Below are 55,831 nucleotides of genomic sequence, written 5' to 3' on the forward strand. Positions count from 1 at the left end.
CGTCTGCCGGGGACTTGTCCGGACGCCACCCACGCCACACGGGGTGCCGTAGCCTGCCTGGGCCCGTCCATTCCCCGAAGGTCACTTCTGCTACCAGCTCCGGCTTGACCCACTGGGCACCGGCTGCGTCCTCGCGGGGGATGTCGGCGAAGGGGGAATCTGCTACCAGGCGTGGCTCCAGTTTCTCCATGACATCCCTCAGCTGCCACTCCTTGAACCCGGTGCCCACCCGGCCCACGTAGTGCAACTTCCCGCCCTGGGGAATGCCCAACAGTAACGAGCCGAAGCTCCCACTCCGGGCACCAGCGCCAGGACGCCAGCCGCCCACGACCACTTCCTGACTCTGCTCCAGCTTGAGTTTGATCCACGAGTGGCTCCGCCGGCCGATCACGTAACGGCTATCTGCTTTCTTCGCCATCACTCCTTCCAAGCCGAGCTCACGCGCGCTTGTCATGAGGTCGTCGACGTCGTGGTCCAAGACAGCTGAAAGGTGAAGCGGGCAGCCAGCGCGCAAGCGCCCGGCAAACGCCTCAAGCCTCTCGTGGCGCTCACGGAAAGGCAGCCCGCTCAGGTCCGTGCCGCCGTCGTACAGAAGGTCGAAGAGCATCAGCTGCACCGGGACGGAAGCCCGTGCCCGCTGGATGTCTGCGGACTTCACTAGGTTCATCCGTAGCTGCAGCCGGCCGAAGTCCGGCCGTGAGCCCTTGCCAAGCGCCACGATTTCACCGTCAGCCACGAAATCGCCGTCGGGCCAGCACGAGCGGTCTGTCAGTTCGGGGTAGGTGGCGGTGAGATCGTTGCCGTTGCGGCTCATCAGACGAATTCTGCCATCGGTGGCGGTTCCGGTGCCGGTGATGATGGCCCGGATTCCGTCCCACTTCAGTTCGAACAGCCAGTCGTCGCCATGAAGGTCGGCGACGGTGCCGGACGTGGCAAGCATGGGAGTGTAATTCGGCATTGGCTGGGGAGCAGGGGTTTGAACGGGTGCCGGCTTAGGTGCCCCGGCACTGGCAGGCCGCCTGCCACCTGGCTGCTCCTTCATTAAGTGGATCAGCCACCGGTCACCCGTGTTGATGAGCGCCAAGCGCTTGGTCCCGTGCAGTCCACCTCCGGGCTGGCCCGTTAGCGTTGCGATCACTTCCTTGCCGTCCCGCCATTTCTCGCACGTGTACTCGCCACGGTCCCAAATGGTCATGGTCCCAGCGCCGTACTCACCTTTGGGAATGACGCCGGCGAAGTCCGCGTACTCCATCGGATGGTCTTCCGTGTGTACGGCGAGGTTGTTCCGGTCGGGCGTCTCCGGGACACCACGCGGCAAAGCCCAGGACGCAAGGACGCCGTTGTGCTCCAAACGCAGATCCAGGTGGTAGCGCCGGGCATGGTGCTCCTGGATGACGAAGATGCCGCCGGGCGGCGCGGGGTCGCCCGGTTTGGGCTGGTCGGATGAGGAGCCTCCGGGCGTCGCCGAGGCAAAAGCAGCCGACGACGCCGGGAACGGCTCCGGGGTCTTCTCCGGATCGCGCATCCCCACATATTTGGCGAGACGGTTCTCTACAGTCACCACGCGCTCGCGGGAACCTGAACCGCTGCCGGTTCCGGCGCCGTCGTCGTCATCCGAATACTCTCCATGCGGCGGAAGGTGCCGTGAGGAGATGGGGGCGAAATGGTCCTTGCCGGTTTTGACCCGCTTCATCACCGCTGTGTAATCAAGATGGTCCAGGGTGCTTGAAGAGAGCTCCCGCCACGTGCGCGGCGCTGCGACGGTAGGGTGGGCTTTCCCCCGGAGCGAGTAGGGCACGATCGTGGTCTTGTTGCCGCTGTTCTGGCTCCAGTCCACCAACACTTTGCCGTGGCGGAGGGACTTCTTCATGTCGCTGACCACCAGCTCGGGGTGGTCGGACTCAAGGGCACGCGCCAGCTCATGGGCGAAGGCCGATACCTGCTCGGACTTCAGCGTTCCCTCCAACCCGGTGTAGAGGTGTATGCCTTTGCTGCCGCTGGTCACCGGCACGGGTTCCATGCCCATGTCTTGCAAGATGGAGCGGGCAAGTTTGGCCACCTCAACGCACTCAGGCAGGCCTGCGCCGGGACCAGGGTCGAGGTCCAGGACGAAGCGGTCAGGCCGGAGCGGATTCCCTTCAGCGTCCACCTGCCATTGGGGTACGTGAATCTCAAGAGACGCGATCTGTGCCATCCACGTGAGTGTGGCGAGGTTGTTGACCATGGGGTAGACGTTGGTGTGGTCCGAGTGCTGGATGGCGGTGCGGGGGATCCACTTGGGTGCGGAGTCTTCAAGGTTCTTTTGGAAGAACACCTGTCCCGGGTTCTCGGCGGTGCCCACACCGTTGACCCAGCGCTTGCGGGTGACGGGCCTGTTGGCGGCGGCAGGAATGAGGAAAGGCGCGACGGCGGCGTAGTACTCCAGGACCTCGGCTTTGGTGGTTCCGGTCTCGGGGTAGATGATCTTGCCCAGGTTGGTGAGGGTCAGCTCGTGGCCTTCCACGTTCACCCGCTCCTGTTGCTTGCCTGCCACCTCTTCTCCTCTGCTGTCTTGTGCTGTTGACTGGGTGCATGAGGGCCATATGGAAGGGATCTATCGCGTTCGGTCTGGTCAACGTACCAGTGAAGCTTTACAGCGCCACGGAGGACCACGATATTGGCCTTCACCAAGTCCACAATAAGGACGGCGGACGCATCCGGTACCAGCGGAAATGTGAAATTTGCGGCGAAGTTGTTGCTTACGAAGATATCGACAAGGCCTACGAAGAGGAAGGCCGCACCGTGGTGCTCACAGCGGCCGAATTGAAGTCCCTGCCGGAAGAGAACAGCCGCGAAATTGAGGTGGTGGAATTTATCCCCGCCGAGCAGCTGGACCCGATCATGTACGAGCGCAGCTATTTCCTGGAGCCGGATTCCAAATCCCCCAAAGCCTATATGTTGCTGCGGCAGACACTTGAGGACACAGACCGGATTGCAATTGTCCAGTACGCGCTGCGGCAGAAGACGCGTCTTGGTGCCCTGCGCGTACGCGGGGACGTACTCCTTCTGCAGGCCCTTCTCTGGGGCGACGAAGTCCGCGAGGCCAAGTTCCCCTCGCTTGAGACGGACATCAAGATCTCCGATAAGGAGCTCGAAATGTCCTCCGCGCTGGTGGATTCCATGGCCCACGATTTCGACCCCGACGAATACACCGACGACTATCAGGTGCAGCTTCGTACGTTGATCGAGGCCAAGCTGGAAAAGGGCGAGGCGCTCGATACGGAAGCCACGTTCGGTGTCACGGAAGGCGAAGGGGAGGGCGGCGACGTCATCGATCTCATGGAGGCGCTGAAGCGGAGCCTGGACAAGAAGCGGGGCAAGGAAAAAGCGGCCGACGACGACGCTGCCGCCAGCAAAGCTACCAGCAAGCCAAAGGCGCGGGCCAAGAAAAAGGCCTGACCCGGCGTCGGACGCCCTGATGGGCGCCCGACTGCACTTGCACGAGCTAGCCCTTGACTGACCCGGCCGTTAGTCCTTGGACAATGAACTTGCTTGCAAAGGCAAAGATTGCCAGCGTTGGAACGACCGTCAGGACCGCTGCGGCGGACATCGACCCCCAGTCAATGTTGAAGCTCGAGATAAACCCGGCCAACGCCGTCGGGATGGTCTTGTTGCTGTCGCTGTTCATCAAGGTCACTGACAAGAAGAGTTCATTCCAGCAGTTAACGAAGTTGAAGACGAAGCTTGCCGCGACGCCGGGCAGCATGACAGGAACCAGGACTCTGAACAAGGCTCCCAACCGCGAACAACCGTCGATCATCGCAGCTTCTTCCAAGGCGTCAGGAACATTCTCGAAGAAACCGCGGAGCATGATGGTGCAAAACGGAATGCAGATCGCAATGTAAATGAGGATCAGCCCGGTCTTGGAATCCACAAGCCCCATATTGGTCATCATCAGATACAGCGGCCCCAAGGCAATGAAGCCTGGAATCATCTGCGTGATCAGGAAGGCCCCCAGCACCGCGCCGCGACCTGAGAACTGGAACCGGGCCAGGACATACGCCGAGAGCAAGGAGATCAGCGTTGCCACCGATGAAGCCACCAGTGCCACAACCAAGCTGTTGAGCATGTATTGGCCGAAATCCGACTTGGTGAAAAGTCCCATGTAGTTTTCGAAGGACAGTTGCCGGGGCCAGTAGTCCAACGGCAGCGAGTAAATGGCGCCCGGTTCCTTCAACGACGTCAGGATGATCCAGTACAGCGGGAAAACCGTGGCCACGAGGCATGCTCCGAGGAAAACGAACTTTCCCACGCGCCCTATGAAGCTCTGCTGATTGATCATCGTGCTTCCTTTCGAGGACGGACCGCCATGAGGTAGAAGGCTGCGAAGAGGGCGAGCGTGAGGACGACTATCAGCCCCAGGGCTGACGCCTTGCCGTAGTCACCCTCCTGGGTAATTTTGATCATGTAGGTGGTGATGATGTGCGTCTGGTCAGCCGGGCCGCCGCCTGTCATGGCGAAGATGATGTCCGGGAAATTGAAGATCCAGATCACCCTCAGCAGGATGGTCAAAGCCAACGTGGTGGCGATGCTTGGCAACGTGATGTTGAAGAACGTGCTTACCTTCCCGGCTCCATCCAGTGCTGCAGCCTCGTACATTTCGTCGGAGACGGACTGCAGTGCGGCGAGGATCATGATGGCGAAAAACGTGACGCCGTACCAGATGTTGGCAATGATGATCGCGGTCATCGCGAATCCGGGATCCGAGAGCCACGGGATGGGCGAGCTGATGATCCCGGCTTTCATCAGCAAGTCATTGACGACGCCAAACTCCGCGTTGAACATCCACCGGAAGAGCATGCCGATCAGGAATCCGGACACTGCCCACGGAAAGAAGATCATGGCCTGGTAAGCCCCGCGCATCCTGAACTTTCGTTTCAGGAACAGCGCCACTGCAAAGCCTATGATCACCTGAGGCACCAAGGACCCAACCACCCACACCACCGTGTTCCGGACAATGCCCCAGAATTCCGGCGTTTCGAGCAGGCTTAGGAAGTTGCCGAACCCCACCCACGAGGTGTCGGAGAGATCATTCAGATTCCAGTTGCGGAACGCCATCTGGCTGCCGGCGATCATCGGGTAGTAGATGAAGATTCCGACGAATACCGCCGCCGGGGCCAGGAAGATCAGCAGCGTGAAGGCTGTCCTGGGATTGAAGCGCTTCTTGGACCGATTGCCGGTGCCGGCCACGGACCCGGCGTTGGCCTGCTTCGAGGGGAGCTTGGTGTCGAGGCTCACCGGAACCTAGCCTGCCCACTTTTGAGACCAGTAAGTGTCCCAGCTGGACAACAACTCACTGGTGGACATCTTCCCCGTCAGGACGCGCTGGAGTTCGCCGTCGGACTTCTTGATCCACTCGCTCCACCACGAGACACTGCGCGGCTGGACAGCGGAAACGTAGGTCCCGGGATTTTCCGTCATCTTGACGTAGGCGGCCCAAGGACCGGTGCTGTAGAAACTATCCTTGGCTGCGGACTTCAAGGTTGGCACCAGGCTGTTGTCCTTGCTGAAGGTAGTGGCAGCGTCGCCTTGGGCGAGGTATTTAATGAGTTTCACGGCCTCGGGCTTGGCTGTGGATGCGGCGGCAATTCCCCAGCCGGCAGATGCCACTGGTTGAATCGCTTTCCCGCTTGGTCCTACCAAAAGGGGCGCTACGTTCCACTGGTCCTCCTTGATGGACTTGGACTCCCGCACTGTGGCGATGACCTCCGGGTCCTGGAGCAGGAACGAGGTGGAGCCGTTGCTGAAGCCCTGGACCATTTCCGGGTAACCCCAAGCCACTGAGGACGGGGGTGAACCCTTCTTGAAGAGATCAATGTAGAGATCCATTGCCTCCTGCGCTTTGGGCGAGGAGAAAATTGTCTTGCCGCCGGTCAGCTTGAAGGCGTTTTCCTTGTCGATCTCGTCAGCGACGTAGGCCTCGATGATGGCGACGGCGTTGGAGTTGGCGTTGGTGCCCCCGCGGAACGCGTAGCCGAACTTGTTCTCTGCCGGCTTGTTGATGGCCGACGCCTGCTCCAGCATCTCGGACCAGCTGGCAGGTGGACCGGAGAATCCTGCTTCCTTGACGACGTCGGAGCGGTAGAACAGCGAAAGACCGTAGAAGCCGTATGGAATGTAGTATGTCTTACCGTTCTGCTTCGAGTACGTGACGGCGTTGTCCGTCAGGTTGTCCCAGCCCTCCCATCCTTTGAGGTCGGCCGACATGTCATACAGCCACTCGTTGGCACCGAAAGATCCCACGGTGATGTCACGAGCCTCGACGACGTCGATTCCCTTGCCGGACTGAAGCATCTGCTGGATCTTCTGGTCCGCCTGATCAGTTGGCGGAGAGATGAGGTCAACCTTGATGTTCGGGTTCGCTTGCTCGAAGCCGGATATGAGCTTCTTCAAGGTGTCTGTACGTGTCGGATTGGTGAGGCTCTCCACCATCTTCAGCGTGACTTTTCCGTCTTTGGCGGGCTCGGCGCCGCCACATCCGGCAAGTGCAAGAACGGCCGCGAGACCGGCTGCGGCAGACATGATGAATCTGGATTTCATGTGGATCCTCCAATGACTTGGTGAGCGTGGGTAATCGCCGCCCCGGCGGGGTGGCATTGTCGGTGGTGGCTAAATTGGCGCTAGCGGGAGCCAGCGAGCCGGACGAGCTCCGGAACCGCTCTTTCCGCAAAGGTTTCGTAGTCCTTCGGCGAGTTGTACAGGTGTGCCGAGAGCCGCAGGAAGCCCGCGCCGTTGAAGGTGGTGATGGCCGTTTCGATATCCAGCCGATCCGAGATGTGGGCACGGACGGCGTGCGAATCCTCGTGCGTGGTTGCGAGTCCCTTTGGCAGCCGGACCAGACGCAGTGGGCCCACCGGCATACCGACCTTGATCGCTGGATCCTCGCCTGTGGCGTCGGCGAAGGCGCCAGCGATCAGGGTCTGGCCGTAATCGCACAGCTCAGCGGCGTACCTGCGAAACGTTGCCCAACCGTAGCGTTCCTCGATGGTGTCGAATGCGGTGCGGGCTGCCATCCATGCGGTTACGTCTTGTGTTCCGACGTGGTCGAAATTCTCCGGAAAGCCGTAGGGGAAGCCCCACGAATCGATCAGTGGTTCCAGCGTGGCCGCAGCTGGTCCGCGTGCCACCAGCGCCGCTGTTCCCCGGGGCGCGCAAGCGAACTTGTGGAGATTTCCTACCCAGAACCCCTCGAAGTCCGGCACGGGAAACTCCAGGACACCCGGGGCGTGGGCTGCGTCCACCAGAACCGGCACGCCCAGGCGGGAGGCTCCCAGGGCGATCGCCTCGACGGGGAAAGACCGGGCCGTGGCAGACGTTATCTGGTCCACCACAATGAGTGCTGTCTTGCTGGTGACTTCGCCCATGACAAGGGCGCAGGCGGTCTCGGCATCCGCGTCAAGGGGGATATCGGCGATCCTCACGAGGCCACCGTTCCTGCGGGCAACGCGCTCTGCGCCCTGCAACACCGCCCCATATGCATGGTTGGTCGTCACGATTTCGGCGCCGGGCTCGAAGCTCAGCGAGTTGTATACGGTGCTGATGCCCGCGCTGGCGTTATGCACAAGTGCCACGTCTCGGGAGCTGACGCGGAGGAAGTCCGCGATCTCGGACCTCGCTGTGGCCACCAGTTGGAACTGACCCATGAACCACGGGCAGGGATTCTGGTCCATGGCCGCTTTGAGACTGAGCTGCTTGGCCTGGGCTATCCGTGGTACGGAGCCGTATGAGCCGTGGTTCAGGTGGACTTTGGATGGTGTGAGGCTCCAGTCGACCATTGAGGGTTCGCCCTCGGGGGTCAATATGGGATGCGGGGCCGTGAGCGCTGCTGGGAACACGGTGTCCTTCGTGGTCGGGGAAGAGTGAACGCTCTGTAAGTTACATCACAGATCCGACCAAGGCAACGGACAATCGCAAATAGTCATAAGATGACTTTGGGAACACCCCTGCAAATGACCCTGTTTGGGCGCCATTCTCCGCAGATAGGTATGATGTCTTGTCGTTTGAGGTATGACAATGGGATCTATCGACTCCGGCGACACGAGCGTGCGGTAGCGTGTTACGAGTATCTGAAGGAGGCACGTATTGGGTGCTGTCGAAACGGCCATGCAGGGCCTAAGAAACAAGATTGCCTCTGGCGAACTCGCGGCTGGGCAGAAATGCCCGCCAGAAGCTGAGTTGGCCGCCCAGCTCGGTGTTTCGCGGAGCTCCCTTCGGGAGGCTGTGCGGGCGATGTCTGCCCTGGGGGTGATGGAGTCCCGGCATGGCTCGGGAACTTATGTTTCTTCCTTGGAACCGACGGTTATCCTCCAGAATTTTGCCCTTCTGGTGGATCTGCTTCCGCTGGACGGCCTGCTCGAACTCTTCGAGATCCGCAGGTTGATGGAGTCACACGCTGCAGCTGCCGCCGCCGCGAATGCCACTCCGGAGGTCCTGGCCAAGCTGACGGCGCTCGTGGAAACCATGGAGGCTACGGACAGCCCTACCGAGTATTCCGAACTCGATTCACGCTTTCATGAAGAAATCTGCCGCGCGAGCGGCAATTCGACTCTCGCGGCACTCGTCAGCCTGTTCCGTTCCCGCGGTGGACACTTCCATATCTTCGACGGCAAAGAGGGGGCCCAAGTCCGGGAAGGCAGCACGGCGGGGCACAGCGCAATCGTGGACGCGATAGCCCGTAGGGATCCTACGTTGGCCGCCACCGCGACCGCTGCGCATATTGCACAGACTGAGTCCTGGCTGAAGAAGTTGCGGCCTGCCCCGAGGCTGGAGGATTAGGCTCGCGTGCCTTAGTGGTTCCGCAGCATTGATATGATCTCGGACTTCTTCTTGCCGGAGTAGCCCTTGATTCCGAGTTCCTTGGCGCGGGACTTCAGTTTGTCCACAGTCCAATCGTCGTAGTCGCCGGACTTGCCTCCCTTGCGGCCTACTTCCTTGCGTCCCTGTTTGGCAGCGGCATTCGAAACACGGGCCGCTTTTTCCTTGGAGGCGCCTTCGTCGCGGAGTTCTTCATATAGCTTCGGGTCCTTCAGACTCGAATTCTTCTTTCCAGGCATGATTCGTTTTCCTTTCGGCTATTGATTCGGCGGCTGTCTCATAATGTGGCTCACGGTGCATTTCCGCTCTTGCCGTTCCCGTTTTGCAGGGCCCTTCGGTGCAGCCAGATAGGCATGCCCACAACGAGTAGCAGCAGGACCAGGATGATGAAGCTACCGGCAATCAGAGCTGCTGTTCGCCCGGCCGTGACATCGAAGACCAGGGTGGCCGAACCTACAATCAGGATGGCCACGCCCGCCAATGCCCATTTGGTGATCGCGTCGGCGCTGGAGACGAGAGTGGCTTTGAGTCCCCGGCGGAAAAGGCGGCGATGCACGCTGACCGGAAGCAGGATCAAGGCAGTTGTCAGGGCGGCTGCCATGACATTGAAGAGGTAGAGACCGCGTTGCCAGTCGTCCAGGTGCTCAAAACGCGCCTGGAAAGGCAGGGTCAGCAGGAAGCCGCCCAGGATCTGGACTCCGGTCTGGAGCACCCGCAATTCCTGGATCAGCTCCATCCAGTTGCGGTCCATCCGTTCTTCAACGGTTTCGTTCCTGCCGGTCCTGGGAACCTGCTCCGGCTCTACCATTCGTACACCTCCACATAGCTATTGGTGGACGCTGACACTACACCGGACTACGGTCGAACTGTCAGCATTCCTCGAACAATTTTCGAAGGCCTCAAAGGATTTCCAAGGAGGAAGAAATGAGTCAGGACGAACACCGCGTTGACCCGGAGGACGCTGCCGGCGGCTATGGCACGCCAACGCCTGAGCAGGAATTGCCAGGACAGGGATCGGAGCGTGAAACACCGGAAAGGCCATCGCCCGGAACTCCTCCCGGGCCGGGGGAGCCACCTGAGGGCAGCCCCACTCCGGAAGACCCGGATACTTCACCCGTTCCGGAATCACCGGACGAATTCCCCACTCCGCGGGATCCCGACGCGGCGCCCCCTCCCAGTGCGGGCGACTAAGTACGGACGACTAAAGCTCCTGTTCCCGAGCACCTGTCCGGGTGCCGGATGCGCGGGAGGACTGCCCCTGCCTGCGGTTCCACTGCAGTGGGACAGTCCTCACGTTCCGCGGTATTCATCGGCGGTCCGACCATCGTGCTCGGCCGGTTCGGGTCATTGTCGCGGTGCGCGCTCTATACCGTGTGTCCCCTGCGGCCCGACATGAAGCTGAGCAGCCAGCCGATAGCTGCGATGACGAGGAGGACGACGCCTACCCACAGCAGCCAGTTCAGGGCCGACGAGAAGCCGCCCACCAGGAGAAGGACAATTGCAACTACACCAGCAATGATCAGAAGCGTGTTCATGGTCAGCACATTCCTTTCTGGGGGAATCCGCAAAGAATCTATTGGATTCCTGACTATGCATTCCTATTTACTTCTACGGGTACTTGGGAGCGTTCCACCGCCTCCGAGTGCCCTTTATCGCTACCACTTCCGGTCCTCACCGAGGGGTGAAGTTCGCCAGATGTGAACAGCAACACTCTTCATTGTACTACTAAGCAACCTTATGAAAGAGTTATTGAAGTCGCCACTTGATGATTGACCCACATCGGAGGAATTCGACACCAGGGTTTTTCGCTTGCACCGACCGTCCAAGGAGAGGAAAACATGAAAGCGTCACAGCAGCTTGCAGACAACCTTCAAATCGTCCTGACAGACCTGATCGAGCTACAGCTCCAGGGCAAGCAGGCGCACTGGAACATCGTCGGCCCGAACTTCAGGGACCTCCACCTCCAGCTGGACGAACTCGTTGCCGCCACCCGTAAATTCGCCGACGACACGGCGGAGCGGATGAGGGCCCTTCACGCCCTGCCCGACGGTCGGAGCGGGACCATCTCGGCGGGTACCCGCCTTGAAGAATTCCCTGGCGGGCTGGTCAACACCAAGAATGCAGTCAAGCTGGTCACCGAACGTGTGGAGCGGACCGTCCAGACCATGCGGGACGTCCATGACGAGGTGGATGAAGAAGATCCCACTACAGCGGATCTTTTGCACGAATTCATCGCTCGCCTGGAGCAGCTCGTGTGGATGATCAACGCCGAAATCATGAGCGCCGGAGCCGCGGTCACGGATCCTGACGAAGCCTAACCGGGCCAGAGAAGACGCGATCCTCGGATTGAGAATGCCAAGGCTTCGGCGAAGTGACCTTTCCAAGCCCGGTATTGAACGCCGCAGGGCCGGTAAAGGGTTCAGTTACAGGTATCCCGACGGGAGCCTGGTAAGCCAAGAGGATCGCCAGCGCATTAATGCGCTGGCGATCCCGCCTGCGTGGACCGAGGTGTGGATCAGTCCCGACAGCAATGGGCACATCCAGGCCACGGGAGTGGACGCGGCGGGTCGAAGCCAATACATCTATCACCCTCGATGGCGCGAACGTAAAGACACCGAGAAGTTCCAGCGGGCCGCGGAATTGGGCTCGGTGCTCCCTGCCGTGCGCAGGACTGTCACGCTGCACTTGAAGGACACATCGTCTCCCAGGCAGCAGACCTTGGCCGCGGCCGTGCGTCTCATGGATCTAGGCGCTCTCCGCGTGGGCTCTGAAAGCTACATGCGTCAGAACGGCTCCTATGGACTCACAACCCTCAGGTGCCGGCACGCCCGAATCAAAGAGAACGCCGTCGGCCTGAAGTTCCCTGGCAAGAGCGGACAATGGTGGGACATATCCATTGAGGATCCCGCGCTGGCAGCTTTCCTTGAGCCGCTGGCGCGTCGGCCTGGCAAGGAACGGTTGCTGGCCTACCGATCCGACGGTTCGTGGGTTTCCGTGGATGCTTCCATGATCAACGAATACCTGCGTGGAATTGCCGGAGCAGCCTACACGTCCAAGGATTTCCGTACTTGGAAGGGGACCGCCGCAGCGGCCCTGTCCTTGTTGAAGTCCGAAGGCGCTGTCACGCGACCCCAGGCTTTGGTGAAGGCCATGAAGGATGCTGCCCAACTGCTGGGCAACACCCCCACCGTGGCGCGCACTTCCTATGTGGACCCCAGGATCGTGGAGGCCTATCTGTCAGGAGAATTGCAGGACGTGAATCCGACCGAAGCCTCAATTGCCGCTTTCCTCATCGGGAAGCAGAGCTAGCGAGGCTGAACGCCCAAACTCGGGCGCCCTACTCGGCGTCGTGGTCCGTTTCGAGGATCTTCACCAGTGTGTCCAGGGCTGCTTCTGCGCCTTCGCCTTCGGCGCGCAGTACTACAACGTCGCCGTGGGCGGCACCCAGGCTCATGAGGGACAGGATGCTCGCTGCATCCATGGCGTCATCGGCCGGCTCCCCTTCACGGGCGATCGTGACCTCGAGGTCAAGGTCGCCTGCGGCTTCAGCGAAGATGGCTGCCGGGCGGGCGTGGAGGCCGACGCGGCTTGCGATGGTGGCGGTACGTTCAGGCATTGGTGCTCCTTTGTTGTGGGTGGTTTGTGGGAAGTCTAGAGGCCGAGCTCGTTCAGGATGGGAAGCTGCGCCCGGACCGCGCTGCGTGCCGCGGCTGCATTGGGCGCCGCCAGAGCGGTTGCTGCGAGCTGTTGCGCCTGGGCAACAGTCACCGTGGCAAGTACGGCCGCGACGGCGGCAAGCGCCCGGGCACTCATTGACAGCGTCGCAACGCCAAGTCCAACGAGTACGACGGCGAGGGCCGGGTCCGCTGCTGCCTCACCGCACACCCCAACAGGCTTAGCCGTGCCGCTTTCGCCGCTGACCTGCGCGGCGCCGTCGGCCGTTAGCTTGACCAGCTGCAGTACTGCAGGCTGCCAAGGATCGTTCAGCGTGGCGAGCGGCCCGAGCTGACGGTCCGCAGCCATGGCGTACTGGGTGAGGTCATTGGTGCCCAGCGACGCGAAGCTGACTTCGCGCAAAACTGTGGCGGCGGTCAGTGCTGCCGACGGGACTTCGACCATGACACCCGGGGTCTTGAGCCCGGCGGCGGCGCAAAGGGTGGCGAACCGCGCGGCCTCGTCAGCCGTCGAGATCATGGGTGCCATGACCCAGACCTCGGCGTTGTTGGCTGCTTCGGCGGCGGCGATGGCCTCGAGCTGCCGTTCGAGGACGCCGGGGGACGTGAGGTCCGTGCGGTAGCCGCGGACACCCAGCGCAGGGTTCGGTTCGTCGGCGTTGGTGAGGAACGGCAGCGGCTTGTCCGCGCCCGCGTCCAGGGTCCGGACCACAACTTTCTTACCCGGGAAGGCTGCGAAGACCGCTCCGTAAGCGGCGATCTGTTCCTCCACAGTGGGTTCATCGTCGCGGTCCAGGAAGCAGAATTCGGTGCGCAGAAGTCCAACACCCTCGGCACCGGCGTCGGCTGCTTTGACCGCGTCCGCGCCCGTGCCAACGTTTGCCAACAACGGCACCCGGAAACCGTCCGCCATGGTGTTGTGGCCGCTGAAGGCGGCCAGTGTGGAAGCCTGGGTGGCCCACGCCTTAGCAGCCAACCGCAGGTCTTCCCCGGGCTCAGCAGTGATGGTGCCCGCGGCGCCGTCCACATAGACCTCGGTGCCGTCCGCGATCTCGTCCACGCCGAGGGCGGCGACGACGGCGGGCAAGCCGAGAGCACGGGCGAGGATGGCTGTGTGCGACTGCGGTCCGCCGCTGGAGGTAATCAGCGCGACTACCTTGGATGGGTCCAGCGTGGCAGTGTCAGCAGGCGCCAGGTCCTCGGCCGCAAGGATGAAGGGGACATCGGAAGCCGGGATTCCCGGTGCCGGCAGGCCCCGAAGCTCAGACACGATGCGTGCCCGGACATCGAGGACGTCCGCCACGCGCTCGGCCATGTACCCGCCCAAGCCCTTGAGGGTCTCAGCCACCGTTCCGCCAGCTTCCCAGATTGCGCGTTCAGCAGTCCGTGCACCACCTGGAGCTTCGGGAGACAACAGCTTGATGGCCGATTTCACCAGCATGGGGTCGGCGGCCATCAAGGCTGTTGCTTCCAGGACTTCCTTGCCTTCTCCGTTGGCAGTAGCCGCACGGGCCCTCAGTTCCGCCTGAACCGCTTTGGCAGCGTCCTTGATGCGCTGCCCCTGCGATTCGACCGTGACGTCGGCAGGAATATTGACGTTCACGTGCGGTTCCTGGACCGGCTTGGGCATTTGCTTTACCGGTGCCAGGACGCGCCCGGGAGCTACGCCTACGCCTGAGAAGGTCTGCATGTATCTGGTCCTCTGGTTGCTTAGGTGCTGTTGGGCTGACGGGTATCTGCCGGCGCTTACACGCCTGCTGGGACGGGAACTGCCTCGGCCTCAACCGGCTTGCGGACAGCCCAGCGCTTGAGGGCAATCACCAGGAGGGCGGTGATGACCACACCGACAGCGATCGACAGGAAGAACAACAGGAAGTTGTCGATTGCGAAGAACACGAAGATGCCACCGTGCGGAGCCTTGGACGTGACCGCAAATGCCATGGACAGGGCACCTGTCACAGCGCCACCCACCATGCTGGCAGGGATGACGCGGAGCGGGTCGGCAGCTGCGAACGGGATGGCGCCCTCGGAGATGAAGGATGCACCCAGAAGCCAGGCGGCCTTTCCGTTTTCGCGCTCAGCCAGGGAGAACAGCTTCTTGTCCAGCACGGTAGCCAGGGCCATGGCGAGCGGCGGAACCATGCCGGCTGCCATGACTGCAGCCATGATCTGCCACGGTGCCTGGTTTGCCACGCTTGCCGTGCCGAGGCCGGCAACAGCGAAGGAGTAGGCAACCTTATTGACGGGACCGCCGAGGTCGAAGCACATCATGAGGCCGAGAATGATGCCGAGGACGATTGCGCCGGCGCCGGTGAGGCCCGAGAGGCCGGTGTTAAGTGCCTTGGTCAGTGCCACGATCGGAGCACCGAGGATCAGGAACATGAGGCCGGAAGCAACCAGGGAGGCCAGCAACGGAATAATGACCACAGGCATCAGGCCACGCAGCCAACGGGGAACATCGAGCTTGCCGATCTGGAAGGCGATGTAGCCAGCCAGCAAACCGCCGACGATGGCGCCGAGGAAGCCTGCGCCCATGAATCCTGAAACAGCACCGGCAACAAAACCCGGGGCAATACCGGGACGGTCAGCGATGGCGTAAGCGATGTAGCCGGCCAGCGCGGGAACCAGGAATCCGAGGGACAGTGCGCCGATCTTGAACAGCACAGCGCCGATATAGGCGCCCAGCGGACCCCAGGCATTGTTCGGGAACTCGGTGGGCAGGTTGAAAATGTTGTTCTCAACCAGCATCTTGTCAGCGAAGCCCGTGATTTCGTAACCGCCAAGCAGGAACCCGATGGCAATCAGCAGGCCGCCACCGGCCACGAACGGGATCATGTACGAAACACCCGTGAGGAGTGCGCGCTTCAGCTTCTGGCCAATGTGCTCGCCCTTTTCCTCTGCAGCACGCTCTGCCTGCTCTTCGGCACCAAAGTGCGGGACGCGGCGGGCGTGCGGGTCGTCCGCAGCAGCCAACGCTTCCTGGACCATCTTGGTGGGCTCATCGATGCCGCGCTTGACCGGAGCGTTGATGACCGGCTTCCCGGCGAAGCGCTCCTTGCCACGGACGTCCACGTCGACAGCGAAAATCACTGCGTCAGCCGCGGCAATGATGGCCGGATCCAGCGGCTTGGCGCCGGAAGAACCCTGCGTCTCAACCTGCAGGTCCACGCCCATTTCCTGGGCGGCGGCAACGAGGGAGTCAGCTGCCATGTAAGTGTGGGCAATGCCGGTGGGGCACGCGGTTACGGCGACGATGCGCTTGGGTGCGGCGGCCGCCGTCGTGCTTGCGGCAGCAGCTGCTCCAGCGGGGGCTGCGGCGTGGGCTGCAGCCGGCTTGTCCGCCAAGGCCCCATCCACGAGGTCCACGATGTCCTGCTCAGTGGCTGCGGCGCGCAGCGCTGCCGTGAAGTCCTTCTTGATGAGGGAGCGGGCCAGCTTGGAGAGCAGCTTCAGATGCTCCTGGTCCGCGCCATCCGGCGCGGCAATGAAGAAGATGAGGTCCGCCGGGCCGTCCTTGGCGCCGAAGTCCACTTTGTGGGACAGGCGCGCCATGGCGAGGGCGGGCTCTGTGACTGCGGCCGAGCGGCAGTGCGGAATGGCGATTCCGCCGGGAACGCCGGTAGCGGTCTTCTGCTCGCGGGCGAAGGCATCCGTGAAGAGCCCTTCAACCTCGGAAGCACGGCCAGCGGCGGCGACTTTGCCGGCCAGGACGCGGATGACGTCGGCAGGGGAGTCGCCCAGGTTCTGGTCGAGGATGACCAATTGGGGTGTGATCAGCTGGGTCACTGTTAGTCCTTCTGGAGGGCCGTGATGGTTACGGCGTTGGGGGTTGTCTGGTGGACTGCAGGGACAGTGGAGCCCGGCAGCGAAGCAGCAGCGGCACCATGTGCCACGGCCTGACGAAGGCAGTCCTGGGAGGAACCGCCTTGGGTAGCGGCCAGCAAGTAGCCAGCCAGTGCAGAATCCCCGGCACCCACCGTGCTGACGGCCTGGATGGGGGGATGCGTGGCAAGCCACGCCCCATCAGCCGTCACCAGGATTGCGCCCTTGGATCCGAGTGTTGCCAGAACGGCGCCCACACCGCTTTCGACGACGGCGGCAGCAGCTTGGGCGGCTTTTGCCGGGTCTGCTTCCAGTTCGTCAGCCGTGGAGACGATGGTGAAACCGGCAGCGGCTGCGAGTTCTGCGAGCTCTTCCGCGTTGGGCTTGAGGAGATCGGGTTTTCCTGCGGCATCGCCTTTCAAAGCTGCCGCAAGGGGAGCCCCGGAGGAGTCGATGGCGATGCCGGGGATGGCCGTTCCATCAGCGTTCGACCGGAGCCGACGAGCGATTGTGGCGTAGAAATCCGCGGGCACTCCTGGTGGGAGCGAGCCTGCGAGAACCACCCAGCTGGCGCCACGGGAGCGCTCCAGCAGCAGCCCGATCAGGGCTTCCTGCTGTTCGTCGCTCAGCTCCGGGCCGGGTTCGTTGATCTTGGTGGTGACGCCGTCCGGTTCGGTGAGGGTGACGTTGCTGCGTAGCGCCTGACCGATGGGCAGGGCAGCGAACGGCACACCGGCGTCGTGCAGTCCGGAAAGTACCGGATCGGAGTCAGCACCCGGCAGGACGGCCAGTGTTTCGAGGCCGGAAGCCACCAGGGCGCGGGAAACGTTGACGCCTTTTCCGCCCGACTCCTGGTGGACGGCGACAGCGCGCTGTACCTCGCCGCGGGCCAGTGGTGCCGGAAGCTCCACTGTGCGGTCCAGGCTTGGGTTGGCCGTGAATGTGACGATCATGCGATCACCACGTCAACGCCGGCTTCGGCCAGGGCCGCGGCGAGCTCAGCGGAGGGTTCACTGTCTGTAATCAAAGTGTCAACATCCTTCAGGGTGGCGAACTGGACCAATGTCTCGGCGTCCAGCTTGGAAGAATCGGCCAGTGCCACAACGCGGCGGGCTGACTTGACGAAGGCGGCCTTTACCGCGGCCTCTTCAGGATCGGGCGTGCTCAGTCCAAAGGTGGAGTGGATCCCGTTGGCGCCGACGAAGGCGATGTCCGGACGAAGCTTGTAGGCGGCCTCCACGGTGGATTGTCCGACGGCGGCCTGGGTCAGACCGCGGACGCGGCCACCCAGGATTTGGAGGGCAATACCGGCCGTGGAGGAGAGCTTGCCCGCTATGGGAATGGCGTGGGTGATGACAACGAGCTCTTCGTTACCGTTGGCTGCAGGTGTTCGCTGGGCCAGCAGGTCTGCCAGGGTTTCAGTTGTGGAGCCGGCGTCCAGCAGGATGCTGCCAGTGGTGAGTTCCGGAATCAGGGCAAGTGCGGCAGCTGCGATGCGGTGTTTCTCGGATTGGCGCTGGATGGCGCGCTCCAGGATGCTTTCCTCGCGGGTGCTCAAGCGGTCCGAAGGCACGGCCCCACCATGAACGCGGCGCAGGCTCCCCGAAACTTCAAGAGCTGCGAGATCACGGCGGATGGTCTCAGTGGTGATGCTGAAACGGTCGGCGAGGTCAGTGACACTCACCCGTCCGCGCTCCGCGACGAGTGCGGAGATCAGTTGTTGGCGCTCTTCAGCGAACACTTACCCTCCATTGCGGTAAAGCCATTTATCGGTGCAGCCGCATCAGGTGACTGCTGTCACAACGATGTGGAATTGCTTGACTCTATCTTTGTTTGTGTTGGTAAGTCAATAGAAACCAACATAAACAAAGATTGCAGTGTGGGGCTGTTCAGCAGGTGCCTGGCTCCAGGGCACGCTTCAGGGCACGCCAAAGGGCATGTCGCACTCCCTGTAGTGCGACATGCCCTTCCATCGGATCCTGACTGGGGGATTTGGCGGGATCCGGTCTATGGGGTTGGAAACCCTCTAAAGAGGGGTTTGTCCAGGTGGTTGTCCAGTATCTGGCCGGGCCGGTGGAGACGGCACTGTCGGCCCCGGCGTCGGTTCCGGTACCGGGGGAGGCCCTGGCTCCGGCAGGGGAACCGGCTCCGGTGTGGGTCCGGGCTCCCTGGTGGGATCGGGATGCGAGGGGTCCGGCGGGAAGTCACTCAAGGTCAAGCGCCGCGTAGGTGGGTGGTGCGCCGATGGAGCTCACGCCTGACGCTTGAGGAGTACCTGCTGATGTCCCACCCGGAGGCGAGGTAGTCGATGGGAAGGTTGTCCGGGTCTGGTGGATCCGGAAGCTTATGCTTTCCAACCGGCTTGTGATCAGTCCCGGTAACTGGAGACTCGTCCCTCTTTGATTCGGTCTGCATGTTTTCCCTTCCTGTTCCTCTACCTCTGTTAAAACTGGTTTCCTTGCTCAAGCCGCGTGATCACTGCATCTAGTCCGGGATTTCCATGTGGAAGCCGCAGGGGCAGCCGAGGGTGCGGGTATTGATGATGACCTCGTACATGCGCAGTTGGCCGCCGGGCTTCAGGACAAGCGGAGCCTGGATTCGCCGCAGCTGGCAACTACTGGTCCGCATGGGTTCCCCACAATGCAAATACTGGCCACCGAACTGCAGTATGCCCTGGGAAACGCCGGGGCGGTTCAGTACGACGGCCACCCTTTGTACCGTGGCGGTCTGGTCATAGGAGTAGTTGCAGACCCTGCATTCGTAGGCCACATCCACCGTGTTGGGGGTGGGAGGGTAATGCGACTGAATCGAATCCACCACCAAATGTTGGTCAGTATTGCAGCGTGTACACCATAGGGGGTCGTCTGGTTGGTGGGCTTCGTCGGGAACTCTGGACGCGGGCTGGGCCGACATGGGATTTACCTCTGCATTGTTAATGCGGGGTGCCCGTCTGCATGAGCTGTAAAGCCTGTCCGGCAATGCGGACTCTAGCTAGATTGTGCACATAGGTGCACGGCAGATGCAAGGATTCTGGTGCTTGTTCTTCAAGGAGTGACGAGTTGGCTCCGGACGATCGTAAACTGAATCATGGACGAAATGCACGTTGATTTTGCGGTGCCGGACGATGTCCCAGTGCCGCCGGATACTGTCCCATCGCTCGACGATGCTTCGGTGCCTGAACAACTTCAGGACCTCGTAATCGACAGCGATGATGTAGCAGGCTTCCTGCATGATCTTGCGGTCTTCTCCGCGGCCTCCGTATCTGAAGCCGTAGGCCTGGATGTCCTGTGCGGCATCACTTTGAGCCGGCGACGCCGCACTGCCACCGTGGCAGGAAGTACCCACGAAGCGAGGCTGATCGATGAAGTTCAGCAAGCTTATGGTGATGGACCGTGCCTGGAGGCCATGCGCAGCCACGCCACAGTGCATGTACCCGATACTTCCACCGAGGAAAGATGGTCTGAATACTGCACTGTCATCGCGGAACGGGGGCACCTTTCGGCCCTTTGCGTCCCGCTGGAGTTGGACGAGGGGGCAACGGCAGCCCTGAACTTCTTCGCCCCGAAAGCCCATGTCTACGACGAAGCGACCATTCGGAATTGCGAGTTGTATGCCAGCCAGGCGGAGCGTTCACTGAGGTTGGCCGTGAGGATTGGCATCAAGCAGCAGCATGCTGATGACCTTCAGGCGGCAATGCAGTCCAGGACAGTGATTGACTTGGCCTGCGGCATCATCATGGGCCAAAATCGCTGTAGCCAGGATGAGGCCTTCAGGATCCTCACCAAGGCCTCCAACGGTCGCAACCAAAAACTCAGGGACGTGGCTGAGCAGCTGGTCAAGGCTGTCGCGGACGAAGCGCCCGTGGCCCACTTTGAGCCCTAGGAGACTGTCGCCGGGCCCTTCGCACGTATGACAGACCTTGCGCACTTGTGACGCCCGCCACTAATGAACTACATTCATAGGTGGGTTAAGCAGATAGCCCTTGGAGACTCATGACCTGAAGCCATCCAAGATGGTACAAGAACTGCACCTTAAGCCGTGGCCACAATCGGCCGGCTCGCCGCGTGCATCCATGCAGGCCTCCTCGAGGAGCAATCAGCTTCTCCCGACGCGATTCAATATGTTGTCGGAACCCACCTCGCGGTGGATACGTGCATAAAGGAGAATGGCAATGACGCTTGGATCCCCTATTCCCGCCCCTAAACCCATGGTTGGGGCGAAACCCGCAACTTTTGACACCGCCACACGGCCATGGTGCACAGTTTGCGATACTGATTCGTACATTTTTGTTGAGACCGTCGTAGAAGCAGAACCGAACCAGTCCGAAATCGTTGAAGTCAGCTATACCTGCAGTGAGTGCGATACGTTTTACGCCCACCCCGTGCCCTTGGCCGAACTAGTACCGGAGATCCAAACCGAATTCCTGTCCACGTCCGCATCCGGCCTGTGGTTCAGCTGCACGCATTGTGGCGAGCCCATGACGCTGGGACGCCCCTCAGAGAGCATCATCGAGCCGCCCCGGAGCACTGACGACCTGGACGGCCCGAGCCTGTTCGAGGTCTACCTGCAAACGCAGGTGCTCCATTGCCGCTGCGGTTTCCAGATGGAGGTTCCGCGCCACGTCGGATAACCGCGGCCTCTAATTTCATTACTGCGGGGAGGGTAGCTATGCGTACGTTTGGCGTCGAGGAAGAGTTGCTGATCGCAGATCCCGTTGACGGGATGCCGCTTCCGCTTGCTGCGGGCATCCTGGACATAGCTGCCCAACCCCACATGAACACGGCAAGCTATCCGGAAGCCGGTGATTCCCTCAAATCGGAGTTCAAACAGGAACAGATTGAGGTGAATTCCCGGCCTTGCCGGACGGCAGCGGAGCTTCGCGATGAGATCCGCCTTGGGCGGGCTTTGGCCGATTCGGCTGCACGGACGTTGGGGGCCAGGGTGGCCGCCTTGGCTACGCCCCCGGAATTCCACGCGACGCCCACCTTGGGCAATCAACGCTATGCGACCATGGGAACAGAGTTCGGCCTTATTTCGCGCGAGCAGCTCACGTGCGGATTCCACGTCCACGTGGCCATTGAATCGCCGGATGAAGGCGTGGGCGTCCTGGACAGGATGCGCCAATGGCTCCCGGTGCTCCTTGCTTTGAGTGCAAACTCCCCGTTTTGGATGGGCTCCGACACAGGCTTTGCCAGTTACCGGACCCAAATTTGGAACAGATGGCCCACTGCCGGGCCCATGGACGTCTTCGGCTCGTCAGAGGGCTACCGGGCGGTGCTCGCGAACCTGCTGGGCACGGGCGTCCCTTTGGACGAGGGCATGATCTACTTCGATGCCCGCCTTTCCAGAGGACATCCCACCGTTGAACTCCGCATCGCCGACGTCTGCCTGTACGCCGAAGACGCCCTCACCATCGCGGTGATTGCCCGGGCTTTGGTGGAGACTGCGGCGACACAATGGCGGAAGGGGGAGCCGCCGTCGGACGCTTTGACCAGCCTGTTGCGGATGGCCAACTGGCGGTCCAGCCGCTTTGGCATCAACGATCAACTGGTTCACCCAATGGATCACAGGCCCTATCCTGCCGCCGATGTGGCAGGGGCCTTGTTGCGGCACGTCCGCGGGGCGCTGACTAAGTCCGGGGACCTGGCACTCGCACGGGCCGGTGTTGCGAAGATCCTGCGCCGTGGCACGGGCGAACGTCTTCAGCGCCAGGCTTACAACCGGCGGCTTCGGCTCTCCGATGTGGTTTCTGCTGCTATCGCATCCACGCACGAGTACGGCGAACGCTCAAGCGCTGGACTGTTGAGCCACTAACTCTGGACTGCGTATTGCGGAAAGCACGACGGCGGCAGGCCGGTAAGTGCGCCGGTGACCTACCGTCGTCGTGCTTGGGCCTTAGCCCTGGTTGATGCGGATCATGTTGCCGGACGGATCGCGGAAGGCGCAGTCGCGGGGACCCCATGGCTGAACAATCGGCTCCTGGAGGACTTCGGCACCTGAGGCGCGCAGCTTTTCAAACGTGGCATCGAGATCGTCCGTGTTGAAAACGAGCATTGGCATGACGCCCTTGGTGAGCAGCTCCTGGATGGCGTCGCCATCAGCCTGCGAGCGGCCGGCGTGTGGAGGGGACAGGACGAGTTCGAGGTCTGGCTGGGCATCGCTGCCGAGCGTAACCCAACGCTGTCCGTCCGAGCCGACGTCGTTCCGGACTTCCAGGCCGAGGGCGTCGCGGTAGAAGGCGAGCGACTCATCGACATCGTTGACAGTGACGTGTGCGTACTTCAATGAAATGTTCATGTCTCACACGCTATTGCAGCTGTGAGGCGGGCGCTTCTTCAATCCTGCTCAGGTTCTTATTGCCGTTTCTTTCCGGCCGCGTTTGCTGCTTCGCGATGCAGGTGGGCATCGCCTTCACCGCATGGTGCTCGCGTGAGCGGTATTCGCTGGGCGTCACGCCGACGATCTCCGTGAAGCGTGAACTGAAGGAACCCAGGGACGTACAGCCCACCTCCATGCAAGCATCAGTAACGCTGGTTCCCGCCCGCAGCAAGGCCATGGCCCGTTCGATGCGCCGGGTCATGAGGTAGTTGTAGGGCGATTCACCGTATGCGGCCTTGAACTGGCGGGAGAAATGCGCCGGGGACATAAGGGCGCCGGCTGCCATGGTGGGCACATCCAAGGGCCGCGCGTACTCGCGATCGATGAAATCGCGGGCGCGCCGCAGATGGGCCAGGTTGGCCAGTTCCTGCGGAGTCATGGTGCCAGTCTACTAGGCTCGTCCCATGGATTCAGTGGTCTGGTCGAAGCCTGAAAACCAGCGCGCGGGCACCCCGTTGCTGGTGATGATGCACGGCTACGGCACCAGCGAGCAGCGCATGGTGGACCTGTTTCCGTATCTCCCTGCGGAATTCACCTGTGCGGCGCTTCGCGGCCCCAAGGAAATCGGCGACCACTACGGCTGGTTCCTCCTGGACTACTTCCTGACGAACGACTTCGCCGATGTCATCACCTCCACCAACTCCGTTTTCAACTGGATCAACACCGTGAAAGAGAACCACAGCAGCGTCAGCCTGCTCGGTTACTCGCAGGGAATGGCCATGGCCAGCACGCTCCTGCGGCTACGGCCGCACGCGTTCAAAGCAACGGTTGGTTTGTCCGGTTTTGTCCTGGACAACGACCTCCTGGCGCTCAGCGAATCCTTTGATTCGCCTCCACCCTTCTTTTGGGGCAGGGACAAGGCGGATCCGGTGATCAACGAAGACGCCATTGCCCACACGGAAGAGTGGCTGGAAGCGAACGTAGCCCTGACGGCGCGTACCTACCCGGGAATGGGGCACAGGATCGAGCCGCCGGAGCTTGTGGATGTCAGCGCGTTCCTTCGGTACTACGTGTTGAACGGGCGCTCACGAACCTGAAACAGGCGCCGGATTAGACGGCATCAGCCCGTCAGAATCAATCTTTCCGTGAGATTCGCGTCACAAATTCGCATTCGGCCACACACTATTGAATGACAAAATTGTAAGCGCTTACACTTTTGGCTTGCGGCCGCCCCAAGGTCGAAGTTGTCCTGGGGCGCAGTGCCGTTCCCCCAACGTGTCATCGAGTATGGAAAGGGTTGAGGCCGTGTTGCATGGTTAGGACTCACAGGGTGACAATCCAGGACGTTGCAGTCCTCTCCGGATTGTCCATTTGTACGGTGTCCAGGGCTCTGAGGAATCTCCCCAACGTTTCCGAAAAGGCCCAGCGGCAAGTGGCGGAAGCCGCAAACAAGCTGGGCTACAAAGCCTCGGCAGCAGCATCAAGACTGGCCGGTGGCAGCACGGGTTCCGTGGCCATCATCGCCCCCACCGCCACAGCCTGGTTCTTCGCGCAGGCCGTGGAAGCAGCAGAAGAAGTCTTCGGCGACAGCGGTTACGACACCGTCCTGATCAGCCTTCGCAACAAGACCAGCGTCCGCAAGCAGGTCTTCGGCGATCTTGAACGGTTGGCGCAAAGGGTGGACGGGCTGTTGCTGCTCAATGTTGACCTCGAACCCGCCGAAGTGGAAGCGTTGGAAGCTTCCGGGCTGCCAGTCGCCAGCGTGGGCATGCGGAATGTTCCGTGGGACAATGTTGGTATCGATGACGAGCACGCAGCTTGGCAGGCCACCCAACACCTGCTGGGGCTGGGCCATTGGGACTTGGCCGTTCTCTCGAGCAATGAACACTCCGTTGCTACTGAGACCCCGCGGTTCCACGGCTTCAGGCGTGCATTGGATGAACACCACCTCACCGTCCACCCGGACCTTGTGGTGGCTGCTGGGCCAAGCATCGACGACGGACGCCGGGCAATGACCGAACTCATCACCCGCGGCGCACGGCCCACTGCAGTGTTTGCCCATTGTGATGAAGCGGCTTTTGGCGCGCTGATGGCGCTACGGGAACATGGCATGTCCGTGCCCAAAAACGTTTCCGTGATCGGAATCGATGACCACCCCATGAGCTGGTTCCTTGGACTGAGCACTGTGGCGCAACCCGTTGCCGACCAAGGTGCCTTCGCTGCGAACCTGCTGTGCGAACGACTTTTGAATACAGATCCCCCCAACCCACCCTCCACTCACCTGCTCGATACCAAGCTCATCGAACGCAAAACCACGCGCCACAAGCGCTGAACGGAACCATGCACATGACTGATCTTCGTAATGCCTGGACTGGCGCTTCGGCGCTCTTGTTCGACCTCGACGGCGTGCTGACGCCAACTGCCGTGGTGCACGAGCAGGCCTGGCAGGAGCTGTTCGACTCCTACCTCGCCGATGCCGGGCACCCGCAGGGCTACCAGGAAAGCGACTACTTCGATCACATCGACGGCAAGCCACGCTTCGACGGCGTCCGGGACTTCCTCACCTCGCGCGGAATCACGCTGCCGGAAGGGCCCCTGGATGACGCCCCGGCGAACGAAACCGTGCAGGGCCTGGGAAACCGCAAGAACGCAATATTCAACGAGATCGTGGACACCCGCGGCGTCGAGCCTTTCCCCGGCTCGGTCAAGTTCATCAACGCCGCGCTTGAGCTGGGACTCAAGGTCGCCGTCGTGTCCTCCTCACGCAACGCCCCCGCGGTACTGAAGGCAGCCGGACTTGACCACCACTTCACGGTGGTCGTCGACGGTCAGGTAGCCGCCGCCGTCGGACTTCCCGGCAAGCCGGATCCGGCCACGTTCACTTACGCGGCGTCCCTGCTGGACGTCCCCACCCAGGAATGCATCGTGGTGGAAGACGCCGTTTCCGGCGTGCAGGCCGGCAGTGCCGGCAACTTCCAGGCCGTCATCGGCGTGGACCGCGGCGCTGGCCGCCAAACACTGCTCGACGCCGGCGCCACGCTGGTGGTCGACGACCTCAACGATCTTCTCTGACCCTACTTTTCGAAGGACCTCTTTAGCCCATGGCACTCATCAGCTCTGATCGGCTGCGCTTTCCCTGCGAGCCTTGGAAGCTCGTGGAAAGTATCCACGTCCCCGGTGACGAGGGAACGCTGGAAACGCTGTTCGCCCTCGGCAACGGCCACCTTGGCGTCCGCGGCGCCCATTCCACGCGTGGCGACGGCGAACTTCCCGGCACGTTCATCAACGGCTTCCACGAGATCTGGGACATCAAGCACGCCGAGAATGCGTACGGCTTTGCGCGTACCGGCCAGCGGATTGTGTACGTCCCGGACGCCAATAACTTCACGGTATCAATCGATGGCGAGGCCCTGAGCCTGGCCGAATCCACGGTGCTGGACTACCACCGGAGTGTGGACTTCTCCACAGGCGTCTACGAGGAAACCACCACATGGGCTTGCCGCTCCGGCGCTACGGTCACCACTGTGGAGCGGCGGGCCGTCGGGTTCGATTCCCGCGGATGTCTTGGCCTGGAACTGTCCGTGAGCGCTGACCGCGACGTGTCCGCGGACATCGTTTCTAGCGTCGTAAACCGCCAGGACCAGCCTGTGGAGGACCACTCGGTCCATGACCCCAGGCGATCCGGCCGGCACGCCGGCCGTGTGCTGCTGCCCTTGCACCTCCAGGGTGCCGATGGCTCCCTGCGCCTGGCGTGGGAGACCTCGGAATCCCGCCAGCGCATTGCGATGGCGGTGGATCACTGGATCTCCGCCGAAGGCCAACCCTTCGAGACCGTGGTGGCGGAGGACGAGTCATCCGTGCGTTATGTCCTGGCCATCAACAGTGGCGAAGCATTCCGTCTGGAGAAGACGGTCAGCTACGTCGTGGCCGGGCGCGCACTGACGGATGATGAAGACGGCGGCGAGAGCCTGGCAGCGGACGCCGAGGCCAATCTGGTGCCGTTCTCCGAAATCCTCGCGCAGAGCCAGGCCCACTACGGCCAGTACTGGACCACCGCGGATGTTGCCATCGGCGGCCAGCCCGAACTCCAGCAAGCCGTGCGGTGGGCCCTCTTCCAGCTCGCGCAGGCAACAGCCCGCGCCGGTGTCGCCGGCATTCCGGCCAAGGGGGTCAGTGGTTCCGGGTATGAGGGCCACTACTTCTGGGACCAAGAGGTCTACCTCCTCCCGTATCTGACGTACACCAATCCTGACGGTGCCCGGAAAGTGCTCGAGTCACGACACGCCATGCTTCCGGATGCGCGTGTCCGCGCCAAGGAACTCAGCGTAGACGGAGCTCTTTTCCCGTGGCGAACCATCAATGGGCTGGAAGCGAGTGCCTACTACGCGGCCGGAACAGCCCAGTTCCACATCGCAGCTGCCATCGCGTTTGCTGCCAACCGCTACGAGTGGGCCAGCGGCGACGCCAGCTTCCGTCCCGACATTGGTGCCGACCTGCTCATTGAGACGGCACGGATGTGGGTCTCCCTGGGCTTCTTCGGCAAGGACGGACTCTTCCACATCCACGGCGTTACCGGACCGGATGAATACACCGCCGTGGTCAACGACAACCTCTACACCAACGTCATGGCCCGGTTTAACCTCCGTGCCGCGGCTGCGTTGGAACACGAAGGCATCGCTGACACCGAACGTTTGGTGTGGCGCCAAGCTGCCGAGCGCATGTCCCTGCCCTACGATCCCCACCTGGAAGTCTTCAGCCAGGACAACGACTTCATGACTTTGGAGCCCTGGGATTGGAACACGCCCAAGTCCAAGTACCCGCTGTTGCTGAACTTCCACCCCTTGGTGATCTATCGGCACCAGGTCCTTAAGCAGGCCGACACCGTGCTGGCCATGTTCCTCCAGTGGCAGGATTTCTCCGCCGAGGAAAAACAGCGGGCCTTCGACTTCTACGACCCCATCACCACCGGCGACTCCACCCTGTCCGCCTGCGTGCAGGGCATCATGGCCGCCGAAGTTGGGTACGGCGACGTCGCGCTGAAGCATTTCACCGAAGCGTTGTTCATTGACCTGGACAACTCACACGGCAACACGATCGACGGCGTCCACATCGCCTCCACCGGCGGAATTTGGAGCTCGTTGGTGTGCGGTTTCGCAGGAATGCGTGATCAGGGCGAGGTGCTGCGCTTCGATCCGCGGCTGCCCGTGGAGTGGGAAGGCCTCTCCTTCCGGCTCAAGGTTCGTGGTCGTTTGCTGTCTGTGGAACTCGTTCAGGGATCCATCGCGCTGACGCTCGTTACAGGTTCGGGTTACAGCGATGAGCCACTGCTGATTCGGGTTCGGGATCACGACGTCACTGTCAGTGCGGACACCATCACGGTGCCGCTGGATACGGTACCCGTCCCGCCACCGTCGATCTTTCCCAGCGTCTTCCCGACGGCAGGATTGCCGATCGTTCGGGCCTAAACCTGGACAGCTCTTTGGGCTGCTTACAGCATTGGCGGTTGTTCCCGGCCGCGGGAACAACCGCTCATGCTTTTCAGATGGGCTGCGTCTCAGTTAGGCGAGGGAAAAGTTGATGTGTGGTCCTCAATGAGGCCGCTCGCTGCGATTTCCCTCAGCGTATAAATAGCTTTTGCTGCTGCGCCTTTGTCCCGGTAAGTGACGGTGAGCGCGAGTTCGATCCCGTCATCATCGACGAGGCGTACCCTGCAGTCGCCGCCAGTGGCGTCAAAGACTTCGAAATGCCCCGCCATTAAGCGGCGCCCCGCTGCATTGCCTGTGCCGTATCTGCACCGGCAGCCTGCGTGTCGGTCACATTCTGATGACCAGATGAACGACGCCGATCCAACTCGCTGTTGATGAGCTCCAGAAGCGCTTGGGCAGGCTCGGACAAATGATGGGTATCAGCCGAGCCCAACTGATCGCAATGGATGAGGACGTGGCGGATGCGTTCGAGTTCGCGGGAAGGAACCAAAGGCCAGCGGTGGAACAGCTGCCGTACGGCTATCGCCCCGAGTAGGGCGTCGGGTTTGTTGGGCGCGACATGGTGACCTGCTGCTCTTCTTCGAGCGACAGCAGCCGCGGAAGACGGGGCTCCATGTGCGAGGAGGATCTCGGATTTGAGAGAATTCGGGGCCATGCGGACCTCCCGAAATAGTGCGAGGGAAGCCGGCTGCGTGACTTTCAATCAAGCTTACAGAATGTGAGTTATGTCATGTCAATCATTACGTCATCAGCATTAGTGCCAGGCTGATCAACCAGCAGCAGCTCTGGAAGTTGGGTGTACCGGATAGCGGAACTCCAAGCCTCTCAGTGGGGATTGTTAAGCTGGGACTCATGAATCGCAGCCTCGCAACGTTGTCCGTCGTCCCCCTCTTTCTCCTTCTGGCTGGCTGCGGCTCTGTGGAGGAAGCCGCGGGAAATGCTGCCAGCGAAGCGGCCTCGAAGGTGGCCACTGCTGCTGCCGAGGAAGTCAACAAACAGATTTGCGCCGTAGTCCAGGACGGATTGGTGAGCGTTGAGGACAAGCAGGTACTCAGTGGGCTGGTCACTGCTGCCCGTACCGCCGGTGTTCCCACCGAAATCACGACTCCGCTGAACCAGATCGCTGAGGCCGGCGACGACGTCCCGGCCGAGTCGGTCCAGGCATTGAAGGAAGCTTGTTCGGCGTAGTCCTTGTTCTGCGCAGTCCCCCTGCCGGGATCAGGCTGGTGTCAGTTCCAGCTGGTGCGGTGCAGCAAGACGTTCTCCAGCAGCATCCCAGCCATGGAAAAGTGCGTAACAGTCGAATCTGGTGACCATGACGCTGTTGCTGGCGCCTCTGGATGCAACGGTGATGACGGCTCCGGTGAAGACGCTGCCAGTGAAGAAGGTGACGGCGAAGACGGTGCCAGTGAAGAAGGTGACGGGGCAGTTGCTGGAGAGCGATCGTGGCCCGGTAGGCGTGGGGCTTTGGATTGGTATATGTGTCCGGTGGGAGTGCTGACTTCCAGTTCATGTCGCCCGCCAGGGATTGTTTTCACGTTCCAGTGGGGGTTTTCTTTGGTGTGGTTGCAGGCTTCGCAGAGCCCCGCGCCGTTGGCCAGGCTCGTGGCACCGCCGTTGTGCCAGGGGACGATGTGGTCTATGTGGCGGATGGGCGCGTCGCAGTAGGGGGTGCGGCAGGTGTCGTCGCGGGTTTCGATGAAGCGGCGCATTCCGGGTGGGAAGAGTCGGGCTTTGGAGTCCATGGCCAGCAGTTCACCGGAGGAGGGTGCGGTGTAGAGGCGGCGAAGCAAGACTTTGAACTCTGCACCGTCCTTGGATGCGTGACCCGGCTGGGCTTGTGTGGATTCCCGTTGCCCGACAACCCCGGCCTCGCCGCTGGTTCCGGTCTGACCATTGATTCGCGACTCCCCGTCCCTCCCGCCGTCCCCTAGTTCGCCGTCTGCCTGGTTGCTGCCTCCGGCGAGGAGCGTTCGGGCCCATTCGGCGGGGACAATTCCGTAGCCAGTAAGCCGTGCTGGTTCGCTGTCGCCTTGGAAAAGGGTCCGGTCGGTCATGACGAGCTGCACATCAACGCCGCTGATCCCGCCGGGGGTGCCGGTGAGGCGTTCGGTCAGGGTGTCGGCCATGACCTGGCCCCGGGTCCGGGTGTCCCCGCCCGAGCGGGCCGAGTCCGCGTGCCGGGTGAGCGCGGCGTAGGCGGCGACCCCTTGGGCGACCGGAAGCAGTGCGGTGAGGATGGTCATGGTGTCCGGGGCCGGGCGGAGGCTGACGTGGCGCTCGGACGCGGCATGGGCTGCGCGTTGGGTCACGGAACGGGGGTCCCGCCGGTAGGCTGCGGCTTTCGCGGCGGCGATGATGGTTTTGTCTCCGGCGCCGTCGAAGGTTCCGGTGTCGGGGGCGAGTTCCTCATCCACGGCTGCCCGGTCTTCGACGGACAGGCACGCGGTTTCCTTCACCAACAGAGTGGCTCGCCATTCGTTCAGGTGCCCGGTTTCCAGGGCGGCCATGGTGCGCGGCATCTCCGAGACCAGTGCCTTGGCCAGTCCGAGGAGCCGGGACCCTTTGTTGGGTGATTCCCGCCGGGCCAGTGCGACCTGCGCACCCACACCCTGGCCCTGCTCAGCTGAGGAGACACCGGCAGAGGCTTGTTCGCGGCGCTGCGCCAGGTCAAACGCCACCGACGCCCGCGCCTGCAAAGCCGCGATCGCGGACTTCACGTCCTCCAAACCACGAATCTGATCAATCAAAGCAGCACTGCCTGCACGGACGCGGAAGGAGCCCACCCCAGCAAGCAAATCCTCAACGTCAAAGCCACCGGAGCCCGAGTCCCTGGAGCCAGCGGTCACAGCAACGGAACCCGGCACGGCGGAAACCGACATAGCTGCTTGGCTCTCTCGGTTCCGCTCCATACCTCTACTCTTCCAGCAGCCGCAGACATTATCGGCGGGTCAATGTGCCTATGTGGAAAACCCTTGAATGTCGGGCGAGGGCGTGCAAAGCAGGCTTCCCTGCGTTCACCAACTACCGTGAATTAGGATCAGATGCTAGGGAAACAAGCTTCACGCTTATCGAAGGATCACCGAATGGACGCAAATGGCCACGCCAAGGGCTACTGGTACGGCAAGGACCCCGGGGAGATAGCCCTTGCCGTTGACGTCCTGAATGCCCTCCGGGATTATCGTGTCTCGGAACAGGCCATGCGTCGAAGGACCCGCTCTGCCATGGGTATGGGCGAAAAGGACCTCTTGGCCTTGCGGTACCTTTTCGAAGCCGAAGCGGCGGGCAAGGTGATGAAACCCAAGGATCTGGGCGATCGCTTGGGCATAACGTCAGCGTCCATGACCACGCTGATCGATCGTTTGGTGGACTCCGGCCACATCCGGCGCGAACCGCATCCTACGGATCGTCGGGCCTTGATTCTGCGGCCGACTGCCGGTTCCGATCAGGAAGTCCGGCACACGCTTGGTGGAATGCATCGCCGCATTTTGAACGTAGCCAGCGCCCTCAGCCCAGTAGAAGCGCGGGTGGTGATGGACTTCCTCCTGAACATGCGCGAAGCCTTGGACACGATTGACGAAGACCCAACCGACGAACACTCGAGGAACCCGGGACCTACGCCCTCATGACGTGGGGCTCCACTGCAGGATCAGTATCAGCGTGACCAGGAATCCAGATCCGTAGTTGAGTTAGATAAAACGGCGCCATTCAGTGTTGGTGCGTGCCGCCGTCGTATCCGTGAATGCTTGTGGCCCAAGCTTGAGCGCTTGAGCTTCGACGAGCCGCGGAAATTGCAGCGCCAGCCATGGGCTGAAGACAGCAGGAGTCCTCTCCAAGGCTTCTGCGAGAAGTCCCGGAGACATCCATGCGTAGTCAGCCACTTCGAGTGGATTTGGCCTGAGCGGTCCCAGGGCCCGGGCCGTATAGACGGGGCAAAGCTCGTTCTCGACGATGCCCGAAGGGTCCACGGCGCGATAACGGAAGCTGCGGAGGACGAGCTCGAGCCGGCCCACGTCTACTCCAAGCTCGTAGTGCGCGCGACGGAGAACAGCATCCTTGGGGTCCTCGCCGGGAGCCGGATGCCCGCAGAAGCTGTTGGTCCACACACCTGGCCATGTCTGCTTTTCGGGGGAGCGGCGTGTGAGGAGGAGCTCGCCGAGGTCATTGAGCAAGTAGCAGGAAAATGCAAGATGCAGTGGCGTTTTTTGGGTGTGGACTGCTTCTTTTGGGGTTTCGCCGATGGGCCTGCCGGAGTCGTCGAGAAGGACGACCATTTCTGTCGCGTTCATTCTCCGCCTTCCTCAGACCCCTCGAACGTTAAGATCCACTCGAGTGTTGCTAGATAAGCTAGCTAGAAGGCTAACATGTATGCAGTTAGATGTAACATATGCAGAATGGGCGGGGCGGGTTAGCGCCTTAGGAATGCCCGCTGATAGTAAGCGTAATCAGCACTATGTTGAGCCCAACAATCAAACTTGCACTCGTCCAGCCTGCTATCTTCAATGGCTTGGAGTCCGCATGGATGCCCATGACCTCGCGCTTACCGGTGAGTCTTATGAGTGGGATCAGCGCGAAGGGAATTCCAAAGCTCAGCAGGACCTGGCTTAGGACCAGCGCCAGGGTGGGCTCAACACCCGCTCCCAGGACGATCAATGCCGGAATGAGGGTGATCACACGGCGGGTCAGCAACGGGATGCGCACCTTGAGCAGGCCGCCCATGATGGTTGCGCCGGCATAGCAGCCTACCGATGTTGACGCGAGGCCGGAGGCGAGCAAGCCAATCGCGAAGATGATGCCGATTGCGGGGCCAAGTGCCGATGTTACGGCCGCGTGGGCACCGGCAATCGTATCCGTTCCCTCAATGCCCCTGAGGCTGGAGGCAGCCAGCAGGAGCATCGAAATGTTCACGACGCCGGCAAGCAAGAGGGCGCCCACTACGTCAAAGCGGGTTGCGCGAATCAGCCGCGTCCGCACAGCCGGGTTTTCGGAGAATCCGTGCCGGTCTCTGGCCAAAGCCGAGTGCAGATAAATCGCGTGCGGCATCACGGTGGCGCCGAGCATGCTTGCTGCCAACAGGACTGTATCCGTGCCCTCAAAGCGGGGAAGCAAACCGCCCAATGCGCTTCCGGCATCCGGAGGATTGACGAACAAGCCGGAGACAAACCCGACGGCAATGATGCCCAGCAATACCAGGATCGCGTACTCGAAGGAGCGCTGGCCGCGGCGGGACTGCAGTGCCAACAGCATCATTGACGCGACGCCGACGATCAGGCCGCCGGCCAGGAGTGGCAGCCCGAACAAGAGATTGAGCGCAACCGCACCGCCAATCACCTCGGCCATGTCCGTGGCGCCGGCAACGATCTCGGCCTGCGCCCAGTAAAGGCGCCGGCCCTTGGTTCCAAGCCGCTTGCCGAGGATCTCGGGAAGGCTCAGGCCGGTTGCCAGACCGAGCTTCGCTGATTGGTACTGCACGAGGACTGCCATGGCGTTGGCTGCAACCAGCACCCACACCAGCAAATACCCGTAATTTGCTCCCGCCGTCAGGTTTGCGGCCACGTTGCCGGGGTCCACGTACGCGATCGCCGCCACGAATGCAGGGCCAAGCAGAAGTAGTCGCGACCATACCTTTGCGGGCGTGGGTCGTCTTTGCAGGGTGGGGGTGGCCATCGTCTTCATCCTCTTCATTGCGGAATCCTGTTACGAGGATAACTGAAAGTTAGGCATACCGAAAAGTAGTTTTTAGGTAGTCCGTTCCAGCCGCTCCACGTCATGGCCCAAGGAGCGGCCTCAGGCACATCGCTCAATACAGGAAGATGGGCAACCAATCACGGTTGTGCGCATGGACCAAAGCCAGGAACAGGACGAAATCGAAGAGCAGATGAACTGACACCACATATGTGAAGGACTTCGTCAGCTTGAATGTGTAGCCCTGTAGCAGTGCGAAGGGGAAGGTGAGCAGGGGACCCCAGGCCTGGTAGCCGATCTCCCAGAGAAAGGACGAGAAAACCACGGCTTGCAGGAGGTTGGCCAGCCAGTCGGGGAAGTGCTGACGCAACAGCGTGAAAGTGGTGCAGATGAAGAACAGTTCGTCCCAAATGCCCACCGAGTTCACCCCGAGGAAGAGGCGCCAGAAGATGGTGGGATCGGAGACGGCCGGCCAATTTTGGTAGACGCCTGTCCGGATCAGGTAGGCCGGCAGGATGAAGTATCCAAGCCCTACAACGCCCACCAGGTATAGCTTCGCGGCGAGCGGCCATGCACGGCCCGTGTTGACTGGAAATTTGATCGTCTTTTCGTTGTACAGGTACCGGGATACAAGCCACGGAACCAACACGGCCAAGGCCAAGGCGCCACCCATGAGTGCCATGTGTTCGATGCTCAGATCCGCATTCAGGGGTACCAGGCTGATCGTGACCATTCCGGCAGCTACCAACGCGAGGTGCCGCATCAAGCCGTGGTCGATAAACGCAGCGGTGACAATGCTGGCCGCAAGGAGTGCGTAACCAAGAAAATCGTTTCCCAAGGCGAAAAGCGGCACGCCGGACAGGGAGAGCATCGCTGCCGGCAAAAGCTTCCAAGTGAGCGCGGTCCGGGATTCCGTGGAAGTCGACATCACACCTCAAGCATCCCAGTGCTGGCTGCCGCAGGACACGGTTTTCCCATACTGCCTCAGGCCCCTAACTGGAACGCGGAAATTCTCTGTAAGATTCGTGGCAGGGCCCATGCTTTTCCGGGTCAGGTCATGTCTGGCTTAGCCAGCGGGGGATACTCATAAAGGAATATTCAATGGCTCAAGAAGCGGGCTCTTTTCCACCGGGCGGCGGTGCTGACCACCCATCAGCGGAGGACGTCAACGCGTCCACCTTTGCCCAGGGCATGACCATGCGTGAACAGGTGATGGACATCATCGATGCCATCCTCGCTGATTCTGATACCAAGAGCGAAGGGGCCAGGAACAAACTTCGCCAGCTCATCGAGGCTCGTCCGGATGATCCTGAGGGCGCTTTGCTGGAGCATCTGCTGGAAACCCGGAAGGCTTCGGCCGCAGAGCCGGCGGTTCCGATTCGGCAGGAAGTCTCCAGCGTCCACCTCGAGTCCTCTGACGCAGCGCGCACGGTGACTGTTCCCGTAAGCCAGGAGGTCCGGGAAGACATCCAGGCAATACTCGCGGACAAGCTGTTGTTGACGGCATTCCAGCCGGTCCACGCGCTGCCTGACGGAAACGTGGTGGGCGTCGAAGCGTTGACGCGGTTTGTCGGTGAGGACGGCGCCGGAGCGGATGTCTGGTTCCGCGAGGCCGCGGAAGCCGGCTTGGGGACTGAATTGGAGATCGCAGCCCTTCATTGCGCGCTGACTGCTGCAAAAGACGTCCCCAACGACATGTATGTCGCCTTGAACCTTACTCCGGCGACGTCCCGTGACCCGAGAGTCCGGAACCTGCTTGCTGCAGCGTCGCTGGCCCCGGACCGGATCATCGTTGAACTAACCGGCAGCTTGGAAGCCTTGGAAGGCCAAACGCGCGACGACGGACTTGGCCAGTTGCGCTCGCTCGGCTTGCGCGTTGCTGTCAGCGCCTCCGGAGCAGGTTTCGTTTCCATGGACCTGCTGAGCGAGCTGAGCCCCGACATCATCAAACTCGATCGCCATCTCATCGAAGGCATCGAAGGGAGCGAGGGGCAACGGATCCGGGCCAGGGCAGTGGTCGAGCTCGCCCGCGAAGTTGGAGCTGCGGTGGTCGCGGAGGGCATCGAAACTCCCGCGGAACTCAAGGAAGTCACGGCGTTAAAGGTGACTGCTGCCCAGGGATACTTGCTCGGACGCCCCTCGGTTCACCCCTTGGATTGGTCCGCCTGGAGCATTCGCGCACAAGCCGAGGCCCAGCCGACGAGCTAATTGCCCAGGGGTTCTCCTTCTCTGTGCACGTTGTGCGGATCCGTTACCACGTAGGTCCCCGGCGGCATTCCGGCGCCAAAAACAGGACCGGGATCCGGCCGCTTGGGGTGCCGATTGTCGTCGGCCAGCCGTTGCGTGAGACGTTGAAGAACCCAGGGAACCAGGTGTTCCCGAGCCCAGACGATGTCGTCCGCCCTGGCCTCCCGCCACGTGCGTGGAGGCAGGGCCTTAGGAATCATCGGCTCCAAGGTGTGCGGGACATTGAGCGTCTCGAGCACCATCATGGCGATGGTGTGCTGGCCCAGCGGGGAGAAATGCAGCCGGTCCGGATCCCACATTTGCGGGTTGGTGAGCTGGCGCAGCGCCCAGAGATCGGCGATCACGGCGTCGTGGCGGGCGGCGATGATGCGCATGTTTTCGTTGAAGATGGCTACTTTGCCACGGGCATGCCCGAGCACCGGGGTTGCACCCCAGTCGGGACCCGCGAACAGCAGGATTGTTGCGCCGGTGGCCGCCAGGACCTTCACGCCGGAATCAAGTTCGAGGGCGAGTTTGTCGGGATCGCTCCTATGGAACAGCAGGTCGTTTCCACCGGCGTTGAGCGTTATGAGATCCGGTTGCAGTTCAAGGGCCGGGGCCACTTGCTCTTCCAGGATCTGGTGGAGCAGCAGTCCCCGCACTGCGAGGTTGGCATAGGCGAAGTCCTCATGTCCGACGCTTAGTTCCTCCGCAACCCTGTCAGCCCAGCCCCTTAGTCCACCGGGGCTGCCGGGCTCCGGATCGCCAACCCCTTCGGTGAAGGAATCACCCAGCGCCACGTAGCGGCTCCACGGGTGCAGGCGGGTCCCGAAGGTGACAGGGCCACCCTGCGCCGGACCATCGGCGCTGGAGGCGTTCATTCCCCCATATTGCGCTCTCCCACGGCGCATTGCCATGGGTTGACGTGTCAAGTAGGGCGGAACGGCACCGGAAGTGACGTACGACGGCGGTACGCACCGAACGCGCGTACCTCGCGGAAGGTGCGTACCGCCGTCGTTGTTTCAGAAGCGGATGTGGACTGCGAAGCTGTCCTCGGGGTGGCCGGTGTAACGTGAGGCCGAGTTGCGGGCAGCGGCCGGTATATCGATGAAGCTTCGGGCTGTAGCGGTGAGCCCCGGGTAGTCGTCGAATGCCAGGGTCAACCGACCGTCAGCAGCGTGTTTGATGTGCACCGTGATGACTGTTTTTGGCGTCTCCGCCGGAAGGCCGGCCGTGGTGAGTGAGTAGTAAGGCGTGGTTCTCCCGCGGATATCGGCAGGAACGTTGGCCCGGATGGACCCCTCTTCCTCCAGTTCAGAGAGGCGGGCCTTGACGGTATCTTTGCAGGCCGTAACGCCGTGGGTGATGTCTGATACTTTGCTTGCGCCATTGCGAGCAAGGTAGTTGAGGATTTGGCTTCTGGTGAGTTGGGTTCGGGTGGGGGCTTTGATGGAAGTCGTTGTCATGGCCGTGTCCAAGCGGTCGACTTTTTAGTCATCATTTCCTATGGTCAGGCACCCAGTTGGGCGCAATGAGGCGGTGCGGATTCCTCGTTGAATCCGTCCGAATGGTGTGGTGGGTTGTCTCGTTCGATCCAGGGCTTCAGGGCGCCGAAACCGGTAGGACAGCCCCTAGCGATCCTTCTACGCCATGAAGGTGCCGCATCATGGCGATCCCGGCATCCTCGGCCGAGCCATTTTCGATGGCTTCAAAAATGGCCGCGTGCTCAAGTCCGGATTCCTTCCTCCGGTCCACTACCTGGTTCAAGGTGCTGGACTGGTTGGCCATGGCCTCGTCGATGTCGGAAAGCATCGAAGCGAAGACGCCATTGCCACTGCTGCGGGCGATGATTGCGTGGAACTCGGAATTGAGGATGACCCACTGTTCCAGATCGTCTTCTTTATCCATTGCCAGCAGGATTTCCCGGAGGGATTCGACATCCTGCTGGCTGCGGTGTTCCGCTGCCAAACTGGCGGCCGGCACTTCAATGTGAGGCCGGGCCTGCAGGAGTTCGCGTGCCGAATACTTGCCCAGTTTCAGGTCCTGGCCAACTTTGTCGGCGATGACGAAAGTGCCCTTGCCCGTCCGGGTTACGGTCAGGCCCAAGGCATTTGAAGACTTCAGGGCCTCGCGCACCATGGTCCTGCTGACGCCGAACTGCTGCGCCAACGTGGCTTCCGAATCCAGGCGCGAACCTACTGGGAGGCTGCCGTCTTCAATGGCAGCCCTCAGGGTGGCAAGCACTGCCTCGGCGGCACCGACCCTTACGACTTTGGTTTGTCCAGCAGTCCAGCTGTCCAACAGGCTGATCATGCAATGAATATGGCATGGCTCACAGAGTGGGGCAAGTTGTTACGCGGGGAGTTGCGCTGCCCGGCGGGCCCGAGGTGCTGCCCGGCGGGCCTGAAGTGCTGCCTGACCTGCCTCCAGTTGGGTACGGTATCTCCATGGCGGCATCCGAGAAGCGCGATAAGCCCGGTTCCACACTGCTGACCGTTGCCATTGCCTTTGCGGCGAACGCCCTCGTTGCGGCGGCCAAATCGGTGGCTGCCGTCATCACCGGATCTGCTTCCATGACTGCCGAAGCCGCACATTCTTGGGCGGACACCGGCAACCAGGTATTCCTCTTCGTGGCGGAACGGCGCTCCCGGCGCCCTCGGGACGACAGCCATCCGATGGGTTATGGCCGGGAAGCATATGTCTGGTCCATGTTTGCCGCTTTCGGGCTGTTCACCGCTGGCGCAGTGGTGTCCATAATGCACGGCATCCAGCAGATCATCACGCCGGAGCCCGCTTCGGACTTCCTGGTGGCATACGTGGTGCTGGCCGTGGCCTTTGTCCTGGAAGGAGTTTCCTTTGTCCAGGCCTTCCGCCAGACCAGGAAGATGGCCCAACAACTGGAGCGGAACACCCTGAAGCAGGTCCTTATCAGCTCTGATCCCACTTTGCGGGCCGTGTTCGCAGAGGATGCTGCTGCACTGATCGGCCTGGTGGTTGCGTTTGCCGGTGTGTTCCTGCACCAGGTCACTGGTTCGGCCGTGCTGGACGCCGTAGGCTCGATCATCGTGGGTGTTCTGCTGGCGGTTGTTGCCGTTGTGCTGATCGATCGCAACCGACGCTTCCTGGTGGGCCAAGGTGTAACGCCGGACATTGAACGTTCCATCGCCCGCCGCGTGCTCGAACACAGGGATATTGCCCGCCTCACCTACCTCCATGTGGAGTTCGTCGGCCCCCGCAAACTGTACGTCGTGGCCGCCGTCGACCTTCAGGGTGACCACCCGGAACACCAAGTGGCAGTTGCTTTGCGTCGAATCGAGCGTGAGCTGGAGGACCATGAAACGGTGGAGGAAGCCGTGCTGACGCTGGCTACTCCGGATGAAACCCCCTGGGCGGTGACTTAAGCGGACCAGGGGCGCTAGCTACAGGCCACTCACCATCAGCCGCTGCATCTGTTCGCCTGCGTCGCTCCCGGGCGCCGGTGTGTAGACCACGATGTGGAGGTCGGGCCTGTCCGACGGCGAGACCTGGTGGTGCTCCATCTGCAGTACGCCCACGGCAGGGTGATGGAAGAGCCGTTCCCGGGACTCGAAGCCCAGGATGTCGTAGCGGTCCCAGCTTTCCTGGAACTCCGGGCTGGCTTGCTTGAGCCGTTCAACTTGGAACTCAACATCGGGATCGCCCAAGCGTTGCCCCGTCTCTGCCCGGAACTCGGCAAGGAACCGCTTGCTGGTGACCTCCCAATCGGGAAGCAGATCGCGGATGTAGGGGTCGGTGAAGACAAGCCACAGCAGGTTCCTGTCGGCGGCGTCGAAGGTACCGATGTTTGGGTACAGCGCCTCATAAGCGCGATTCCAGCCGGCGATGCCCCAGTCCGGGGAAAGCGCGTAGGAAGGGTTGGGATCCAGGGCATCCAAAAGCCGCTGCACGTGAGCAGGTGCATCGGCCGCGACGGGACCGGCAGGAGGGGAGGACGAATAGCCGCCCAAGGACAGAACGTAGCTAAGCCCCGTATCGGATAAATGCAGTGTGCGGGCTACGGCCTCCAGCACCTGCCGGGAAGGGCTGATATCCCGGCCTTGCTCAAGCCAGGTGTACCAAGTGACGCTGACTCCCGACAGGAATGCGATCTCTTCCCGGCGGAGGCCGCGCTCCCGGCTCCGCCCCACCGGAGGAAGTCCGTAGTCAGAACGCAGGGCTTGGTTTCGGCGGGTCCTGAGGAAGAGTCCCAGTTCCTTGCGCCTCTCATCTTTCACGGACTCAACACTATTACTCTGGTACTTTCACTACTAGTAGCAGCACCGTCTTCCGCCAGCCGTAGAACAACAGCAGGATGGTAACCATGCCTGCACTTCGCTCCAGAACAGTTACCCACGGCCGCAACATGGCCGGCGCCCGCGCACTGCTGCGCGCCTCCGGCGTCGCCAACACGGACATCGGTAAGCCGATCATCGCCGTCGCCAACAGTTTCACCGAGTTCGTTCCCGGCCACACCCACCTTGCTCCCGTGGGCCGGATCGTCTCCGACGCGATCCTCGCCGCCGGTGCGGTGCCGCGCGAATTCAACACCATCGCCGTGGACGACGGCATCGCCATGGGCCACTCCGGCATGCTCTACTCCCTGCCTTCCCGCGACCTGATCGCGGACTCCGTTGAGTACATGGTCAACGCCCACTGCGCGGACGCCCTGGTCTGCATCTCCAACTGCGACAAGATCACCCCGGGCATGCTCATGGCCGCGCTGCGCTTGAACATCCCGGTAGTGTTCGTCTCCGGCGGTCCCATGGAGGCTGGCCGCGTGACCCTGACCGACGGCTCCGTGCGCTCCCTGGACCTGGTTAACGCGATTGCCGACGCCGTAGACGAATCCATCTCCGATGAAGACATCAACCTCATCGAAGAGAACGCTTGCCCCACCTGTGGTTCGTGCTCTGGCATGTTTACGGCCAACTCCATGAACTGCCTTGCCGAGGCCATCGGCCTGGCACTGCCGGGCAACGGCTCCGTGCTGGCGACCCACACCGCCCGCAAGGCGCTGTACGAGAAAGCCGGCGCCACCGTCGTCGAGCTCGTGAAGCGCTATTACGACGGCGACGACGACTCCGTTCTGCCGCGCTCCATCGCCACTGCCGAGGCCTTTGACAACGCCATGGCCCTGGACATCTCCATGGGCGGCTCCACCAACACGATCCTCCACCTGCTGGCCGCAGCCCAGGAAGCGGGCGTGGACTACGGCCTGGAAGAGATGGACGCCAAGTCCCGCCAGGTTCCCTGCCTGGCCAAGGTGGCCCCGAACGTCGCCGGAGACAAGACCTATTACATGGAAGACGTGCACCGCGCCGGCGGCATCCCCGCGCTGCTGGGTGAGCTCAACCGCGGTGGCCTCCTGCACAAGAACGTCCACTCGGTGCACTCCAACGACCTGGATGGCTGGCTGGACGACTGGGACATCCGCGGGGGCAAGGCCACGGAAGAGGCGCAGGCGTTGTGGCATGCAGCTCCCGGTGGCGTGCGTTCCTCCACCGCGTTCTCTCAGTCAAACCAGTGGACCTCCCTGGACACCGATGCCGAGGGTGGCTGCATCCGTTCGGTGGAGCACGCGTACTCCAAGGACGGCGGTCTGGCTGTACTGCGCGGCAACGTAGCAGTGGACGGCGCCGTGGTGAAGACCGCAGGCGTGGACGAGTCCATCTGGACCTTCGAAGGCCCAGCAGTTGTGTGCGAGTCACAGGACGAAGCTGTGGAAAAGATCCTGAACAAGACCATCAAGGAAGGCGACGTGGTGGTCATCCGCTACGAAGGCCCCCGAGGCGGACCGGGTATGCAGGAAATGCTGTATCCCACCTCGTTCTTGAAGGGGCGCGGCCTGGGCAAGAAGTGCGCCCTCATCACGGACGGCCGCTTCTCCGGCGGCACGTCCGGACTGTCGATCGGGCACATCTCCCCGGAGGCTGCCTCCGGCGGCGCCATCGCCCTGGTGGAGGACGGTGACATTATCAGCATCGACATCACGCAGCGCTCCCTCCAGTTGGAGGTGTCGGAGGAGATTCTCGCCGAACGCCGGGAAAAGCTCGAAGTCAACGGCGGCTACAAGCCTAAGGATCGCGAGCGCCACGTTTCGCCGGCGCTGCGCGCCTACGCCGCCATGGCACTGTCCGCGGACAAGGGAGCCGTGCGCGACGTCTCATTGGTGGAGAACCTCTAGGGTCAGTCAGGACTGTTCGGGCGCTTCTTCGTTGGCGATTGCTTCGATCCAATCGATGGCTTCGTCGGGCATCTGCAGTCCCGGACTTTCCTCGTCCGCGACCCACCACGAATCAGCTGATTGTGGTCCGCCGGCCCCTGCGATCTCGGCAACGATTTCCGGGGGCACGGCGGCGCCGTTGTTATTTATCAACCATTCACGGGTCATGGGACTCAACTGCGTCCACCACTGCTGCATGCTCATTGAAACTGCTCCATGTTCATTGGGACTCCATCTCCGCATAACTGTCCAGTAACTTCCGGGCCCGCTCGCCGTCGGCGCCTTCAGCTGCCAGCGCGGACCGCATGTCTTCGAGTTTCTTTTCCCCGGCAGGGAAGGGCGGGAGCAGCGGGATGTCCGGATCTGTCAGGACCTCCAGGACTGCAGGGCGGTCCAGCGAGAACGCGTAATCCCACGCGTCGCCGAGCTTGGCCGGGTCCTCCACGCGTATTCCGGCCAAGCCCAGCAGCTCCGCATAGGCGGCATAAGGAAAGTCCGGGATCTCCTGGCTGGCATTGAAGCGCGGTTCGGCCTCGTTTTCGCGCTGCTCCCAGGAGACCTCAGCAAGGTCGCGGTTGTTGAAAACGCACACCACGAACCTGGGATCCGCCCAGCTGCGCCAACGATGCGCCACGGTGATCAGCTCGGCGATACCCAGCATCTGCATCCCGCCATCGCCGGCAAGTGCCACCAGAGGCCGGTCCGGGTAGGCAAGTTTGGCAGCCAGACCGTAGGGAATCGCGCAGCCCATGCTGGCGAGCGTGCCGCTCAGATGGGCCGGGACTCCCGCCGGGAGGGTCAGCTGGCGTGCGTACCAGTAAACGCAACTGCCGACGTCGATACTCAACTGTGCGTTGTCCGGAAGCCTGCCATTGAGTTCGCGGACCACGAGTTCCGGGTTCACGGGATTGGCGGGTATGTTTGCGCGTTCCTCTGAAAGGTGACGCCAGGCGCGGACCTGGGTTTCGACGTCGGAACGCCACTGGGCGCGTGCGCTTTCCGCCTGGTTGGGCTGCTGACCGAGCCGCTGGGTGAGCTGGTCCAGTGTCTCTGCGGCGTCGCCCACCAACCCGACCTCCACCGGGTAGCGGTTGCCGATCTTCCGCCCATCAATGTCGATCTGGACAGCTTTGGCAGTTCCAGGTTTCGGGTAGAACTCCGTCCAGGGATCGTTCGAGCCGATAATCAGCAGGGTGTCGCAGTTGTTCAGGAGATAGGAACTCGCAGTAGTGCCGAGGTGGCCCATGGTGCCGGCAGCGAAGGGGAGCGATTCGTCGACGTACGGCTTCCCCAGCAGGCTGGTGGTGATGCCGGCCTGCAGCTTTTCGGCCAGCGCTTGGACCTCGGTCCGGGCACCGCGGGCTCCCTGGCCCACCAGGAAGGCTACCCGCTCACCTTTGGAAAGGATCTCGACGGCGGCATCCAGGTCTTCCTCCCGCGGCATCACCCGTGCGGGGTGCCATACCGGGGCCGTGACAACGATTCCGTGCTCATGTTCAAGTTCGGGAGCCTGGGCGGATTGGATGTCGTGCGGGATGATCACGACGCACGGGGACTTGGTCTCCAGGGCTGTACGGAACGCCCGATCCAGGAGCATGGGAACCTGTTCTGGTGAGCTGGCGAGCTGTGCGAACTGCGCAGCAACGTCCTTAAAGACGGTTAGCAGGTCGATTTCCTGCATGTAGGCCGAGCCCAGGACGGTGGTGCTTTGCTGGCCAATGATGGCCACCACTGGAACGCCGTCCATCTTGGCGTCGTAGAGTCCGTTGAGCAGGTGGATAGCGCCAGGACCTTGCGTCGATGTCACCACCCCGACGCCCCCGGTGTACTTTCCGTGCCCCACGGCCATGAAGGCGGCTGCTTCTTCGTGCCTTGCCTGCACGAATTCCACGGCATCCTGTGCTCTGCGGAGCGCGCCCATGAAACCGTTGATGCCGTCGCCGCTGTAGCCGAAAACTCTGTCTACGCCCCACGCTTGAAGGCGTTCCACGATGAGATCCGAAACTGTTCGCTCGGCCATGCCAGAAATTCCTCTCGCCAGGTACTATCGTCAATTGTTGACAATTGCTACGCTTGCTTCATCACCTGAAACCCGGGCCAAGCATCCGCTGAAGCCCCTTGCGTGAAGGACCCCCCATGAAGAAGCGACGCCCCGCTACCCTGGCTCCAGAGCTCGTTGAAACATCGCGCACGGGGCACCATTGCCCCAAGACCGGATGGTGGTCTGTCGCGGGAGACCCGAGGGACGCCCGGCTCATTACCAAGGGCGAGGTGATGCCTGCCCTGCACGGCACGCCGGCACTCTGGATCATGCGCGAAACGGCTGCTGGGACCCAAACGGCCCGCCCTGCCGCCAACTTGATGGCAACTTCATAGCCAATCAGCCCTCCTTCCGGAGGCCGGCCTGCTGCACAAGTTCGGTCAACCAGGGTCGGTGTCCTCTATGGAAAACCATCCCTTCCGGAAGCCCCTGCACCGTGGGAACGGAATCGGCGATATCGATCGTTACCCGGCCGCCACCCATGGGCGCGTTGGTGATATGCAGGTCGCCGTAGGACGCTGGCAGTTGGGGATCCATCCAGAACCCGCCACGCGACACATGGGCGTCGTACCGCATCAGGCTGGTGATCAGTTGGATGGGTGAGGTGGCCGCCCACGCTTGCGGCGAGCATGCGGTGGGATACGGTACGGGCTCGCTGTATTGCTCCCTGCTGAAGCCACAGAACAGCTCCGGGAGGCGCCCTTCGGAGTAGTCGGCCGCTTCGAGCAAGGCCGTCGAAATTCGTTGGGCCTCCTCCACGAATCCGTAGCGCATCAGCCCTGCCGCGATAACGGCATTATCGTGCGGCCACACGGAACCGTTGTGATAGCTGGCCGGGTTGTAGGCGCCCATGTCGGTTCCGAGGGTGCGCACACCCCACCCGCTGAACATCTCCGGAGACATCAGCCGTTCGGCCACGAGTGGTGCCTTATCCTGGTCCACCAGCCCCACCCACAGGCAGTGGCCCATATTCGAGGCGCACGCGTCAACCTGCCGTTTCTTGCCGTCCAGAGCGATGGCGTAATAGCCGCGGTCCGGCATCCAGAACTGTTCGTTGAACCGGACCTTTAACTCCGCCGCGCGGTCCGCGAGTTCTTGGGCCAAAGGTGCGTCACCGGCGTCGTAGGCTATCCACGCCCGTGCCATGTACGCGTCATAGACGTACGCCTGAACCTCGCAGAGGGCGATAGGCGGCTCAGCCAAGCGCCCGTCCGCAAAATTGATGCCGTCCCACGAGTCCTTCCAGCCCTGGTTGATCAGCCCGCGATCATTGAGCCGCTGATATTCGACGAACCCATCACCGTCCCTGTCGCCATAGTCCCGGATCCAGTCCAGGGCCCTGTCCGCGTTGGGCAGCAAGGCCGCAATGGTGTCCTTGGCGAAACCCCACCGGCTGACGGAACCCAGCAGCACCACGAACAGCGGCGTGGCATCGATGCTGCCGTAGTAAACGGATTTGCCGCCGAGCGACAGTCCGCTGGAGACGTCCAGCCTGACTTCGTGCAGGATCTTCCCGGGCTCTTCCTCGTTGATGGGATCCACCACCTTGCCTTGCCGGTCAGCGAGAGTTTGCAGCGTGCCCAGGGCGAGTGACGGATCAACGGGCATGGCCATCTCCGAGGCCCACAGGGAGTCACGGCCAAACAGCGTCATGAACCATGGCGCTCCTGCCGCCACAACCACCCTGTCCGGGTGAGTGGGGTCTTCAATGCGGAGGGCGCCGAGATCGTCATAGCTGCGCCGCAGCGTCCTCTCGATGGAGTGGTTGCCCATGTGCAGCACGGGAATTTTGGCCACCCATTCCTGGCGGCGCTGATCGCTGCGGGACAGCTCGCCGACGGCGGGACGCACCACAGGCGCTGCAGGCGCCCCTCCCTCAGTTCCGGGAGCAATGGTGACCACGGTGCTCCAGTGCCCGCGTGGAGGGATAGTGGTCTGATATCTGAGGCCCTCGCGGGTCGCCTCGGCAACATCGGAACTTACGACGACGGACTTCCGGACATCCTGCCACCTGGAGCGGATGGTCAGTGTGTTGTGGTGGTACTCGCGGGACTCCTCCCACTGCCTCTGGACCCGCGCTTCCTTGACTTCGAAAACGTCCGCGAAGTCCGAGCCCACTGCGAATTCGACCAAACATTCCACGGGTTCCATCGAATGGTTGCGGATAGTGACGTGCTCGACCATTCCCACGCCTACTTCCCGTAAGCGCTCCACGATCAGCGGTGTATCCGCATACCCGTCGGATCGTGTGACGCGGCCGGCGAAGGCTGCCCTGTAGGGCTCTTTTGTCTGGGCGGTCAGAGGCTCCAGCGACTGGCCGTTGATGGTGAGGACCCAATCGGACAGGACCCGGGTGTCCTGGAAAAACATGCCGTGGGGATGATCCGGGTGAATATCGCCGTTAGGCAGGGAGATGCAGAAGGACGTGCCTTCCACCAGGGTGACAGTCCCGGCGCCGAGGGGACCGGCTGCTGTATCCGCGTTCCATCCAGCCACTGTATGGCTCCTCTAAGAACCAAGGACGGCCAGTCCCTGTTCCGGGCTCCCGGCTGTCCTGCTACATCGTCACCTCGACGGTACTCTTGCTGGCCTGCCGGGGCTAGCAGGGCGTCCGCTGAATATTTTCTCCTTCAAGCCTATCGTCGATTGTTGACAATTGCTAGGATGGAAACTGTGCTTTCCAAAGACGGCAGGCACGTTCAAAAGGGCCCAGCCCCAGAAGGAGAATCCATGATCAAGGCCACTGTCATGAGCGACGCAACAACGCAGGACCCGGGGGAGCACATCCCTAAGGCAACCACCAGCACACCGGGCCAGACCGAGGTCTCGTTCCGTTTGTGGGCCCGCGACAACCACAAGACGGGCATCTGGGAGGTCACGCCGGGCGTGTTCAGGAGCACCCGTCCGGGTTACGACGAGATCTGCCAGATCCTCAGTGGCAAGGCGACCATCACGGAAGAAGACGGAACCAGCTTCGACATCGGTCCCGGAACGTTGTTCGTTACTCCGGCAGGATGGACGGGTACCTGGACCATCCACGAGACGCTGCGGAAGATGTGGGTTGTCACGGACGTTCCCACAAGCTAACTCGCAAGGAAGGGCCCGGTTCAACTGAACCGGGCCCTTCCTGTATGAAGACTTTCCTAAGCAGTAATTCCCGTTGCTTCCGGGCTGGAAGTAAGGTCCTCCACGGCCTTTTGCATATGGCGTTTGATGGCCTGCTGGAGTCCATCGCGGTCCCGGGCCTCGAGGAGGTCAAGGAGCTGCTGGTGCTCCTGCACAAGTGCATCAATGCGGGGATATGCCACCTCCAGGCTCAAAATACACATCCTGGATTCGGCAGCAAGAGTCTCATAAATACGTATGAGCCGCGTGTTTCCAGTGCCTGAAACAAAGGCCGTGTGGAATTGCATGTCGAGGCGGGCAATGGCCTGCCAGTCCGAGGCCGCAACCTGCTTGGCCATGTTCCGGATGATGCCCTTGAGCTCTCGGCAGGTATCCGCCACCTGCTCTGCGTCCGAGTCCAAAAGCGTGTTTGCCGCGGCCAACTCCACTGCTTCACGGACAGCGTAGATCTCTTTGACATCCTGCGTGGAAAGCTCCAGCACGAAGACACCGCGGTTGCGCTTGCTCACCAGGATGCCTTCCTGGCAAAGCCGTTGGAGAGCCTCGCGGAGCGGACCCCGCGAAGTGCTCAGCTGGCTGGCCAAGGCAGATTCATTGACCTGCTGGCCAGGTCTGAAGGCCCCTTGGACAATGAGCTCACGTAATTGGTCAGCGATCAGCTGGGCCGTGGGCCGGCCTTCCAATACGAACATTCCCTCCGGTGCCGCCATTGACATCCCCTCATTTCATGCTTCGGCAATTTTGAAACTATTAGACCGCTATTGCGGTGTACTTGTACTCCAGGAATTCTTCGATTCCAATTTTTCCGCCCTCGCGTCCGAGTCCGGATTGCTTGACGCCGCCGAACGGTGCCGCGGGGTTGGAAACCAGGCCGGTGTTCAGGCCGACCATTCCGACTTCCAGTTCCGCGGAGAACCGCAGTGCCTTGTCCATGCTCTCTGTGAACACGTATCCCACCAGGCCCCACTCAGTATCGTTTGCCAGGCGGAGAACTTCGTCCTCACTGTCGAATGCGGTGATCGCTGCCACCGGACCGAAGATTTCAGTGCTCATCAGCGCGGCGTCCGTGGGGACATCCACCAGGACAGTAGGGGTGTAGAAATAGCCGGGGCCATCCGGACGGCTTCCGCCGGTCAGTACGCGTGCTCCCTTGGATACTGCATCTGCAACGAGGCTTTCGACCTTTTCCAAGCCCTTCTGTTCGATGAGGGGCCCGACGTCGGTACCAGCCTTGGCGCCGTTGCCTACCTGCAATTCTGACATCTTCTTGGAGAACTTCTCGCCAAATTCCTCTACGACGGAGCGGTGGACGAAGAAGCGGTTTGCTGCCGTGCAAGCCTCGCCCATGTTGCGCATCTTGGCCTTCATGGCACCGTCCACGGCCTTTTCGATGTCTGCATCGGCCAGCACGATGAACGGGGCGTTGCCGCCGAGCTCCATGGAGGAGCGCATCACGTTGTCCGCCGCCTGCTTCAGCAGAACCTTGCCCACTTCCGTGGAACCAGTGAAGCTGATCTTTCGGGCGATGCCACTGTCAGTCCAGGTCCGAACCACCGAGGAGGCAGTGGAGGTTGTCACAACATTCAGCACACCGTCGGGAAGGCCGGCCTCTTTGAACAGGGCCACCAGAGCCAGCGACGTCAACGGTGTCAGCTCAGCAGGTTTGAACACCATGGTGCAGCCCGCAGCAACGGCCGGGGCGATCTTGCGGGCACCCATGGCGAGCGGGAAGTTCCACGGAGTCACCAGGACAGAGGGGCCAACTGGTTCCTTGGTAATGAGGATGCGGGTGTTTCCATCCACGGAGCTGGCGCTGTCACCACCAATGCGGACTGCTTCTTCCGAGAACCAGCGGAGCATTTCGGCGCCATAGGCTACCTCGCCCCTAGCTTCTGGGAGTGGCTTGCCCATCTCCGCCGTCATGATCGCGGCGAGCCGGTCGGTGTTGGCGATCACCAGGTCAAAAGCGCGTCGAAGGATATCGGCACGCTGACGAGGTGTGGACTTGCTCCACTCCGCCTGTGCGCGACCCGCTGCCTGAATAGCCAAGGCAGCGTCTTCAGGGCCGCCGTCGGCAACGTGGGCAATCACTTCGTTCGTGGCAGGGTTTTCAACGGCGAAGGTGGCACCACTGGCGGCCTTCTGCCACGTTCCGTCAATGAACAGGTCCGTTGGGATGGTGGAGGGATCAAAGGAGGTAGTCATGGTCGCTCTTTCAGTGATCAGGGGGACTAGGAGGTGGCCGTTTTGAGCACCTGCGTGAACTTGGACAGGCCCTGCTGAATTTCATCGCTGCTGACATTCAGGGCGGGGATGAGGCGAATAACGTTGCCGTGCGGACCGCAGGTGAGGAGCAGGAGTTCTTCCTTGATGGCGGCCTGTTGGACGGCGAGGGCAGTTGCTGCGTCCGGGGTGTTGTCGGCGGCGGTGAATTCGACGCCCTGCATCAGGCCGCGGCCACGCACGTTGCCGATTCCTGCGAATTCCGCTTGCAGATTGTCCAGTCCTGCCCGCAGTTCGTCACCGCGGAGCAAGGCGTTCTCCACGAGGTTCTCGCGCCGGATCACACCCAAAGTTGCGACGCCGGCTGCTGCCGCGACTGCGTTTCCGCCATAGGTTCCGCCCTGGGAACCTGGCCAAGCCTTGCCCATCAAGTCGGCGGAGGCGGCGATTGCGGAGATGGGGAAGCCGCTGGCAAGTCCCTTGGCGGTGATCACGACGTCGGGGCTGATTCCTGCCCAGTCGTGTCCCCAGAACTTGCCGGTGCGGCCGACTCCCGCCTGGACCTCGTCCAGGATGAGCACGATGCCGTGCTTGTCGGCGCGCTCACGCAGGCCTTGGAGGAATGCGACAGGGGTGGGGATGTACCCGCCGTCACCCAGAACCGGTTCGATGATGAAACCGGCCGTATCGCTGGGGGCGCTGATGGTCATCAGAAGGTGGTCGAGTTCCTTCAGGGCGAATTCGACGGCGGTGGCTTCGTCCCAGCCGTACCGGTACCAGTGCGGGAACGGGGCAACGTGCACGCCACCCATGATGGGGGAGAACCCCGAGCGGAATTTGGTTCCCGCGGTAGTCAAGGAGGCGGCCGCTACTGTGCGCCCGTGGAACCCACCCTGGAAGGAGATGATGTTGGGCCGTCCGGTGGCCATGCGGGCCAGACGGATGGAGGCCTCTACTGCTTCAGAGCCGGAGGTTGCGTAGAAGACGCTGTCCAAGCCCTGTGGCAGGACGCCACCCAGCAGTTCCGTGAGTTCCAGGAGGGGCTTGTGCATCACGGTGGTGTACTGGGCATGGACAATCTTGCCCACCTGTTCGCGGGCTGCGGCCACCACATCGGGGTGGCAGTGTCCGGTGCTGGTGACGCCGATTCCGGTGGTGAAATCCAGGTACTTCTTGCCGTCTGTGGCGTGGATCCAACTACCGGACGCGTAGTCCACGACCACTGGAGTGGCCTGCTTCAGGATGGGGCTAAGTGTTGCCATGGCTTCATACTTTCTTAGTAACTGTAGATTGTCAACAATACGCGATTCGCGGGTCATTAGCCCGCGAATCGTGTGATGCCTAGTTCTTGAACCTCTGTGGACGGACGAAGTCCAGGCCGTCAAAGCCGCCCTTGCCCAGTGCCTCGCTGGCAGCAATCTGGCCGTAGCCGGAAGCCATCTTGAAGCCGGCTCCGGAGAAACCGGTGGCGGAGTAGATCCGGCCGGACTCAGTGAAGAAGCCCAGAAGGGGCTGCGAATCCGAGGTGAAGAGGTCCGGGAAGGCATCCGAGCGGACGATGCTGGGAACCAAGCCCGGGAAGAATTCGGTAATCGTCTCAGTGGTTTCTGCAATCTCCGCTTTGGTCAGCTCCCTGGGCACTGAGTCTGCAGCCGGGGTTGGTGCCCCGCGGCCATCAAGCGTGGCTTTAACGGTGACGCCGTCCACCGCGGGCGCTCCATACATGGAGCGATCGCCGGAAATCCTGATGAAGATGGGGAACTTCTCCGGCGTGAACTGGGTTGCGTCGCGGGCGACGAACCAGCTCAGGAAAATCCTGCGGGTTTCCGTGTGTGCCTTCAGGTACTCGGGCATGAGCTGCTGGGACCACCCACCGGATGCGATGATCACCCGTTCGAAGGTCCAGGACTGTTCGCCGGAGGTGACGACAACGCCGTCGTTGGTTTCGGTGATGCTGCTGACAGGAGTATTGCTGAGGACGGTTGCCCCGTTTGCCTGTGCCGCTGCAACCGCCGCGGTAACTGCCCGATCCGTGCGAAGTGCGCCGCCGAAGGGATCGTAAACGGCTACGTCATCAGCCCGGAGGTTGTGCTGCGGGTAGCGTTCCGCCATTTCCTCACGAGTGAGGATTTGGTGCCTCGCTCCGTTGATCCGGGTAGTTTCCAGCAGCTTGGGAATGTAGGGTCCATCAACTGTGCCGATGGAGAGTCCGCCACACCGGGTGAGGATATCCTGTCCCGTTTCTGCTTCGAGCTCGGCCCAGAGATCCCGTGAGCGCTCCAGGATGGGGTAGTAGTCCGGCCTTCCCCTGTAAAGCATCCGGAACAGGCGGGTGTCACCACCTACCGCACTTCGGCCATGCCCGGGGGCGTGTGCTTCGATGCCGACCACGGAATCGGACAACCGTGAGGCCTGCCAGAGTGCCATGCTTCCGATGCTGCCCAGGCCGATGACGGCGAGTTTTCCATCCATCGCTTAGAGCACCTGCTTCAGGAAGGCCTGGGTGCGTGCTTCTTTGGGGTTCTTCAGGATTTCCCGGGCGTCGCCGCGTTCCACCACGTAGCCCTCGTCCATGAAGATCAGGGAATCGGCCACTTCGCGGGCAAAGCCCATCTCGTGGGTGACTACCACCATGGTCATGCCCCTTTTGGCGAGGTCCTGCATGACAGCCAGGACTTCCCCTACCTTTTCGGGGTCAAGGGCACTGGTGGGTTCGTCGAACAGGATGATTTCCGGATCCATGGCCAAAGACCGGGCGATGGCCACGCGTTGCTGCTGCCCGCCGGAAAGTTCGGCCGGGTAGCGGTCGCCGAAAGCGCCGAGGCCCACGCTCGTCAGCAGTTCCTGGGCGCGCTTGGAGGATTCCTTCTTGTCGGCACCTTTGACGAGCACGGGGCCTGACATGACGTTCTCGCGGGCGGTCATGTTCGGGAACAGGTTGAACTGCTGGAAGACCATGCCTACCCGTGTACGTTGCTGGGCAAGCTTCTTGGGGGGCAGCGCGTGGTAAGCGTTGTCGGTCTCGTAGTAGCCGAAATCATCGCCGTTGACTTTCAGGATTCCGGAGTCCACGGTCTCCAGGCCGTTGATGCAGCGCAACAGGGTGGACTTGCCGGAACCGCTGGGTCCGATAATGCAGCAGATTTCACCGCTGGCAATATCGAGGTCGATATCGTGGAGAACGGTCTTGTGCCCAAAGGACTTACGAATTCGGCGGGCTTGGATCGTGCCGTCGTTGCTCATCGTGCGATTCCTTCCGGCGCTGTCAGTTGGACTTTCCTGGCCTTGCGGGGAACCCGGGCGGAGGTATGGGAGTATTTCTGTTCGAGCTTGGACTGCGGGTAGCTCAGCACCAACGTCATTACCAGGTACCAGAGGCTCGCGACGATCAGCAGCGGGATGGTCTCGTAGGTGCGTGCGTAGATGAGCTGGGCGCTCTGGAGAAGTTCCGCAACACCCAGGACGCTGACCAAGGATGTTTCCTTGAACATTCCGATGACCTGGTTGCCGGTAGCCGGAATGATCGAGGGCATGGCCTGGGGAATGATGATCTTGCGCATCTTCGTAGCGGCGCTCATTCCCAGGGAGTCCGCGGCTTCGATTTGTCCCTTGCCCACCGAGGAGAACCCGCCGCGGATGATTTCTGCCATGTATGCGGCTTCGTTCAACGTCAGGCCAACCAAGGCTGCGGTGATCGGGCCCATGAGTGCATTCGTGTCGATCGCGGTACCGATGTCGGTAAACGGGATCCCGATGGTCAGGTTCGGGTACAAGGCCGAAATGTTGAACCAGAAGATCAGCTGGACCAGCACCGGGGTACCGCGGAACAGGGTGATGAAAACGCCCGCTGTGGCCGCGATCGGTTTGACTTTCGAGGACCTCATGATGGCAATGACCAGGCCGAGGAGGGTGCCCAAGGCCATGCTGGCGACCGTAAGGAAGATGGTGAGCATCAGCCCGCGGAGGATCGATTCGTGGGTGAAGTACTTGGCCACGACGTCCCACTTGAAATTGGGGTTGGTGGAGACCGAGAAGAGGATGCCCGCGCCAAGCAGGATGGAAACCACCCAAGCGACGTATTCAAAAGTACTTCTGCGACGAAGACGGGGCTTGAGTGCCGGATCGATTCCGTTCATTGTCGGTTTGCTTCCGTTACTGATGGTTTGCACCATGGGAGCACCTCTCCTAGTTGAGTTTTGCGTCCGTGATGGCACCGGACTCGAGGCCCCAGTTGGCGAGGGACTTCTTGTATTCCGGGCTGTTCAGGACCGACTGGATGGCGGCCTGGAGGGCGGGAGTCAGGGCAGATCCCTTTTTGACGCCGATAGCGGTGAGGTCGCTGGAGCCAACGTTAACCTGCGGTGTCAGGATCGTGAAGGCTTTCGGCTGCTGCTTCTCGGCCCAGGCGAGGGAGGTTGTGTCGTAGAAGATACCGTCGATGCGCTTGGACGCCAGCTGGGTCAGGGCTTCCTGGACGTTGGGCAGCGTCACGGCGTTGATCGCTGGCTGTCCCTTGGAGGTGCAGGTCTGCTCGTTAAGGGCCGGGAGCCGCTTGAGCTGGCCGGTAGAGCCCTGGGTGACGGCGATGTTCTTACCGCACAGCGTCTCGTTGGTGAGTTTCAGCGGGTTACCCGCGGCCACGGCCACCGAGTTGCCGGCCTTGAAGTAGTCGATCATGTCCAGGACCTTCAACCGCTCATCGGTCTTTGACATGGTCGTGGCGGTGAAGTCGTAGCGGCCACCGTCAAGACCAGGGACGATCGTGTCGAACTTCGTGTCCTGGAACTTCAGCTTCAGGCCGAGCTTCTTGGCCACCAGGCGGGCGATGTCCGGGTTCAGGCCGATCGCCGTCGAGTTGTCCTCGGCAAGGAACGTCGTCGGCGGGTAGTGCAGGTCCATCGCGACCGTCAGCTCGCCCTTGTCCTTATAAGATGCCGGCAGGAGGCTCACGGCCTTTTCGTCGGGCTGGACGCCCTCGGAGATGTCAGTGGTGTTTGAAGTCTTGCTGTCTGGCGTATCGCTGCTGTTGGCTGTTCCGCCGCAGGCGCTCAGTGCGAGTAGTACGGCAAGTCCTGCAGCTGCAGTCTGGGCCTTGGTTCGAATCTTCATGGTGCTTCCCTTCGAGGGAGTTGGTCACGGGGGAGGGAGAAGTTCTAGGTTGTAATGTGATCCGGATCTCTCCGTCATCTACTGCAATGCAACCCCCTCAACAGTAGATTGTCAACAATTGACAGAAACTTTTTTCAGTTAGGTCCTTGGTTGAGAATCGTTCTAAATACCGCCTAGAAACTGTTGACAATTTACAATTTGCCCCCCTAGAGTCGAATCACAAGCCTCCCCTTCCATCTCCCTAAAAGAACGGAAACCCCATGGCAGAGACCAACTTCCGGCCGAAGTACATCTCCTTCGATGTCTACGGCACGCTGATCAACTTCGACATCGATCCCACAACCCGGCGGCTGCTTGATGGACGTATCTCCGAAGAGCAGTGGCCTACGTTCAAGAAGCAGTTCCGTGGCTACCGCTTCGACGAGGTCCTGGGCGACTACAAGCCGTATGAGGCGATCCTTCAGGATTCCTTTGACCGCGTGTGCAAGCGCTGGGGCATTGGGCCCACCGAAGGTGCCGGCGCAGCGTTCGCTGAGGCTGTCCGCGGCTGGGTTGCCCACGAGGACGTGCCGGCCCCGCTGAAGCTCATGGGCGATAACTACCAGCTTGTGGCTCTGTCCAACGCCGACACCAGCTTCCTGGACATCAGTATTCCCAAGCTCGGTGCAGAGTGGCACGCCGTGTTCACCGCTGAGCAGGCCCAGGCCTACAAGCCGCGCTACCAGGCTTTTGAGTACATGCTCGATACCCTGAACGCCAAGCCGGAGGACTTCCTGCACGTCTCCTCGCACACCCGGTACGACATGCACCCGATGCACGACATGGGCTTCCGCAACCTCTGGATGCTGGACCGCGGCTATGACCCCATTGGCCAGGGCTACGACCTCAACACTGTTACGTCCTTGGACGAGCTCAACAAGCACCTCGGTCTCTAAACAGACTTCCAGGCGAAAGGTCATACCGTGAAACTTGTTCCCTACTGGCTCGATACTGCAGAGCCTTCCGGCGATTACCGTCGCACTCCGGT

58 protein-coding genes (2 of these 58 running past the window's edge) are annotated in these 55,831 nt (G+C 61.6%); 21 read left to right on the forward strand and 37 right to left on the reverse strand.

Annotation, left to right across the window (positions count from 1 at the left end; genetic code table 11):
• Window positions 1-2,533 carry the 5' portion of an ATP-dependent DNA ligase gene (locus VUN82_01420; protein XAS72546.1) on the reverse strand. It extends 17 nt beyond the left edge of the window, so the window shows 2,533 of its 2,550 coding nt (coding positions 1-2,533); its start codon is at window positions 2,531-2,533; the stop codon falls past the left edge of the window.
• Between the two features lie 38 nt (window positions 2,534-2,571).
• Between VUN82_01420 and VUN82_01425 the strand changes: the two genes are divergently transcribed.
• Window positions 2,572-3,438 carry a Ku protein gene (locus VUN82_01425; GenBank protein XAS72547.1) on the forward strand — a complete coding sequence of 289 codons (867 nt, stop codon included), beginning with the start codon at window positions 2,572-2,574 and terminating at the stop codon, window positions 3,436-3,438.
• 46 nt (window positions 3,439-3,484) lie between these two features.
• Here the strand turns inward: VUN82_01425 and VUN82_01430 are convergent, their stop codons facing one another.
• The 4 genes from VUN82_01430 to VUN82_01445 all read right to left on the reverse strand — a co-directional run bounded on the left by VUN82_01430 (window position 3,485) and on the right by VUN82_01445 (window position 7,814).
• Window positions 3,485-4,321, reverse strand: coding sequence for a carbohydrate ABC transporter permease (locus VUN82_01430; protein ID XAS72548.1), 837 nt, complete (start codon window positions 4,319-4,321; stop codon window positions 3,485-3,487).
• Complete coding sequence (locus VUN82_01435) at window positions 4,318-5,277, reverse strand: sugar ABC transporter permease (GenBank protein XAS72549.1); 960 nt, start codon at window positions 5,275-5,277, stop codon at window positions 4,318-4,320. Before VUN82_01435 ends, VUN82_01430 begins: the two co-directional genes overlap by 4 nt.
• Window positions 5,278-5,283: 6 nt before the next feature.
• Window positions 5,284-6,579 (reverse strand): sugar ABC transporter substrate-binding protein, encoded by a 1,296-nt coding sequence (locus tag VUN82_01440; protein XAS72550.1) that lies wholly within the window; start codon window positions 6,577-6,579, stop codon window positions 5,284-5,286.
• A gap of 80 nt (window positions 6,580-6,659) precedes the next feature.
• A complete protein-coding gene (locus VUN82_01445) occupies window positions 6,660-7,814 on the reverse strand; it encodes an aminotransferase class V-fold PLP-dependent enzyme (GenBank protein XAS72551.1) in 1,155 nt (384 codons plus the stop codon).
• Window positions 7,815-8,121: 307 nt separating this feature from the next.
• Between VUN82_01445 and VUN82_01450 the strand changes: the two genes are divergently transcribed.
• A complete protein-coding gene (locus tag VUN82_01450; GenBank protein ID XAS72552.1) occupies window positions 8,122-8,814 on the forward strand; it encodes an FCD domain-containing protein in 693 nt (230 codons plus the stop codon).
• Window positions 8,815-8,825: 11 nt separating this feature from the next.
• Here VUN82_01450 and VUN82_01455 read toward each other — a convergent pair whose 3' ends face one another.
• The gene (locus VUN82_01455; protein XAS72553.1) at window positions 8,826-9,092 is read right to left on the reverse strand and encodes a Rho termination factor N-terminal domain-containing protein; all 267 of its coding nucleotides are present in this window, start codon (window positions 9,090-9,092) and stop codon (window positions 8,826-8,828) included.
• Window positions 9,093-9,142: 50 nt separating this feature from the next.
• Window positions 9,143-9,661 (reverse strand): DUF6328 family protein, encoded by a 519-nt coding sequence (locus VUN82_01460; GenBank protein XAS72554.1) that lies wholly within the window; start codon window positions 9,659-9,661, stop codon window positions 9,143-9,145.
• 116 nt (window positions 9,662-9,777) lie between these two features.
• On the opposite strand from VUN82_01460, the gene VUN82_01465 reads away from it, so the two are divergent.
• Window positions 9,778-10,044, forward strand: a complete 267-nt coding sequence (locus tag VUN82_01465) for a hypothetical protein (protein XAS72555.1) — start codon at window positions 9,778-9,780, stop codon at window positions 10,042-10,044.
• A 173-nt stretch (window positions 10,045-10,217) separates the two neighbouring features.
• Here VUN82_01465 and VUN82_01470 read toward each other — a convergent pair whose 3' ends face one another.
• The gene (locus VUN82_01470) at window positions 10,218-10,388 is read right to left on the reverse strand and encodes a hypothetical protein (GenBank protein XAS72556.1); all 171 of its coding nucleotides are present in this window, start codon (window positions 10,386-10,388) and stop codon (window positions 10,218-10,220) included.
• 303 nt (window positions 10,389-10,691) lie between these two features.
• Here VUN82_01470 and VUN82_01475 point away from each other — a divergent pair, with 303 nt between their 5' ends.
• Both VUN82_01475 and VUN82_01480 read left to right on the forward strand, forming a co-directional pair.
• Entirely contained in the window at window positions 10,692-11,171 is a 480-nt protein-coding gene (locus VUN82_01475; protein XAS72557.1) for a DNA starvation/stationary phase protection protein, read from the forward strand.
• 34 nt (window positions 11,172-11,205) lie between these two features.
• The gene (locus VUN82_01480; protein ID XAS72558.1) at window positions 11,206-12,162 is read left to right on the forward strand and encodes a DNA topoisomerase IB; all 957 of its coding nucleotides are present in this window, start codon (window positions 11,206-11,208) and stop codon (window positions 12,160-12,162) included.
• 28 nt (window positions 12,163-12,190) lie between these two features.
• Here the strand turns inward: VUN82_01480 and VUN82_01485 are convergent, their stop codons facing one another.
• The 7 genes from VUN82_01485 to VUN82_01515 all read right to left on the reverse strand — a co-directional run bounded on the left by VUN82_01485 (window position 12,191) and on the right by VUN82_01515 (window position 19,166).
• The gene (locus VUN82_01485) at window positions 12,191-12,469 is read right to left on the reverse strand and encodes an HPr family phosphocarrier protein (protein ID XAS72559.1); all 279 of its coding nucleotides are present in this window, start codon (window positions 12,467-12,469) and stop codon (window positions 12,191-12,193) included.
• 35 nt (window positions 12,470-12,504) lie between these two features.
• On the reverse strand, window positions 12,505-14,217 hold the full coding sequence (ptsP, locus tag VUN82_01490; protein ID XAS72560.1) for a phosphoenolpyruvate--protein phosphotransferase: 1,713 nt from the start codon (window positions 14,215-14,217) through the stop codon (window positions 12,505-12,507).
• Between the two features lie 56 nt (window positions 14,218-14,273).
• Entirely contained in the window at window positions 14,274-16,313 is a 2,040-nt protein-coding gene (locus tag VUN82_01495) for a fructose-specific PTS transporter subunit EIIC (GenBank protein XAS72561.1), read from the reverse strand.
• 2 nt (window positions 16,314-16,315) lie between these two features.
• Window positions 16,316-17,302: a hexose kinase gene (locus VUN82_01500; GenBank protein ID XAS72562.1), complete on the reverse strand. Its 987-nt coding sequence runs from the start codon at window positions 17,300-17,302 to the stop codon at window positions 16,316-16,318.
• Entirely contained in the window at window positions 17,299-18,090 is a 792-nt protein-coding gene (locus tag VUN82_01505) for a DeoR/GlpR family DNA-binding transcription regulator (protein ID XAS72563.1), read from the reverse strand. The genes VUN82_01500 and VUN82_01505 overlap by 4 nt, the downstream gene beginning before the upstream one ends.
• Window positions 18,091-18,563: 473 nt before the next feature.
• Window positions 18,564-18,764: a hypothetical protein gene (locus VUN82_01510; protein ID XAS72564.1), complete on the reverse strand. Its 201-nt coding sequence runs from the start codon at window positions 18,762-18,764 to the stop codon at window positions 18,564-18,566.
• A 69-nt stretch (window positions 18,765-18,833) separates the two neighbouring features.
• Window positions 18,834-19,166 (reverse strand): hypothetical protein, encoded by a 333-nt coding sequence (locus VUN82_01515; GenBank protein ID XAS72565.1) that lies wholly within the window; start codon window positions 19,164-19,166, stop codon window positions 18,834-18,836.
• A 270-nt stretch (window positions 19,167-19,436) separates the two neighbouring features.
• Here VUN82_01515 and VUN82_01520 point away from each other — a divergent pair, with 270 nt between their 5' ends.
• The 3 genes from VUN82_01520 to VUN82_01530 all read left to right on the forward strand — a co-directional run bounded on the left by VUN82_01520 (window position 19,437) and on the right by VUN82_01530 (window position 22,163).
• Complete coding sequence (locus VUN82_01520) at window positions 19,437-20,231, forward strand: GAF and ANTAR domain-containing protein (protein XAS72566.1); 795 nt, start codon at window positions 19,437-19,439, stop codon at window positions 20,229-20,231.
• A 289-nt stretch (window positions 20,232-20,520) separates the two neighbouring features.
• Window positions 20,521-20,979 carry a hypothetical protein gene (locus tag VUN82_01525; GenBank protein XAS72567.1) on the forward strand — a complete coding sequence of 153 codons (459 nt, stop codon included), beginning with the start codon at window positions 20,521-20,523 and terminating at the stop codon, window positions 20,977-20,979.
• A gap of 38 nt (window positions 20,980-21,017) precedes the next feature.
• Entirely contained in the window at window positions 21,018-22,163 is a 1,146-nt protein-coding gene (locus VUN82_01530; protein ID XAS72568.1) for a glutamate--cysteine ligase, read from the forward strand.
• A gap of 81 nt (window positions 22,164-22,244) precedes the next feature.
• On the opposite strand, the gene VUN82_01535 is transcribed toward VUN82_01530, so the two are convergent.
• On the reverse strand, window positions 22,245-22,646 hold the full coding sequence (locus VUN82_01535; GenBank protein XAS72569.1) for a VOC family protein: 402 nt from the start codon (window positions 22,644-22,646) through the stop codon (window positions 22,245-22,247).
• A gap of 10 nt (window positions 22,647-22,656) precedes the next feature.
• Window positions 22,657-23,106 (reverse strand): helix-turn-helix transcriptional regulator, encoded by a 450-nt coding sequence (locus VUN82_01540; protein XAS72570.1) that lies wholly within the window; start codon window positions 23,104-23,106, stop codon window positions 22,657-22,659.
• Window positions 23,107-23,131: 25 nt separating this feature from the next.
• Between VUN82_01540 and VUN82_01545 the strand changes: the two genes are divergently transcribed.
• The 4 genes from VUN82_01545 (at window position 23,132) to VUN82_01560 (ending at window position 28,132) form a co-directional block, all read left to right on the forward strand.
• On the forward strand, window positions 23,132-23,764 hold the full coding sequence (locus tag VUN82_01545) for a phospholipase (protein XAS72571.1): 633 nt from the start codon (window positions 23,132-23,134) through the stop codon (window positions 23,762-23,764).
• 233 nt (window positions 23,765-23,997) lie between these two features.
• Entirely contained in the window at window positions 23,998-24,999 is a 1,002-nt protein-coding gene (locus VUN82_01550) for a LacI family DNA-binding transcriptional regulator (protein ID XAS72572.1), read from the forward strand.
• 8 nt (window positions 25,000-25,007) lie between these two features.
• The gene (locus VUN82_01555) at window positions 25,008-25,739 is read left to right on the forward strand and encodes a beta-phosphoglucomutase family hydrolase (protein XAS72573.1); all 732 of its coding nucleotides are present in this window, start codon (window positions 25,008-25,010) and stop codon (window positions 25,737-25,739) included.
• 29 nt (window positions 25,740-25,768) lie between these two features.
• Window positions 25,769-28,132 (forward strand): glycosyl hydrolase family 65 protein, encoded by a 2,364-nt coding sequence (locus VUN82_01560; protein XAS72574.1) that lies wholly within the window; start codon window positions 25,769-25,771, stop codon window positions 28,130-28,132.
• Window positions 28,133-28,221: 89 nt separating this feature from the next.
• Here the strand turns inward: VUN82_01560 and VUN82_01565 are convergent, their stop codons facing one another.
• Together VUN82_01565 and VUN82_01570 are read right to left on the reverse strand one after the other, a co-directional pair.
• A complete protein-coding gene (locus tag VUN82_01565; protein ID XAS72575.1) occupies window positions 28,222-28,422 on the reverse strand; it encodes a hypothetical protein in 201 nt (66 codons plus the stop codon).
• Window positions 28,422-28,808 carry a hypothetical protein gene (locus VUN82_01570; GenBank protein ID XAS72576.1) on the reverse strand — a complete coding sequence of 129 codons (387 nt, stop codon included), beginning with the start codon at window positions 28,806-28,808 and terminating at the stop codon, window positions 28,422-28,424. Before VUN82_01570 ends, VUN82_01565 begins: the two co-directional genes overlap by 1 nt.
• Window positions 28,809-29,005: 197 nt before the next feature.
• Here VUN82_01570 and VUN82_01575 point away from each other — a divergent pair, with 197 nt between their 5' ends.
• Complete coding sequence (locus tag VUN82_01575) at window positions 29,006-29,341, forward strand: hypothetical protein (protein ID XAS72577.1); 336 nt, start codon at window positions 29,006-29,008, stop codon at window positions 29,339-29,341.
• Between the two features lie 41 nt (window positions 29,342-29,382).
• Here VUN82_01575 and VUN82_01580 read toward each other — a convergent pair whose 3' ends face one another.
• Window positions 29,383-31,065, reverse strand: a complete 1,683-nt coding sequence (locus tag VUN82_01580; protein XAS72578.1) for a DUF222 domain-containing protein — start codon at window positions 31,063-31,065, stop codon at window positions 29,383-29,385.
• A 174-nt stretch (window positions 31,066-31,239) separates the two neighbouring features.
• Between VUN82_01580 and VUN82_01585 the strand changes: the two genes are divergently transcribed.
• Window positions 31,240-31,782: a MarR family transcriptional regulator gene (locus tag VUN82_01585; protein ID XAS72579.1), complete on the forward strand. Its 543-nt coding sequence runs from the start codon at window positions 31,240-31,242 to the stop codon at window positions 31,780-31,782.
• A gap of 60 nt (window positions 31,783-31,842) precedes the next feature.
• Here the strand turns inward: VUN82_01585 and idi are convergent, their stop codons facing one another.
• The 3 genes from idi to VUN82_01600 all read right to left on the reverse strand — a co-directional run bounded on the left by idi (window position 31,843) and on the right by VUN82_01600 (window position 34,769).
• On the reverse strand, window positions 31,843-32,442 hold the full coding sequence (idi, locus tag VUN82_01590) for an isopentenyl-diphosphate Delta-isomerase (GenBank protein XAS72580.1): 600 nt from the start codon (window positions 32,440-32,442) through the stop codon (window positions 31,843-31,845).
• A 127-nt stretch (window positions 32,443-32,569) separates the two neighbouring features.
• Entirely contained in the window at window positions 32,570-33,820 is a 1,251-nt protein-coding gene (locus tag VUN82_01595; GenBank protein ID XAS72581.1) for an Nramp family divalent metal transporter, read from the reverse strand.
• A gap of 133 nt (window positions 33,821-33,953) precedes the next feature.
• Window positions 33,954-34,769 carry a CPBP family intramembrane glutamic endopeptidase gene (locus tag VUN82_01600; GenBank protein ID XAS72582.1) on the reverse strand — a complete coding sequence of 272 codons (816 nt, stop codon included), beginning with the start codon at window positions 34,767-34,769 and terminating at the stop codon, window positions 33,954-33,956.
• A gap of 170 nt (window positions 34,770-34,939) precedes the next feature.
• Between VUN82_01600 and VUN82_01605 the strand changes: the two genes are divergently transcribed.
• Window positions 34,940-36,046: an EAL domain-containing protein gene (locus VUN82_01605; protein XAS72583.1), complete on the forward strand. Its 1,107-nt coding sequence runs from the start codon at window positions 34,940-34,942 to the stop codon at window positions 36,044-36,046.
• Here VUN82_01605 and VUN82_01610 read toward each other — a convergent pair.
• From VUN82_01610 to VUN82_01620, 3 genes are all read right to left on the reverse strand, one after another.
• Window positions 36,043-36,945, reverse strand: a complete 903-nt coding sequence (locus VUN82_01610; GenBank protein XAS72584.1) for an SGNH/GDSL hydrolase family protein — start codon at window positions 36,943-36,945, stop codon at window positions 36,043-36,045. The two genes, VUN82_01605 and VUN82_01610, sit on opposite strands and share 4 nt — an antisense overlap.
• Window positions 36,946-37,086: 141 nt before the next feature.
• Window positions 37,087-37,530, reverse strand: coding sequence for a hypothetical protein (locus VUN82_01615; protein ID XAS72585.1), 444 nt, complete (start codon window positions 37,528-37,530; stop codon window positions 37,087-37,089).
• Between the two features lie 136 nt (window positions 37,531-37,666).
• Window positions 37,667-38,374 (reverse strand): FadR/GntR family transcriptional regulator, encoded by a 708-nt coding sequence (locus tag VUN82_01620; GenBank protein ID XAS74577.1) that lies wholly within the window; start codon window positions 38,372-38,374, stop codon window positions 37,667-37,669.
• A 137-nt stretch (window positions 38,375-38,511) separates the two neighbouring features.
• Here VUN82_01620 and VUN82_01625 point away from each other — a divergent pair, with 137 nt between their 5' ends.
• Window positions 38,512-39,465 carry a cation transporter gene (locus VUN82_01625; protein XAS74578.1) on the forward strand — a complete coding sequence of 318 codons (954 nt, stop codon included), beginning with the start codon at window positions 38,512-38,514 and terminating at the stop codon, window positions 39,463-39,465.
• A gap of 18 nt (window positions 39,466-39,483) precedes the next feature.
• Here the strand turns inward: VUN82_01625 and VUN82_01630 are convergent, their stop codons facing one another.
• On the reverse strand, window positions 39,484-40,317 hold the full coding sequence (locus tag VUN82_01630; GenBank protein XAS72586.1) for a helix-turn-helix transcriptional regulator: 834 nt from the start codon (window positions 40,315-40,317) through the stop codon (window positions 39,484-39,486).
• Window positions 40,318-40,403: 86 nt separating this feature from the next.
• Here VUN82_01630 and ilvD point away from each other — a divergent pair, with 86 nt between their 5' ends.
• Window positions 40,404-42,266 carry a dihydroxy-acid dehydratase gene (ilvD, locus tag VUN82_01635; GenBank protein ID XAS72587.1) on the forward strand — a complete coding sequence of 621 codons (1,863 nt, stop codon included), beginning with the start codon at window positions 40,404-40,406 and terminating at the stop codon, window positions 42,264-42,266.
• A gap of 6 nt (window positions 42,267-42,272) precedes the next feature.
• Here the strand turns inward: ilvD and VUN82_01640 are convergent, their stop codons facing one another.
• Together VUN82_01640 and VUN82_01645 are read right to left on the reverse strand one after the other, a co-directional pair.
• The gene (locus tag VUN82_01640) at window positions 42,273-42,509 is read right to left on the reverse strand and encodes a hypothetical protein (GenBank protein XAS72588.1); all 237 of its coding nucleotides are present in this window, start codon (window positions 42,507-42,509) and stop codon (window positions 42,273-42,275) included.
• Between the two features lie 16 nt (window positions 42,510-42,525).
• A complete protein-coding gene (locus VUN82_01645) occupies window positions 42,526-44,325 on the reverse strand; it encodes a thiamine pyrophosphate-requiring protein (protein ID XAS72589.1) in 1,800 nt (599 codons plus the stop codon).
• Between the two features lie 116 nt (window positions 44,326-44,441).
• Here VUN82_01645 and VUN82_01650 point away from each other — a divergent pair, with 116 nt between their 5' ends.
• Window positions 44,442-44,681, forward strand: coding sequence for a hypothetical protein (locus VUN82_01650; protein XAS72590.1), 240 nt, complete (start codon window positions 44,442-44,444; stop codon window positions 44,679-44,681).
• A 4-nt stretch (window positions 44,682-44,685) separates the two neighbouring features.
• Here the strand turns inward: VUN82_01650 and VUN82_01655 are convergent, their stop codons facing one another.
• Window positions 44,686-46,842, reverse strand: a complete 2,157-nt coding sequence (locus tag VUN82_01655) for a glycogen debranching N-terminal domain-containing protein (GenBank protein ID XAS72591.1) — start codon at window positions 46,840-46,842, stop codon at window positions 44,686-44,688.
• A gap of 234 nt (window positions 46,843-47,076) precedes the next feature.
• Here VUN82_01655 and VUN82_01660 point away from each other — a divergent pair, with 234 nt between their 5' ends.
• Window positions 47,077-47,433: a cupin domain-containing protein gene (locus VUN82_01660; GenBank protein ID XAS72592.1), complete on the forward strand. Its 357-nt coding sequence runs from the start codon at window positions 47,077-47,079 to the stop codon at window positions 47,431-47,433.
• Between the two features lie 56 nt (window positions 47,434-47,489).
• On the opposite strand, the gene VUN82_01665 is transcribed toward VUN82_01660, so the two are convergent.
• From VUN82_01665 to VUN82_01695, 7 genes are all read right to left on the reverse strand, one after another.
• Window positions 47,490-48,182, reverse strand: a complete 693-nt coding sequence (locus tag VUN82_01665; GenBank protein ID XAS72593.1) for a GntR family transcriptional regulator — start codon at window positions 48,180-48,182, stop codon at window positions 47,490-47,492.
• 40 nt (window positions 48,183-48,222) lie between these two features.
• On the reverse strand, window positions 48,223-49,677 hold the full coding sequence (locus tag VUN82_01670) for an NAD-dependent succinate-semialdehyde dehydrogenase (protein ID XAS72594.1): 1,455 nt from the start codon (window positions 49,675-49,677) through the stop codon (window positions 48,223-48,225).
• Window positions 49,678-49,703: 26 nt separating this feature from the next.
• Entirely contained in the window at window positions 49,704-50,957 is a 1,254-nt protein-coding gene (locus VUN82_01675; protein XAS72595.1) for an aspartate aminotransferase family protein, read from the reverse strand.
• Window positions 50,958-51,036: 79 nt separating this feature from the next.
• Window positions 51,037-52,167: an FAD-dependent oxidoreductase gene (locus VUN82_01680; GenBank protein XAS72596.1), complete on the reverse strand. Its 1,131-nt coding sequence runs from the start codon at window positions 52,165-52,167 to the stop codon at window positions 51,037-51,039.
• A 3-nt stretch (window positions 52,168-52,170) separates the two neighbouring features.
• On the reverse strand, window positions 52,171-52,938 hold the full coding sequence (locus VUN82_01685; GenBank protein XAS72597.1) for an amino acid ABC transporter ATP-binding protein: 768 nt from the start codon (window positions 52,936-52,938) through the stop codon (window positions 52,171-52,173).
• A complete protein-coding gene (locus VUN82_01690) occupies window positions 52,935-53,867 on the reverse strand; it encodes an amino acid ABC transporter permease (GenBank protein ID XAS72598.1) in 933 nt (310 codons plus the stop codon). The genes VUN82_01685 and VUN82_01690 overlap by 4 nt, the downstream gene beginning before the upstream one ends.
• 13 nt (window positions 53,868-53,880) lie before the next feature.
• On the reverse strand, window positions 53,881-54,804 hold the full coding sequence (locus VUN82_01695) for an ABC transporter substrate-binding protein (GenBank protein XAS72599.1): 924 nt from the start codon (window positions 54,802-54,804) through the stop codon (window positions 53,881-53,883).
• 260 nt (window positions 54,805-55,064) lie between these two features.
• On the opposite strand from VUN82_01695, the gene VUN82_01700 reads away from it, so the two are divergent.
• Together VUN82_01700 and VUN82_01705 are read left to right on the forward strand one after the other, a co-directional pair.
• Entirely contained in the window at window positions 55,065-55,739 is a 675-nt protein-coding gene (locus VUN82_01700; GenBank protein XAS72600.1) for a haloacid dehalogenase type II, read from the forward strand.
• A 27-nt stretch (window positions 55,740-55,766) separates the two neighbouring features.
• Window positions 55,767-55,831, forward strand: partial view of an FAD-binding oxidoreductase gene (locus tag VUN82_01705; protein XAS72601.1) — the 5' end (the start) only. Its footprint extends 1,213 nt past the window's final position; the window shows 65 of its 1,278 coding nt (coding positions 1-65); the start codon lies at window positions 55,767-55,769; its stop codon lies off the right edge, out of view.

The organism is Micrococcaceae bacterium Sec5.1 (genome assembly GCA_039636795.1).
GTDB lineage: Bacteria > Actinomycetota > Actinomycetes > Actinomycetales > Micrococcaceae > Arthrobacter.

Coding starts and splice junctions, on each gene's coding strand:
- VUN82_01425 (XAS72547.1), top strand. CDS start 2,572: ATGAGGGCCATATGGAAGGGATCTATCGCGTTCGGTCTGGTCAACGTA.
- VUN82_01430 (XAS72548.1), bottom strand. CDS start 4,321: ATGATCAATCAGCAGAGCTTCATAGGGCGCGTGGGAAAGTTCGTTTTC.
- VUN82_01440 (XAS72550.1), bottom strand. CDS start 6,579: ATGAAATCCAGATTCATCATGTCTGCCGCAGCCGGTCTCGCGGCCGTT.
- VUN82_01445 (XAS72551.1), bottom strand. CDS start 7,814: ATGGTCGACTGGAGCCTCACACCATCCAAAGTCCACCTGAACCACGGC.
- VUN82_01455 (XAS72553.1), bottom strand. CDS start 9,092: ATGCCTGGAAAGAAGAATTCGAGTCTGAAGGACCCGAAGCTATATGAA.
- VUN82_01460 (XAS72554.1), bottom strand. CDS start 9,661: ATGGTAGAGCCGGAGCAGGTTCCCAGGACCGGCAGGAACGAAACCGTT.
- VUN82_01465 (XAS72555.1), top strand. CDS start 9,778: ATGAGTCAGGACGAACACCGCGTTGACCCGGAGGACGCTGCCGGCGGC.
- VUN82_01470 (XAS72556.1), bottom strand. CDS start 10,388: ATGAACACGCTTCTGATCATTGCTGGTGTAGTTGCAATTGTCCTTCTC.
- VUN82_01475 (XAS72557.1), top strand. CDS start 10,692: ATGAAAGCGTCACAGCAGCTTGCAGACAACCTTCAAATCGTCCTGACA.
- VUN82_01480 (XAS72558.1), top strand. CDS start 11,206: ATGCCAAGGCTTCGGCGAAGTGACCTTTCCAAGCCCGGTATTGAACGC.
- VUN82_01485 (XAS72559.1), bottom strand. CDS start 12,469: ATGCCTGAACGTACCGCCACCATCGCAAGCCGCGTCGGCCTCCACGCC.
- ptsP (XAS72560.1), bottom strand. CDS start 14,217: ATGCAGACCTTCTCAGGCGTAGGCGTAGCTCCCGGGCGCGTCCTGGCA.
- VUN82_01500 (XAS72562.1), bottom strand. CDS start 17,302: ATGATCGTCACATTCACGGCCAACCCAAGCCTGGACCGCACAGTGGAG.
- VUN82_01510 (XAS72564.1), bottom strand. CDS start 18,764: ATGCAGACCGAATCAAAGAGGGACGAGTCTCCAGTTACCGGGACTGAT.
- VUN82_01520 (XAS72566.1), top strand. CDS start 19,437: ATGGACGAAATGCACGTTGATTTTGCGGTGCCGGACGATGTCCCAGTG.
- VUN82_01525 (XAS72567.1), top strand. CDS start 20,521: ATGACGCTTGGATCCCCTATTCCCGCCCCTAAACCCATGGTTGGGGCG.
- VUN82_01530 (XAS72568.1), top strand. CDS start 21,018: ATGCGTACGTTTGGCGTCGAGGAAGAGTTGCTGATCGCAGATCCCGTT.
- VUN82_01535 (XAS72569.1), bottom strand. CDS start 22,646: ATGAACATTTCATTGAAGTACGCACACGTCACTGTCAACGATGTCGAT.
- VUN82_01540 (XAS72570.1), bottom strand. CDS start 23,106: ATGACTCCGCAGGAACTGGCCAACCTGGCCCATCTGCGGCGCGCCCGC.
- VUN82_01545 (XAS72571.1), top strand. CDS start 23,132: ATGGATTCAGTGGTCTGGTCGAAGCCTGAAAACCAGCGCGCGGGCACC.
- VUN82_01555 (XAS72573.1), top strand. CDS start 25,008: ATGCACATGACTGATCTTCGTAATGCCTGGACTGGCGCTTCGGCGCTC.
- VUN82_01560 (XAS72574.1), top strand. CDS start 25,769: ATGGCACTCATCAGCTCTGATCGGCTGCGCTTTCCCTGCGAGCCTTGG.
- VUN82_01565 (XAS72575.1), bottom strand. CDS start 28,422: ATGGCGGGGCATTTCGAAGTCTTTGACGCCACTGGCGGCGACTGCAGG.
- VUN82_01570 (XAS72576.1), bottom strand. CDS start 28,808: ATGGCCCCGAATTCTCTCAAATCCGAGATCCTCCTCGCACATGGAGCC.
- VUN82_01575 (XAS72577.1), top strand. CDS start 29,006: ATGAATCGCAGCCTCGCAACGTTGTCCGTCGTCCCCCTCTTTCTCCTT.
- VUN82_01580 (XAS72578.1), bottom strand. CDS start 31,065: ATGGAGCGGAACCGAGAGAGCCAAGCAGCTATGTCGGTTTCCGCCGTG.
- VUN82_01585 (XAS72579.1), top strand. CDS start 31,240: ATGGACGCAAATGGCCACGCCAAGGGCTACTGGTACGGCAAGGACCCC.
- idi (XAS72580.1), bottom strand. CDS start 32,442: ATGAACGCGACAGAAATGGTCGTCCTTCTCGACGACTCCGGCAGGCCC.
- VUN82_01595 (XAS72581.1), bottom strand. CDS start 33,820: ATGGCCACCCCCACCCTGCAAAGACGACCCACGCCCGCAAAGGTATGG.
- VUN82_01605 (XAS72583.1), top strand. CDS start 34,940: ATGGCTCAAGAAGCGGGCTCTTTTCCACCGGGCGGCGGTGCTGACCAC.
- VUN82_01610 (XAS72584.1), bottom strand. CDS start 36,945: ATGAACGCCTCCAGCGCCGATGGTCCGGCGCAGGGTGGCCCTGTCACC.
- VUN82_01615 (XAS72585.1), bottom strand. CDS start 37,530: ATGACAACGACTTCCATCAAAGCCCCCACCCGAACCCAACTCACCAGA.
- VUN82_01625 (XAS74578.1), top strand. CDS start 38,512: ATGGCGGCATCCGAGAAGCGCGATAAGCCCGGTTCCACACTGCTGACC.
- ilvD (XAS72587.1), top strand. CDS start 40,404: ATGCCTGCACTTCGCTCCAGAACAGTTACCCACGGCCGCAACATGGCC.
- VUN82_01640 (XAS72588.1), bottom strand. CDS start 42,509: ATGAGCATGCAGCAGTGGTGGACGCAGTTGAGTCCCATGACCCGTGAA.
- VUN82_01645 (XAS72589.1), bottom strand. CDS start 44,325: ATGGCCGAGCGAACAGTTTCGGATCTCATCGTGGAACGCCTTCAAGCG.
- VUN82_01650 (XAS72590.1), top strand. CDS start 44,442: ATGAAGAAGCGACGCCCCGCTACCCTGGCTCCAGAGCTCGTTGAAACA.
- VUN82_01660 (XAS72592.1), top strand. CDS start 47,077: ATGATCAAGGCCACTGTCATGAGCGACGCAACAACGCAGGACCCGGGG.
- VUN82_01665 (XAS72593.1), bottom strand. CDS start 48,182: ATGGCGGCACCGGAGGGAATGTTCGTATTGGAAGGCCGGCCCACGGCC.
- VUN82_01670 (XAS72594.1), bottom strand. CDS start 49,677: ATGACTACCTCCTTTGATCCCTCCACCATCCCAACGGACCTGTTCATT.
- VUN82_01675 (XAS72595.1), bottom strand. CDS start 50,957: ATGGCAACACTTAGCCCCATCCTGAAGCAGGCCACTCCAGTGGTCGTG.
- VUN82_01680 (XAS72596.1), bottom strand. CDS start 52,167: ATGGATGGAAAACTCGCCGTCATCGGCCTGGGCAGCATCGGAAGCATG.
- VUN82_01685 (XAS72597.1), bottom strand. CDS start 52,938: ATGAGCAACGACGGCACGATCCAAGCCCGCCGAATTCGTAAGTCCTTT.
- VUN82_01690 (XAS72598.1), bottom strand. CDS start 53,867: ATGGTGCAAACCATCAGTAACGGAAGCAAACCGACAATGAACGGAATC.
- VUN82_01695 (XAS72599.1), bottom strand. CDS start 54,804: ATGAAGATTCGAACCAAGGCCCAGACTGCAGCTGCAGGACTTGCCGTA.
- VUN82_01700 (XAS72600.1), top strand. CDS start 55,065: ATGGCAGAGACCAACTTCCGGCCGAAGTACATCTCCTTCGATGTCTAC.